Annotated in this window: 42 protein-coding genes; 18 read left to right on the forward strand and 24 right to left on the reverse strand. The window is 71.4% G+C overall.

The features are described from left to right. Positions 1 to 126: 126 nt before the first annotated feature. The 5 genes from ACQ5BE_RS18345 to ACQ5BE_RS18365 form a co-directional block, all read right to left on the reverse strand. Positions 127 to 1,515, reverse strand: a complete 1,389-nt coding sequence (locus ACQ5BE_RS18345; protein WP_430298397.1) for an FAD-dependent oxidoreductase — start codon at positions 1,513 to 1,515, stop codon at positions 127 to 129. Beyond that, the gene (locus ACQ5BE_RS18350; protein ID WP_430298398.1) at positions 1,515 to 1,925 is read right to left on the reverse strand and encodes an arsenate reductase ArsC; all 411 of its coding nucleotides are present in this window, start codon (positions 1,923 to 1,925) and stop codon (positions 1,515 to 1,517) included. Before ACQ5BE_RS18350 ends, ACQ5BE_RS18345 begins: the two co-directional genes overlap by 1 nt. Further along, positions 1,922 to 2,623: an aquaporin gene (locus ACQ5BE_RS18355; RefSeq protein ID WP_430298399.1), complete on the reverse strand. Its 702-nt coding sequence runs from the start codon at positions 2,621 to 2,623 to the stop codon at positions 1,922 to 1,924. The genes ACQ5BE_RS18350 and ACQ5BE_RS18355 overlap by 4 nt, the downstream gene beginning before the upstream one ends. Then, complete coding sequence (locus tag ACQ5BE_RS18360; protein ID WP_430298400.1) at positions 2,620 to 2,979, reverse strand: ArsR/SmtB family transcription factor; 360 nt, start codon at positions 2,977 to 2,979, stop codon at positions 2,620 to 2,622. The genes ACQ5BE_RS18355 and ACQ5BE_RS18360 overlap by 4 nt, the downstream gene beginning before the upstream one ends. A 109-nt stretch (positions 2,980 to 3,088) precedes the next feature. Further along, a complete protein-coding gene (locus ACQ5BE_RS18365; protein WP_430298401.1) occupies positions 3,089 to 4,129 on the reverse strand; it encodes a universal stress protein in 1,041 nt (346 codons plus the stop codon). Positions 4,130 to 4,429: 300 nt separating this feature from the next. On the opposite strand from ACQ5BE_RS18365, the gene ACQ5BE_RS18370 reads away from it, so the two are divergent. Next, positions 4,430 to 5,071: an FAD-dependent monooxygenase gene (locus tag ACQ5BE_RS18370; RefSeq protein ID WP_430298402.1), complete on the forward strand. Its 642-nt coding sequence runs from the start codon at positions 4,430 to 4,432 to the stop codon at positions 5,069 to 5,071. A gap of 11 nt (positions 5,072 to 5,082) precedes the next feature. Here the strand turns inward: ACQ5BE_RS18370 and ACQ5BE_RS18375 are convergent, their stop codons facing one another. Next, positions 5,083 to 5,751, reverse strand: a complete 669-nt coding sequence (locus ACQ5BE_RS18375; RefSeq protein ID WP_430298403.1) for a copper resistance CopC family protein — start codon at positions 5,749 to 5,751, stop codon at positions 5,083 to 5,085. Positions 5,752 to 5,876: 125 nt separating this feature from the next. On the opposite strand from ACQ5BE_RS18375, the gene ACQ5BE_RS18380 reads away from it, so the two are divergent. The 4 genes from ACQ5BE_RS18380 (at position 5,877) to hutG (ending at position 11,518) form a co-directional block, all read left to right on the forward strand. Beyond that, positions 5,877 to 7,328, forward strand: a complete 1,452-nt coding sequence (locus ACQ5BE_RS18380; protein ID WP_430298404.1) for an NCS2 family permease — start codon at positions 5,877 to 5,879, stop codon at positions 7,326 to 7,328. Positions 7,329 to 7,460: 132 nt separating this feature from the next. Next, positions 7,461 to 8,030: an NADPH-dependent FMN reductase gene (locus ACQ5BE_RS18385; protein ID WP_344297320.1), complete on the forward strand. Its 570-nt coding sequence runs from the start codon at positions 7,461 to 7,463 to the stop codon at positions 8,028 to 8,030. A 266-nt stretch (positions 8,031 to 8,296) separates the two neighbouring features. Then, the gene (locus ACQ5BE_RS18390) at positions 8,297 to 10,420 is read left to right on the forward strand and encodes an elongation factor G-like protein EF-G2 (protein WP_430298405.1); all 2,124 of its coding nucleotides are present in this window, start codon (positions 8,297 to 8,299) and stop codon (positions 10,418 to 10,420) included. An 81-nt stretch (positions 10,421 to 10,501) separates the two neighbouring features. Further along, positions 10,502 to 11,518: a formimidoylglutamase gene (hutG, locus tag ACQ5BE_RS18395; protein ID WP_430298406.1), complete on the forward strand. Its 1,017-nt coding sequence runs from the start codon at positions 10,502 to 10,504 to the stop codon at positions 11,516 to 11,518. A 203-nt stretch (positions 11,519 to 11,721) separates the two neighbouring features. Here the strand turns inward: hutG and ACQ5BE_RS18400 are convergent, their stop codons facing one another. From ACQ5BE_RS18400 to ACQ5BE_RS18410, 3 genes are all read right to left on the reverse strand, one after another. Further along, the gene (locus ACQ5BE_RS18400) at positions 11,722 to 11,958 is read right to left on the reverse strand and encodes a hypothetical protein (protein WP_430298407.1); all 237 of its coding nucleotides are present in this window, start codon (positions 11,956 to 11,958) and stop codon (positions 11,722 to 11,724) included. A 178-nt stretch (positions 11,959 to 12,136) separates the two neighbouring features. After that, positions 12,137 to 13,738: a histidine ammonia-lyase gene (gene hutH, locus ACQ5BE_RS18405; RefSeq protein WP_430298408.1), complete on the reverse strand. Its 1,602-nt coding sequence runs from the start codon at positions 13,736 to 13,738 to the stop codon at positions 12,137 to 12,139. 110 nt (positions 13,739 to 13,848) lie between these two features. After that, positions 13,849 to 15,579 carry a urocanate hydratase gene (locus tag ACQ5BE_RS18410; RefSeq protein WP_430298409.1) on the reverse strand — a complete coding sequence of 577 codons (1,731 nt, stop codon included), beginning with the start codon at positions 15,577 to 15,579 and terminating at the stop codon, positions 13,849 to 13,851. A gap of 181 nt (positions 15,580 to 15,760) precedes the next feature. Here ACQ5BE_RS18410 and ACQ5BE_RS18415 point away from each other — a divergent pair, with 181 nt between their 5' ends. Next, entirely contained in the window at positions 15,761 to 16,198 is a 438-nt protein-coding gene (locus tag ACQ5BE_RS18415) for a hypothetical protein (RefSeq protein ID WP_430298410.1), read from the forward strand. Here the strand turns inward: ACQ5BE_RS18415 and ACQ5BE_RS18420 are convergent, their stop codons facing one another. Further along, a complete protein-coding gene (locus tag ACQ5BE_RS18420; protein WP_430298411.1) occupies positions 16,199 to 17,545 on the reverse strand; it encodes an LCP family protein in 1,347 nt (448 codons plus the stop codon). A 110-nt stretch (positions 17,546 to 17,655) separates the two neighbouring features. After that, on the reverse strand, positions 17,656 to 18,441 hold the full coding sequence (locus tag ACQ5BE_RS18425) for an IclR family transcriptional regulator (protein ID WP_430298412.1): 786 nt from the start codon (positions 18,439 to 18,441) through the stop codon (positions 17,656 to 17,658). A 210-nt stretch (positions 18,442 to 18,651) separates the two neighbouring features. Between ACQ5BE_RS18425 and ACQ5BE_RS18430 the strand changes: the two genes are divergently transcribed. Then, a complete protein-coding gene (locus tag ACQ5BE_RS18430; RefSeq protein WP_430298413.1) occupies positions 18,652 to 20,103 on the forward strand; it encodes an amino acid permease in 1,452 nt (483 codons plus the stop codon). 118 nt (positions 20,104 to 20,221) lie between these two features. On the opposite strand, the gene ACQ5BE_RS18435 is transcribed toward ACQ5BE_RS18430, so the two are convergent. After that, positions 20,222 to 20,965 (reverse strand): 3-hydroxybutyrate dehydrogenase, encoded by a 744-nt coding sequence (locus ACQ5BE_RS18435; RefSeq protein ID WP_413249675.1) that lies wholly within the window; start codon positions 20,963 to 20,965, stop codon positions 20,222 to 20,224. After that, positions 20,962 to 22,338, reverse strand: a complete 1,377-nt coding sequence (locus tag ACQ5BE_RS18440; RefSeq protein WP_430298414.1) for an MFS transporter — start codon at positions 22,336 to 22,338, stop codon at positions 20,962 to 20,964. The genes ACQ5BE_RS18435 and ACQ5BE_RS18440 overlap by 4 nt, the downstream gene beginning before the upstream one ends. A 190-nt stretch (positions 22,339 to 22,528) precedes the next feature. Here ACQ5BE_RS18440 and ACQ5BE_RS18445 point away from each other — a divergent pair, with 190 nt between their 5' ends. Next, positions 22,529 to 23,449, forward strand: a complete 921-nt coding sequence (locus ACQ5BE_RS18445; RefSeq protein WP_430298415.1) for a LysR family transcriptional regulator — start codon at positions 22,529 to 22,531, stop codon at positions 23,447 to 23,449. On the opposite strand, the gene ACQ5BE_RS18450 is transcribed toward ACQ5BE_RS18445, so the two are convergent. From ACQ5BE_RS18450 to ACQ5BE_RS18475, 6 genes are all read right to left on the reverse strand, one after another. Continuing rightward, positions 23,446 to 24,012: a hypothetical protein gene (locus ACQ5BE_RS18450; protein ID WP_430298416.1), complete on the reverse strand. Its 567-nt coding sequence runs from the start codon at positions 24,010 to 24,012 to the stop codon at positions 23,446 to 23,448. The two genes, ACQ5BE_RS18445 and ACQ5BE_RS18450, sit on opposite strands and share 4 nt — an antisense overlap. 111 nt (positions 24,013 to 24,123) lie before the next feature. Beyond that, positions 24,124 to 25,044, reverse strand: coding sequence for a spermidine synthase (locus tag ACQ5BE_RS18455; protein ID WP_430298417.1), 921 nt, complete (start codon positions 25,042 to 25,044; stop codon positions 24,124 to 24,126). Positions 25,045 to 25,092: 48 nt separating this feature from the next. Further along, entirely contained in the window at positions 25,093 to 26,151 is a 1,059-nt protein-coding gene (locus tag ACQ5BE_RS18460) for a zinc-dependent alcohol dehydrogenase family protein (protein WP_430298431.1), read from the reverse strand. A gap of 94 nt (positions 26,152 to 26,245) precedes the next feature. Further along, positions 26,246 to 26,779: an N-acetyltransferase family protein gene (locus ACQ5BE_RS18465; protein ID WP_430298418.1), complete on the reverse strand. Its 534-nt coding sequence runs from the start codon at positions 26,777 to 26,779 to the stop codon at positions 26,246 to 26,248. Next, a complete protein-coding gene (locus ACQ5BE_RS18470) occupies positions 26,772 to 27,449 on the reverse strand; it encodes an O-methyltransferase (RefSeq protein WP_430298419.1) in 678 nt (225 codons plus the stop codon). Before ACQ5BE_RS18470 ends, ACQ5BE_RS18465 begins: the two co-directional genes overlap by 8 nt. Before the next feature lie 72 nt (positions 27,450 to 27,521). After that, positions 27,522 to 27,890, reverse strand: a complete 369-nt coding sequence (locus ACQ5BE_RS18475) for a thiamine-binding protein (protein WP_430298420.1) — start codon at positions 27,888 to 27,890, stop codon at positions 27,522 to 27,524. Between the two features lie 122 nt (positions 27,891 to 28,012). On the opposite strand from ACQ5BE_RS18475, the gene ACQ5BE_RS18480 reads away from it, so the two are divergent. Further along, entirely contained in the window at positions 28,013 to 28,639 is a 627-nt protein-coding gene (locus ACQ5BE_RS18480) for a TetR/AcrR family transcriptional regulator (RefSeq protein WP_208711324.1), read from the forward strand. Between the two features lie 89 nt (positions 28,640 to 28,728). After that, the gene (locus tag ACQ5BE_RS18485) at positions 28,729 to 29,424 is read left to right on the forward strand and encodes a DUF5684 domain-containing protein (protein WP_430298421.1); all 696 of its coding nucleotides are present in this window, start codon (positions 28,729 to 28,731) and stop codon (positions 29,422 to 29,424) included. Positions 29,425 to 29,537: 113 nt separating this feature from the next. On the opposite strand, the gene ACQ5BE_RS18490 is transcribed toward ACQ5BE_RS18485, so the two are convergent. From ACQ5BE_RS18490 to ACQ5BE_RS18500, 3 genes are all read right to left on the reverse strand, one after another. Continuing rightward, a complete protein-coding gene (locus tag ACQ5BE_RS18490; protein ID WP_344297280.1) occupies positions 29,538 to 29,849 on the reverse strand; it encodes an AzlD domain-containing protein in 312 nt (103 codons plus the stop codon). Continuing rightward, a complete protein-coding gene (locus tag ACQ5BE_RS18495) occupies positions 29,846 to 30,694 on the reverse strand; it encodes an AzlC family ABC transporter permease (RefSeq protein ID WP_430298432.1) in 849 nt (282 codons plus the stop codon). Before ACQ5BE_RS18495 ends, ACQ5BE_RS18490 begins: the two co-directional genes overlap by 4 nt. 67 nt (positions 30,695 to 30,761) lie before the next feature. Next, positions 30,762 to 31,640, reverse strand: coding sequence for a glycerophosphodiester phosphodiesterase (locus ACQ5BE_RS18500; RefSeq protein ID WP_430298422.1), 879 nt, complete (start codon positions 31,638 to 31,640; stop codon positions 30,762 to 30,764). A gap of 154 nt (positions 31,641 to 31,794) precedes the next feature. On the opposite strand from ACQ5BE_RS18500, the gene ACQ5BE_RS18505 reads away from it, so the two are divergent. The 3 genes from ACQ5BE_RS18505 to ACQ5BE_RS18515 all read left to right on the forward strand — a co-directional run bounded on the left by ACQ5BE_RS18505 (position 31,795) and on the right by ACQ5BE_RS18515 (position 35,294). Next, the gene (locus tag ACQ5BE_RS18505) at positions 31,795 to 33,204 is read left to right on the forward strand and encodes an MBL fold metallo-hydrolase (protein WP_430298423.1); all 1,410 of its coding nucleotides are present in this window, start codon (positions 31,795 to 31,797) and stop codon (positions 33,202 to 33,204) included. A gap of 79 nt (positions 33,205 to 33,283) precedes the next feature. After that, complete coding sequence (locus ACQ5BE_RS18510; protein WP_208711319.1) at positions 33,284 to 33,874, forward strand: rhodanese-like domain-containing protein; 591 nt, start codon at positions 33,284 to 33,286, stop codon at positions 33,872 to 33,874. 118 nt (positions 33,875 to 33,992) lie between these two features. Next, positions 33,993 to 35,294, forward strand: coding sequence for a DUF445 domain-containing protein (locus tag ACQ5BE_RS18515; protein ID WP_430298424.1), 1,302 nt, complete (start codon positions 33,993 to 33,995; stop codon positions 35,292 to 35,294). Positions 35,295 to 35,316: 22 nt separating this feature from the next. Here the strand turns inward: ACQ5BE_RS18515 and ACQ5BE_RS18520 are convergent, their stop codons facing one another. After that, positions 35,317 to 36,423, reverse strand: coding sequence for a hypothetical protein (locus tag ACQ5BE_RS18520; protein WP_430298425.1), 1,107 nt, complete (start codon positions 36,421 to 36,423; stop codon positions 35,317 to 35,319). Positions 36,424 to 36,592: 169 nt separating this feature from the next. Further along, the gene (locus tag ACQ5BE_RS18525; RefSeq protein WP_430298426.1) at positions 36,593 to 37,489 is read right to left on the reverse strand and encodes a hypothetical protein; all 897 of its coding nucleotides are present in this window, start codon (positions 37,487 to 37,489) and stop codon (positions 36,593 to 36,595) included. Positions 37,490 to 37,662: 173 nt separating this feature from the next. Here ACQ5BE_RS18525 and ACQ5BE_RS18530 point away from each other — a divergent pair, with 173 nt between their 5' ends. From ACQ5BE_RS18530 to ACQ5BE_RS18550, 5 genes are all read left to right on the forward strand, one after another. After that, positions 37,663 to 37,914 (forward strand): DUF6458 family protein, encoded by a 252-nt coding sequence (locus ACQ5BE_RS18530; protein WP_413249660.1) that lies wholly within the window; start codon positions 37,663 to 37,665, stop codon positions 37,912 to 37,914. Positions 37,915 to 38,136: 222 nt separating this feature from the next. Beyond that, a complete protein-coding gene (locus tag ACQ5BE_RS18535; protein ID WP_344297264.1) occupies positions 38,137 to 38,925 on the forward strand; it encodes a DeoR/GlpR family DNA-binding transcription regulator in 789 nt (262 codons plus the stop codon). After that, positions 38,925 to 39,905, forward strand: coding sequence for a 1-phosphofructokinase family hexose kinase (locus tag ACQ5BE_RS18540; RefSeq protein WP_430298427.1), 981 nt, complete (start codon positions 38,925 to 38,927; stop codon positions 39,903 to 39,905). Before ACQ5BE_RS18535 ends, ACQ5BE_RS18540 begins: the two co-directional genes overlap by 1 nt. A 2-nt stretch (positions 39,906 to 39,907) precedes the next feature. Then, complete coding sequence (locus ACQ5BE_RS18545) at positions 39,908 to 41,998, forward strand: PTS fructose transporter subunit IIABC (protein ID WP_430298428.1); 2,091 nt, start codon at positions 39,908 to 39,910, stop codon at positions 41,996 to 41,998. Between the two features lie 25 nt (positions 41,999 to 42,023). Then, the coding region (locus ACQ5BE_RS18550) for a phosphoenolpyruvate-utilizing N-terminal domain-containing protein (RefSeq protein WP_430298430.1) at positions 42,024 to 42,348 on the forward strand (325 nt) is incomplete at its 3' end.

Raw genomic sequence — 42,348 nt, forward strand, 5'->3', positions numbered from 1 at the left:
AGCAACACCCCGAAACCGAGCCGCCCACGAGCAACGACCGGAACCAAGCCGCGAGAGGCAATAGAGCCCACCTCCCGCGGACTCCCAGACCAAGCCCGAAAGCCACTTCTTCAGCGGTCTCCTAGCCTAGGACGAGCGCCCGTGCGCCAGCCCGGTCGGGAAGCCGATCACGACGGGCGTCTTCTCGGGGGTGCTGCAGCAGGAGGCTCCGAGCAGCGACTCCTCGGCAGCGCCATCCGAGCCGACACCGGAGCACACGCCCGTGGCGGGCAGCTCCAGTTGGACGGCGCCGGCGGCGACATGGTCCCCGGCAAGCGCGGCAGCGATGGAGCGTACCTGCTCGTAGCCCGTCGCCATGAGGAACGTCGGCGCACGCCCGTAGGACTTCATGCCGACGATGTAGAAGTCCTCCTCCGGGTGCGCGAGGACCGTGGCTCCGTGGGGTTCGACGGTCCCGCAGCTGTGGAAGTCCGGGTCGATCAGCGGACCGAGCTGGCGGGGCGCGTCCACGGCGGGGTCGAGGTCGAGGCGCACCTCGGACAGGATCGACAGGTCGGGCCGGAACCCCGTGGCGGGAATGAGCCGGTCGGCGTCGAGGGTCCGGCCGTCGGCGGCGTGGACGCGCAGTCGTTCCCCCTCGAGGATCTCGATCCGCTCGGTCCGGAAGCCGGTGACAAGGTGCACGACGCCGGACTCGACCATGGTGCGGAGCCGGGCACCGAGCTGGCCCCGGGCGGGAAGCCCGTCCGCAGATCCACCGCCGTAGGCCCTGCCGGGGGTCTCGGCGCGGATGGCCCACAGGACCTCGGTGCCCGGATTCGTCTGGGCGAGCCGTGAGAGCGCGAGGACGCTGTTTGCCGCGGAATGGCCCCCGCCCACGACGAGCACGCGCCGTCGCGCGAAGCCGCTCGCGGAGACGTCGGGAAGCGGAGCCGTGATGAGCCGGGCCTGGACGGCCTCCTCCTCGCCGAGGGCGGGCAGGCCCGAGGAGCCCAGCGGGGCCGGCGTCTCCCACGTCCCGGACGCGTCGATCACAGCGCGCGCCAGAAGGTCGGCTATGGAGCCGTCCGGCCTCTGCACCCGCAGGAGGAAGGGCGTCTGGTCGCGTCCGATGCCCGCACCCTTGTCCCTGTCCTGACGGGTGACCGCGAGGACACGGTGCCGGGTGCGGACCCGACTGGACAGTTCGGGCGTCGCTGCGAGGGGCTCGAGGTAGTCGGCGACGATCTGGGAGCCGTAGGGCAGCGCGGTGGGCCGGGGGGACTGCCAGCCGTGCTTCTCGAGCAGGCGCACCGAGGCCGGGTCGAGGTTGTAGCGCCAGGTGGAGAAGAGCCTCACGTGCCCCCAGGCTCGGATCGAGGAGCCGACGCTCGAGCCGGCCTCGAGCACGAGCGGTTCGAGGCCCCGCTCGAGGAGGTGGGCGGCTGCGGCGAGGCCGACAGGACCTGCCCCGATGACGACGACGGGATGGTCGGCGCGGGTCATCCCGGCCTGCCCCTCAACGACGGCGACCATCAGGCCCCCGCAGGCAGGAGCTCGGCGATGAGGGCCTCGACGCGGCCCCGGATGTCGTCGCGGATGGGGCGCACGGAGTCGACGCCCTTGCCGGCGGGGTCCTCGAGCTCCCAGTCCTCGTAGCGCTTGCCGGGGAAGATGGGGCAGGTGTCGCCGCAGCCCATGGTGATCACGACGTCCGAGGCCTTGACCGCCTCAGTGGTGAGGATCTTGGGCTGCTCGTCGCGGATGTCGATGCCCTCCTCCAGCATCGCCTCCACGGCCGCGGGGTTGACCTGGTCCGCAGGTTCGGAGCCGGCAGAGCGCACCTCGACCCGGCCCGCCGAAAGGCGGCTGAGGTAGGCCGCGGCCATCTGGGAGCGGCCGGCGTTGTGGACGCACACGAAGAGGACGGAGGGCTTGTCGCTCATGAGAGGACCTTTCGATCGGCTGAATCGGCAGCACCGGTCAGGGAGGGGTAGAGGAGCCGGACGAGCAGGAACCCGACGACGCCGCCAACCAGCTGCGCGACGACGAAGCCGGGCACCGAGGCCGGAGTGATCCCGGCGAACGTGTCCGTGATGGACCGTGCGATGGTGACGGCAGGGTTGGCGAAGCTGGTCGAACTCGTGAACCAGTACGCCGCTGCGATATAGCCGCCGACGGCGAACGCCACCCGGTCGGCGCGTCCCGAGCGGACGGTGCCGAAGACGATGAGCAGCAGGCCGACGGTTGCCACCGCCTCGCCCAGCCACAGCCCCGGACCCGAGCGCTCGTGGCCGGACAGGGACACGGCGTAGAGGCCGAACATGAGGTTCGCCAGAACCGTGCCCGCGAGTCCTCCCGCGATCTGGGAGGCGATGAGGACCAGCGTGGTCCGGGTGTCGATCAGGCCGAGAGCGCGTTCGACAAGGCTCACGACGGGGTTGAACGATGCCGACACCGGCTGGAGCGCAATGATCAGGGCGACGAGCGCCGCGCCGGTGGCGATGCTGTTCTCCAGCAGCGCCAGCCCGGCGTCCGCCGGGGACAGCCTCGAGGCCATGATCCCGGAACCGACCACGGCAAGGACCAGGAAGGCGGTGCCGACAGACTCGGCGGCCGCGCGGCGCACCGTCTCACGGGTCACGCGGCGGAACCCGAGATGAGGGCCGCCAGGCCGCCGAGCGCTTCAGTGCGGGCACGGTAGTAGACCCACACTCCGCGCTTCTCGCGCTCGAGGAGGCCGGCGTCGTGGAGGATCTTCAGGTGGCGGCTGATGGTCGGCTGCGAGAGCTCGAAGGCCTCGTTGAGGTCGCACACGCAGGCTTCGCCGTCCTCGTGGGCGGCGATGAGGGACATGAGCCTGAGCCTGACGGGGTCTCCGAGCGCCTTGAGCGCCGGGGCCGCCTTCTCCGCCTCGGCTTCGGAGAGCGGCTCGCCGGACAGCGGTGAGCAGCAGGCCGCGCCGGGCTGGGCGGGGGCTTGGACCGCACTCAATGACATAGACACATGCACATGTTTGCATGTCTGATCCCGCGACGCAACCACGATGGCGGCGGGCCGGCTCCGTGCGCCGGCCCACCGCCGTCGTTGGTCCTGCGGAAGAGTTGCGTCAGGGGGCGAGCATCGGGCCGAAGCTGGCCCGGTCGGTGAGCCGCTCGTCGGCGTGGTCCGGGACCACCATGACGGGGCCCTTCGCGTGGTGCAGCACGCCGTCCGAGGTCGAGCCGAGCAGCATGCCGGTGAAGCCCCCGCGGCCGCGCGTGCCCAGGACGAGCAGCTCGACGGTGCGGGAGACCTCGACCAGGACGTCCACCGGGGCCCCGTCGAGAAGGCTCGTCTGCACCTCGAGGTCAGGGAAGTGGCTCTGGAGCCACGCGACACCGGCTTTGAGCTGGGCACGGATGTCCTCGAACAGCTGCTCCCGGTCCACGGGCGCCGGGACCCACGCCAGGCTGCCGCTGAACTGCGGGACCGCGCACACCACCCGCAGGGGCACGCCCATCATCATGGCCTCCTCCGCGGCGACCAGGACGGCGACCCGGGCCTGGTCCGAGCCGTCGACGCCGACAGCGACCACGTGTTCGAGGGACGTGTGGCCCTCCTTGGCCTGCTCGGCCTTGAGGTGCCTGTCCTCGATCTCCTCGCCGATCCTCTCGGCGAAGCGCAGCGGGACGGTCACCGTCGGGCAGGCCGCGTGGGCCGGGAGGGCGCTGGAGACAGACCCGAGGAGCCTGCCCACGAAGCCGCCGCGGCCTCGGGTTCCGAACACGAGGAGCTCGGCGGCCTTGGAGAACTCGAGGAGGACGCCGGACGCGTCGCCGGATTCGACGGAGGAGGTGACCTCGACGCCGTCGACCTCGCCGAGCTTCTCGACGGCCTCCTTCAGGACGGCCTCGGCACCGTCGCGGATCACCGTGTCGTCGAAGCTCGCGTAGCCTCCGTCGAGTCCCGATGCGGCGAAGAGGGGGACACTGTAGGCGGTCACGACGTGCAGGGGGCGCCGACGGCGCTTCGCCTCTGCGGCGGCCCACATGAGTGCGCAGTGCCCGTGTTCGGAGCCGTCCACGCCCACGACGATCCCGGTGGGGAGATCCGACTCGGCGGAGTCCCTTCCGGCCGCGCCATCCTGCGGGTGGAGCTGGTCTGCCATGGCTTCCTCCTCGACTCGCTGCGAGCCTAACACGCCCCTCTCACACTCAATCTCCGCTGGTTTTCAAGGGTGGTCAACCCTCCACGCCGGCATCCCGGCGGCCCCTCCGAGAGCCCCTCCCGGGGCCCCTCGAACCTGCCTGACATCTGTCTACCCATCGACGCGGATCTTCTGTAAGGTTCAACTCGTTGTCGCCGGCCGGAGCCCTCACGGGTGCCCCGACGACACGCGTCTGCGAGCAGTCTGGGGGGAGGGGCGCGCAGCTTCCATTCCAGTCTGTCCTGCCCGGGGAGGATGTCCGTGTCGGTTTCGCCGCGTCCAGGTGTTCAGCCGTTCCACCCCGACGGCCAACCGGGCGGAGGGGCCGCTGGCGGGCATCCTGAGCACACCAGCGCCGTCGTGATCGGCACCGGCCTGTCGGGCCTGGCGGTCGCCGCGGAGCTCAGCCGCCTCGGGATCGAGACGGTCACCGTGGACGGCCTCGAGTCCTCCTCCCCCAGCACGGCCACCTCGGCCCTGCGCGTCGCAGACCTCTCGAGCGCCGAGTCCGCCGAGTACCTCGAGGTGCTGCGGCACCTCCGCAAGTACGCCGCAAGCCACCGGCTCGACGTGCGCCACCACGTCCCCGCCCGGCACCTCGCGCTCGTCGAGTCCCCGGGCCCGGGCGCGCCCGTCCAGTGGGCGGTGCGCACGGACGACGGCGTGGTGCTCGCCGACGCGGTGATCCTCACCCGGTGCGCCCACAACCAGCTGCGCCGGTTCCTCGCCGACCTCGGCTACTCCCTCGGCGAGCACCTCATGGCAGGGCTCGCCGAGATCGGGCTGTACCTCATCGGCGTCACCGACCTCGAGGCGCTCAGCGCCCGCGAGGTGCTGCGCCAGGCCAAGTCGGTCGGCGCGGACGCGGCCGCCCGGCTCGGGGCCGGCCTGCAGCACGCCTGATAGCGCCGGGCTCAGGCCCCGCGGTCCTCGCTGACCTCGCCGTTCTCCTCGTCGCCCCGGGCGAGCCGGCGCCGGGCCCCGACGCCCAGCGCGGCCAGCAGGCCCACGGCCACGACGGCGAACACGACGATCATCCACGGGAAGTCGTTCTGCGCCGTCGGCGCCGGCGCGGGCGTCTCGACGGTGCCCGGCTGCGAGGCCTGGATCCCCGGCCCCGCGGCGGACGGCGAGGAGGACGCCCCAGGCACCGCGGCCGGCGTCGTGCTTCCCTGCGCCACCGTGTAGGCGAACGTTCCCTCGATGGGGTGCGAATCGGAGCTCACGACGCGCCACACCACGGTGTACTGCCCCGCCGGCGCGCCGGCGCGCAGCTTCTGGTGGAGGCTGCGGTCGACGACCTCCGGGGAGCCCTCGGACCAGGACGTGCCGGACGGGTCGGTGACCCTGACCTCGGCGCCCACGCCCAGAGGCCTCTCGGAGAAGTCGAGGCGGATCTCCCCCGGGGCCGTCGCCGCCGTGGCGCCGGGGGCCGGGGAGGAACCCTCGAGCGCGTCGTGCGCGAGGGCCGGTGCAGGGCTGGCCACGAGGACGAGCGCCGCGAGCGCGAACGCCGCCAGCACGGGCGCGACCGCCGCCAGGGCGGCAGCGCGCAGCCGGGGGAAGGAGGGGATGATCTGCATCTCACCAGCCTAGGTTTCGACGTTGTGTAGAACAACCGGGCCGCAACTGACGAGTAGGATTGTCCCCGGCCGGCTGCGTCGCCGCCTTCGAATCACCCCCCATCACCGCCCCCACAGGAGTGCCCATGGCAACGGCTACGGCAACGACATCCGCAGTGGACCGTTACTTCAAGATCAGCGAGCGCGGCTCGTCGGTTGCGCGCGAGATCCGCGGCGGCCTCGCCACGTTCTTCGCGATGAGCTACATCGTGGTCCTCAACCCCCTCATCCTCTCCGGCGCGGACTCGGCCGGGAACACGCTCAGCATCCCGCGTGTGGCGGCCGCGACCGCGCTCGTCGCAGGCCTCCTCACGATCGCCATGGGCGTGTGGGCCAAGCACCCGTTCGCGCTCGCGACGGGGCTGGGCGTCAACGCCTTCGTCGCGGTGACCGTCGCGACCAACCCGGGGGTGACCTGGCCGGACGTCATGGGGCTCGTCGTCGTTGCCGGTGTGGTGATGTTCATCCTCGTGCTGACCGGGTTCCGGACCGCTGTGTTCCGCGCCGTCCCGGAAGGCCTCAAGACCGCCATCGTCGTGGGCATCGGCGTCTTCATCGCCCTGATCGGCCTGGTCAACGCGGGCTTCGTCCGCCGCATCCCGGACGCGGCGGGGACGACCGTTCCCCTCGGGCTCGGGGCGGGCGGCAAGCTGCTGGGCTGGCCCACGCTGGTGTTCGTCGTCGGGCTCGTCCTGACCATCGCGCTCATGGTCCGCAAGGTCCGCGGAGCCCTGCTCATCGGCATCCTCGCGGCGACCCTGCTCGCGAACATCCTCGAGCAGGTGTTCCACATCGGCCCGTCCGTGGCGCCGGGCAAGGCGCCGAACCCGGCCGGATGGTCCCTCGTGGTGCCGGGCCTCGGCGACGTCTCGCCTGTGGACCTGAGCCTCATCGGGCAGGCGAATCCCTTCGGTGCCTTCGCGCACCTCGGCACCCTGGGCGCCCTGCTCATGGCCTTCGTGATCCTCCTGAGCATCTTCTTCGACGCGATGGGCACCATGGTCGGGCTCGCCCGTGAGGCCGGGACGATGGGCAAGGACGGACAGATTCCCAACGTCGACCGCGTCCTCCTCGTCGACGCTTTCGGTGCGATCGCGGGCGGCGGCTCCTCGATCTCGTCGAACCAGATCTTCGTCGAGTCCGGCGCGGGCATCGGCGAGGGGGCGCGCACGGGGCTCGCCTCGGTCGTCACCGGCGCGCTCCTGATCCTGGCGATGTTCCTGACCCCGCTCATCAACCTCGTGCCGTTCGAGGCGGTGGCGCCGGCGCTCGTCGTCGTGGGCTTCCTCATGTTCCAGCAGGTCGCCAAGATCGACTGGCACGACATCGGGATCGCGATCCCCGCGTTCCTCACGATCGGCCTCATGCCGTTCACGTACTCCATTGCCAACGGCCTCGGGGCGGGCTTCATCTCCTACGTCCTCGTGCGCACCTTCCAGGGCCGCGCCAAGGAGATCCACCCGCTCATGTGGGCCGTCGCGGCGGCGTTCCTGCTCTTCTTCGGCATCGGCCCGGTCGAGCAGCTGCTCGGCATGTAGCTGGTCGGCAGGTAGCCGCTCGGCGCAGCCCTTCACCCCGCGGCGCCGTCGTCATAGGCTGACGACGGCGCCGCGCCGGGTCCGCTGCCCGGCACCCCTGCGGTGCCGCACCGGCAACGGAAGGAACCCCCGATGGCCTACACCGTCGGCTACTTCATCGGCAGCCTGTCCCAGAAGTCCATCAACCGCACGCTCTCCAAGGCGCTCATCCGCCTCGCCCCGGACTCCCTGGCGTTCGAGGAGATCCCGATCAAGGACCTCCCGCTCTACAACCACGACCTCGACGCGGACTTCCCCGCCGAGGGCCGTGCGCTCAAGGAGGCGATCGAGCGAGTCGACGCCGTCCTGTTCGTCACCCCCGAGTACAACCGCGACATTCCCGGATCCCTCAAGAACGCGATCGACTGGGCCTCCCGGCCGTGGGGCACGAACTCGTTCAACCGCAAGCCGAGCGCGGTCATCGGCGCCTCCCCGGGCAAGATCGGGACCGCGGTGGCCCAGCAGAACCTCCGCAGCATCCTGTCGTTCTGCAACTCCCCGCAGATGAACGCCCCCGAGGCGTACATCCAGTACGTCCCTGGCGTGTTCAGCGACGACGGCGAGGTCACCGACGCGAGCACCGAGGAGTTCCTGCGCCACTTCATGGAGGAGTTCGGGCTGTTCGTGGAGCGCGTGCTGACGGTCCTGCCGCGCGAACGCTGAGGGCGCGCCGCCTCGGACCTGGCCACTCGGGCGCTCGGGCACCCAACCAGCATGATCGGTGCGCGCCCGCACGATCGGCGGCGACCAGCACCGATCATGCGGGTGAGCACCGATCGTCGGACCGGCAGCGCTCGCCACCCTGGCGCCGTCGCTGCCTCCTCACGGAATAGCTCGGCGGCAGTCCTCGCCCCCGCGGAGGATGGGGGGCAGGATAGGACAACGATTCCATCCGCCCCCTGCGGGCACGTGGCGCTCAGGAGGACCTGATGTCTGGGAAAGGGACCAGCGGACCCGTGAAGGGGCCCGGCTCCGCCGCCGCGGTGAGCCGCCCCGAGCTCATCCGCAACGTGGCCCTCGTGGGCCATTCCGGGTCCGGCAAGACCACTCTGCTCGAAGCCGTCCTCGCCTCGACCGGGGCCATCCCGCGCATGGGTTCGATAGTGGAGGGGACCACGATCGGCGACTCGGACCCGACGGCTGTCCACCAGCAGCGCTCGGTGGGGCTCTCGGCCGTGCCCGTCATGGTGGGCGACACCAAGGTGAACTTCCTCGACACCCCGGGGTACGCGGACTTCATCGGGGAGCTCCGCGCGGGACTGCGGGCGGCGGATGCGGCGCTGTTCGTCGTCTCCGCGTCGGACGGGATCGACGCCGCGACCCGCGCCCTCTGGGAGGAGTGCGAGCGGGTCGGGATGCCGCGCGCCGTCGTCATCAGCCGGCTGGACCACCCCCGTGCGGACTACGACGCTGCCTTGGACCTCTGCCGCGGCGCCTTCGGCGACGCTGTGCTGCCCCTGTATGTCCCGCTGCGCGGCGGTGATGTCCCGAGCCGGCTCGTGGGCCTCCTCTCTGGAACCCTGTCGGACTACTCGGGCGATGAGCTCGAGCCCGAGACCCGGCCGGCCACGGCCGAGGAGCTCGCCGGGTGGGAGGGGCCGCGGGGAGAGCTCATCGAGGGGATCATCGCCGAGAGCGAGGACGAGACCCTCATGGACCGGTACCTGGGCGGTGAGGAGATCGGCTTCGACGTCCTCGTCGACGACCTCGAGAAGGCCGTGGCGCGAGGCGCCTTCTTCCCCGTGATTCCGGCGTCAGCCACGACCGGGCTCGGCACCGCCGAGCTGCTCGAGATCCTCCGGCGCGGATTCCCCTCCCCCGCCGAGCGGCCCGTCCCGGCGGTCACGGACCTGGACGGCAAGCCGGTCAAGCACCTCGTCTGCGATCCGGACGGACCGCTCGTGGGCGAGGTCGTGCGCACCACCGTGGACGCGTTCTTGGGGCGCGTCTGCCTCGTCCGCCTGTTCTCGGGGACCCTGCGCGACGACACCGCGGTCCACGTGTCCGGCCACGGCCTCGCCGACCGCGGGCATCCCGACCACGACAGCGACGAGCGGCTCGGCCATGTGTACCTGCCCTTCGGGTCCACGCTCCACGCGGTGCCGCAGGCAGTGGCGGGCGACGTCTGCGCCGTCGCACGCATCACCGCCGAGACCGGGGACACGATCTCGGCGCGGGAGCTGCCGCTCCTGGTGGCGCCGTGGGACATGCCGGAGCCGCTGCTGCCGGTCGCGGTCGAGGCGGCGTCGCACGGGGACGAGGACGCACTCGCGAAGAGCCTCGCGAAGGTCGCCGCAGGCGATCCGACGCTGCGCGTCGAGCGGAACGCCGAGACCCACCAGCTGGTCCTGTGGTGCATGGGCGAGTCCCACGCGGAGGCCGTCCTCGACCGGCTGCGGGAGCAGGGCGTCAAGCTCTCGACGGTCGACGTCGTGACCCCGCTCCGCGAGACATTCGCCAGTGCGGCGGCGGGCCACGGTCGGCACGTCAAGCAGTCCGGGGGCCACGGGCAGTACGCGATCTGCGACATCGAGGTCGAGCCACTGCCCCGCGGTGCCGGGTTCGAGTTCCAGGACCGGGTGGTGGGCGGAGCGATCCCCAAGACGTTCATCGAGTCGGTCGAGAAGGGCGTGCGGGCCCAGATGGTCAAGGGCGTCGCCGAGGGGTTCCCCGTGGTGGACATCCGCGTCACCCTCGTGGGCGGGAAGACGCACAGCGTGGACTCCTCCGACGCCGCGTTCCAGGCCGCCGGCGCCCTGGCCCTGCGGGAGGCGGCGGCTGCAGCGAAGATCAGGCTGCTCGAGCCCGTCTCGACGGTGACGATCAGCGTTCCCGAAGAGCACGTCGGCACGGTGATCAGCGACCTCTCCTCGCGGCGCGGGCGCGTCACGGGGACCACGGCCACCGGCGACGGCGCAGCCGACGTGAGCGCCGAGGTGCCCGACTCCGAGCTCGTGCGGTATGCCGTGGAGCTCCGCGGCCTCACCGGCGGGACCGGGACCTTCCGGCGGGAGTACCTGCGCCATGAGCCCGTTGCCGACAAGACCCACTGACGACGGCGGGTGCAGTCCGGTTCCCCGGACTGCGCGGGCGCTGCGCTCTGGCGCGCCGGGCCCGGCATGCGGTGTGCTGGGATGATGAGCGACTCGACCCTTCCCACACTGGCCCCCAGCACGCTTTCCCGCGACACGGCCCGCGAGGCCGCATTCACGCCATGGTCCGGGCGCCATGACGGCGACGCGCCCGGGCACCGCCGCTGGTGGCAGGCCGTGCGCCCATTCACCCCCGAGGCCGCCGCAGCGGCGTACGACGGCGGCCAGCGCCCGGCCGTGCTCCTCGGCTTCGCATCCGACGAGGGCGTGCGGCGGAACAAGGGCCGCATCGGCGCGGCCCACGGTCCCGCGGCGATCCGGGGCGCGCTGTCCCCGCTCGCGTTCCACCTCGACAGGCACGTGTTCGACGCCGGCGATGTCGCCGTGCCGCTCGGCACGCCGGACAGCCACGGGCCGCTCGAGGAGGGCCAGGAGCGCTTCGGGTCGGTGCTCGCCTCGGCGCTCGACGCCGGTGCCCTCACGGTGGGCCTGGGGGGAGGGCATGAGACGGCGTATGCGAGCTACCTCGGCGTCATCAGCTCCGAGCGCGCTGGGGGCTCGCGCCTCGGTGTGCTCAACCTCGACGCCCACTTCGACCTGCGGGACGAGCCGCGCGCAACATCCGGGACGCCGTTCCTGCAGATGGCCAGGGCCGAGGCTGCGGAGGGCCGGGCGCTCCAGTATGCGGCCCTCGGAATATCCCGCCCCGGGAATACACGAGCGCTGTTCGACCGCGCGGACGAGCTCGGCGCGCGGTACCTGCTCGACGAGTACACCACCAGGGCGACCGCCGAGTCGTTCGTGGAGGACTTCCTCGCCGACCTCGACGCGGTCTACCTCACGATCGACCTCGACGTCCTGCCGGCGGACACCGCTCCCGGCGTCTCCGCCCCGGCCTCGCTGGGGGTTCCGCTCGAGGTGATCGTCGCCGTCGTGCGCAGAGTGGCGGCGAGCGGCAAGCTGCTCCACGCCGACATCGCCGAACTCAACCCGTCGCTCGACGTGGACGGCCGCACGGCTCGCGTTGCGGCGCGGCTTGTCGACACCATCCTGGGCTAGCGCCAGGGCCGTCATCGGCCTCATTGTGCGGGATTGCTGCGGCAGTGGTCCTCGCCAGCGTGTTCGGCCAGTGCGCGCAGCTCGGTCCGGGCGTCCACCACGTGACCGGCATCACCATCACGTGCGGGTAGCGAGGCCCGCAGATGCCGAAAGGGCCCGCGCCAGTCGGTGCGGGCCCTTTCCGGGTGTGCGGGCGAGGCGGTTCAGCCGCGGCGGACGATCACGCCGTCCGACTTGAGGCAGAGGTGGCGGCCAGCAGGGCCGGGCGGGACGATCCACATGACGTTGCCGCTCAGCGAGACCTCCTCCACGGCACCCCGCGTGACGACCTTCGCGTGCCGCATGACCTCGACCATCTCGCCCACCGCGAGCTCAGTCCAGTTCTCGATCGGCGCCTGGTATGCTCCGCGTCGGTTCAGAACCGCTCCCCGTGCCTTCATCGATCTCTCCCACTCCTTTGTGCAGAAACATCCGTGACTGATTCGGTATCCGTGAGGCCACGGCTGATGGCCCCAGTGTCGCCCCGTGTGGGGGCGCCCTCCTCTTTCTATCGGCTTCTCCGGCGCGTCGCCATGTATGGTTCGACGACGTTTCGGGGAATCCTTGTGCACTCCGCCATCAGCAGAGCGGCCCCGCGGCCTCCTCGACCGCGGCGAGCAGCTCGCCGCCAGCCAGGACCCTGTCCGCTTCCTCCAGTTCGGGCGACATGAACCGGTCCGCGCCCGGTCCGGCCACCGTCCTGCGGAGCACCGTGATGGCTGCCGCCGTCCCCGCCCCGGGGACCAGCGCGCCGTCGGACATCTGGGTCCGGAGGTCGATCGCACGCGCCGCGGTCACCAGTTCGATGGCGAGGACCCGGCGGAGATTCTCGACCGCCCTGCGGAGCTTGCGGGCCGCGTGCCAGCCCATCGAGACGTGGTCCTCCTGCATGGCCGAGCTCGGGATCGAGTCGACCGAGGCCGGGACCGCGAGGCGCTTGCAGTCCGAGACAAGCCCGGCCTGCGTGTACTGGGCGATCATGAGGCCCGAGTCCACGCCCGGATCGTGGGCGAGGAACGCCGGGAGGCCGTGGGAGCGTGCAGGATCGAGCATGCGGTCCGTGCGGCGCTCGGCCATCGAGGCGAGGTCCGCGACGGCGATCGCCAGGAAGTCCAGCACGTAGGCGACGGGGGCGCCGTGGAAGTTCCCGTTGCTGGAGACACGCCCGTCCGGCAGGACCACGGGGTTGTCGATCGACGCGGCGAGCTCGCGCTCGGCCACCGTGGCCGCGTGCGCGACCGTGTCGCGGAAGGCCCCGGCGACCTGCGGCGCACACCGCAGCGAGTACGCGTCCTGGACACGGGTGTCGCCCTCGCGGTGGGAGGCGACGATGGGCGAGCCGCGCAGCACCGCGAGCATGTTCGCCGCAGAGTCGGCCTGGCCCGGATGCGGCCTCAGCGGGGCATGGAGCTCGGGCAGGAACACCTGGTCGGTGCCGAGCAGGCCCTCGACGCTCATCGCGGCCGTGACGTCGGCGGTCTTCGCGAGCTGGCGGAGGTCGTGCAGGGCCATGAGGAGCATGCCCAGCATGCCCTCGGTGCCGTTGACGAGGGCCAAGCCCTCCTTCTCGGCCAGCGTGACCGGCTCGATGCCGTGCGCGGCAAGCAGCTCCGCGACAGGAGGCTCTCCCGCGCCGCCGAAGCGCGCGCCGTCGGGCCCCTCCGCCTCGCCCTCGCCCATGAGGACCAGCGCCACGTGCGAGAGCGGGGCCAGATCGCCCGAGCAGCCGAGCGAGCCGAACTCGCGGATGACCGGCGTGATGCCCGCGTTGAGGAGCTTCACGAACGTCTCGAGGACCACCGGACGGACGCCGGTGCGGCCCGACGCGAGGGTCTTGGCGCGCAGGAGCATGAGCGCCCGCGCGACCTCGCGTTCGACTGCGGGTCCCATGCCGGCAGCGTGGCTGCGGATGAGCGACTTCTGAAGCTGCGTGCGCTTCTCCTGCGGGATGTGCAGGGTGGCCAGGGCGCCGAAGCCGGTCGAGATCCCGTAGGCAGGCGTCTCGGACGCGGCGAGCTCCTCGACATGGGCACGGACGCGGGCGACGGTGTCGAGCGCCTCGTCGGCGATGCTCACCGTCGCGCCATGCCGGGCGACGGCAACGACGTCCTCGGGCGTGAGGCCGGCGGTCGAGAGGGTGACCTCGGTGGGGAGGTGGGTTTCGGGGGCGGTGAGGGTCATGTGGGGAGTTCCTTGGTGGAAGTGTCTGGAACTGCACAACTCGTGGGCGGGTCGGTCCCTGAGGGCCGCTGACGGCTTCGAATTGTGCAGTTTCTGACAGTGCGAGTGGGTCAGCGACCGTGCATGGGGATCTTCACGCCGCGCTCGGCGGCGACCTCGACGGCGCGCTCGTAGCCGGCGTCGACGTGGCGGATGACGCCCATGCCGGGGTCGTTGGTGAGGAGGGCGGTGAGCTTCGCGGCTGCGAGCTCGGTGCCGTCCGCCACGGAGACCTGGCCGGCGTGGATCGAGCGGCCGATCCCGACGCCGCCGCCGTGGTGGATCGAGACCCAGGTCGCGCCGGAGGAGGCGGCGGTGAGTGCGTTGAGGAGCGGCCAGTCGGCGATGGCGTCCGAGCCGTCCTTCATGCCCTCGGTCTCGCGGTACGGCGACGCCACGGAGCCGGAGTCGAGGTGGTCGCGCCCGATCACGATCGGCGCCTTGACCTTGCCCTCGGCCACGAGCCGGTTGAACAGCAGGCCGGCCTGATGGCGTTCGCCGTAGCCGAGCCAGCAGATGCGTGCCGGGAGGCCCTCGAACTCGACGAACTCCCCGGCGGCGTCGATCCAGCGGTGCAGGTGCTCGTTCTCCGGGAAGAGCTCCTTGATCGCCTGATCGGTGACCTTGATGTCCTCCGGGTCCCCGGACAGGGCCACCCAGCGGAACGGGCCCAGGCCCTCGCAGAACAGCGGGCGGATGTAGGCCGGGACGAAGCCCGGGAACTCGAACGCGCGGCTGTAGCCGCCCTTCCGGGCCTCGTCGCGGATCGAGTTGCCGTAGTCGAACACCTCCGCGCCCTCGTCCTGGAACTCGACCATGGCTTGGACGTGGCGGGCCATCGCGTTCTGTGCCTTCTTGGTGAATCCCTCTGGGTCCGCCTCGGCCTCGTGGTGCCACTGCTTCACGGTGTACTCGGTGGGGAGGTAGCTGAGGGGATCGTGCGCCGAGGTCTGGTCGGTGACGATGTCCACCGTGAGCTCGCCGGCGCGGTGGCGGCGCAGGATCTCGGGGAAGACCTCCGCGGCGTTGCCGACGTAGCCGACCGAGAGCGCACGGCCCTCCTCCTTCGCGGCCACGACCTTCGCCACGGCGGCGTCGAGGTCCGTCTCCACCTCGTCGAGGTAGCGCTTGCCGACGCGGCGGCGGAGGCGCGCCTCGTCGACGTCGACGATCAGCACGGCGCCGCCGTTGAGCGTCACGGCGAGGGGCTGCGCGCCGCCCATCCCGCCGCAGCCGCCGGTGAGGGTCAAGGTGCCCTTGAGGGTCGGCTCGGCGAACCTGCCCTCGGCGTGCAGCTTCCGGCCGATGGCCGCGAACGTCTCGTACGTGCCCTGCAGGATGCCCTGGGTGCCGATGTAGATCCATGAGCCGGCGGTCATCTGCCCGTACATCGTCAGGCCCTCGGCCTCGAGGCGGCGGAACTCGGGCCAGGTGGCCCAGTCGCCCACGAGATTCGAGTTGGCGATGAGCACGCGCGGGGCCCACTTGTTCGTGCGGAAGACCCCCACGGGCTTGCCGGACTGGACGAGGAGGGTCTCGTCGTCGTCCATCTCCTTGAGGGTGGCGATGATGGCGTCGAACGCCTTCCAGGAGCGGGCGGCGCGGCCGGTTCCCCCGTAGACCACGAGCTCGTCGGGACGCTCCGCGACCTCCGGGTCGAGGTTGTTCATGAGCATGCGCATCGGCGCCTCGGTCTGCCAGGACTTGGCGCTGATCTCGGTGCCGCGCGGGGCGCGGACGGGGCGGGCGCCGGTGGTGAAGTCGGCCTTGCGGGCCGGTGCGGGGGTGGTGCTGTCGGTCATCGTGACTCCTGCGTCGTGATGTCGGGATTGCTTCTGTATCCATGACACCGCGCCGGGACCCGCGCCGACAGCGGCTTGCGAGGGGTGCTGTCCGGGATTGCAGACAAGCCCGCGAGCGCCGTTGCCGCGCACGACGGCGGCTGGTTGACTGGGCGCGGAAGTCACCGGAGGGGGCGGGACCATGGGCGAGGCGGCCGATCAGCGCAGGACGTACAGCGATCCCGAGGTCTGGCGCGGGCTGCTGTTCAGCGGGGGCTGGGGACGCGCCGCGCACCGCGGCAATCCCCGCGGGCGGCATGTCCTGGGCATTGCCTCCACGGCCTGCGGCCTCTTCGCCCTGGTCGGCGCCGCGCTGGTGTCCTGGTTCCTCACCTCCGGGCTCGGCTGGTACGGCCCGCGCGCCATGGACGAGGTGGGGCGCTGGGCGCTCGTCCAGTCGGGCGCCCTCGTGGCCGCGTGGGTGTGCACGGGCGCAGCCGTGGCCGGCCTAGCGTGCGGCGCCGCCTCCCTCATCGCGCGCTGGTCCCTGGGCCTCACCGTCATCGGGCTCACGCTCTCGGCCGCGGCGGGCGCGACCGTCGTGCAGGCGTGGGGGCTCTTCTTCTGGAACCACCTGTAGCTACTTGACGCACGGGACGCTGCCGCCCTGGAGTGGGCTCTTCCAGTCCTCGTAGGTCGGGGGCGGTGATGCGACGGGCGTTGCGCTGGCCGTCTCGCTCGGGGCGCTGCTCGCGGTGGACTGGTCCGCTCCGTCCGAGGAGGGAGCGTCCTCCGGCGAGGCCGACGCGGAGGCGGGCGGCGGCGTCGTGGGCTGGACGGGCTTCGGGGCGAGGAGTTCCTTCACGAACGCCTGGATCGCCGGGACGTCGACGACGTTGATCGCGGCGCCTTCGGGCGACCAGCCGAAGCCGACGATCGGCAGGGTCGTGAAGGTGATGTTCCCGCCCGTCAGCGACCTGGCCTGCTGGGCGAGCAGGAGGAGGTCGAGGTTGCGGTCCACGGCCATGTTCTTGCTGACCGCATCGAGGACCGCCTCCATCTTGGGCAGGTTGGTGAACGTCCCCGCCTGGGTCAGCTGGTGCAGGACGGAGGCGATGAAGGCCTGCTGGCGGCGTGTGCGGTCGAGGTCGGTGAAGTCGTAGGTCGGGTCGCTCGTGTCGCGGCGCTGGCGGACGAACGCCATGGCCTGCCGGGCATCGATCTGCTGCACTCCGGCACGGAAGTCTGCTCCGGAGTAGGCGTCCTGTGTGGCCCGGTTGACGCACACGGTGATGGGCTGGATCGCGAGGGCGACCTGGTAGAAGGCGACCATGGTGACTTCGACGAAGTGGTCGATCGGCACTCCGCCGAGGAACTGGGAGACGGTGGCGATCTGGGCGGCGCGGCCAGCGTCGCGCGCGGCCTGGTAGGTGGCGTCGTCGTTCGGCTTGCCCTGGGAGAGGAGCGCGGACTGCTCGGCAGCGAACCCGTAGCTGTACGCCTCCTTGATCTTGGTGGAGAACCCCCCGCCTCCGGGGATCCCCGCGATCTCCACGTAGTCGTCGCGCGGGATCGAGATCGCGGTGGCCTGGGAGCCGTCGGCGGGGATGTGCACGAGCATGAGCACGTTCGCGTTGTAGAAGCCCCCGCTGTCGTCGCCGGCCTGGAGGGCGTCCAGGATGTCCGGCGGGAGGGGCTGGCCGTTCTCGTCGAGCCGGGAGTCGAGGCCCATGACCAGGATGTTGGTGTCCTTGGACAGCGTGGGCGGCGCCGTGGAGGCGGACGGGCTCGCGGCCTCGTCCCCGAAGGCGCGGGTGAGCGCGTCCGAGCGGTGGACGTTGGAGTTGAACCGGGCGGCGAGCTGCACGCCGTAGACGACCGCGGCACCGCCGACCAGCACCACGACGATCCCCAGGGCGAGGCCGATGCGCAGCCACCTCCGACGCCGCGTGGCTCGTCGGTCCCCGCCTCCCTCCTGCTCCCCCATGCGCCGCCATCCTTCCGCGCGATGCGGGCATGCGGCGACGGACGGCGCCGGCAGGCATCGACGTGATGCACACCATACCGCCGGGGCAGGGGCGTGCCCAGAGGCTGAAGTCAGCCCCGGCCGTAGATCCTCGCCGCGAGCTCCCCCGCGACCTTGTGGACGCGCTTCGCGAGGTCCTCGCGACGCTCGGTGGGCACCCTCTCGTCCTCGAACGTCACGGCGACCGCGGCCGTCGGCCATCCGGCGTGGTCGGTGACCGCTGCCGCGACGGAGGCGAGGCCCGGGGTGACCTCGCCGGCTTCGGTCGCGTAGCCACGCTGGCGGACCTGGTCGAGCTCGGACTGCAGCGCCGAGTAGGAGCGGATCTGCTCCCCCTCCTCGGTGCGGGACGTGAACGCCGCGGCGTTCGGATACAGCGCGCGGACCTGCGACTTCGGCAGCGCCGCGAGGATCGCCCTGCCGCTCGCGGTGAGGTGGCTCGGCAGGCGCACGCCGACGTCAGTCACGAGCGAGGGCCTGCTCTTCGCCCGCTCCTCGACGATGTAGAGCACGTCCCGGCCGTGCAGGACCGCGAGGTGCGCGCTCTCCCCGATCGCGTCCACGAGCGCGGCGAGCACCGGCCGTCCGAGGCGGGAGAGCGGCTCCTGGCGCGAGTACGCGCTCGAGAGCTCGAACGCACCGATCCCCAGCCCGTACCGCTGCTCCTCCGCCAGGTGCAGCACGAACCCGTTCTCCTCCATGACGGCGAGCAGGTGGTACACCGTGGAGCGGGGCAGGCCGAGCTGGGTCCCGATCGCCGAGGCAGGCTGCGGGCCCCGACGCGACGCGAGCAGGCGGAGGATGCGCAGCGTGCTCTCGGCAGCGGGAACCTTGGACTTCTGGGCTGGCTCGGGCATGGGGCCTCGGTCTCCTCTGTCTGTCATACCGAACTCCAGTGTGCGCGAGCAGGACGACGGTGCGCACTCGCCGTCGTACGCGGGGCGTCCGGGATGCCAGACAGTCGCACTGTCTGTGATCCGAGACGGCAAGCGCAGGTGACGGCACTCACACGGCCCCCGGACCCGGAACAGTGGAAGGGATCCTTCCCAGAGTCGTGAGGAACCCCTATGCAGACACAGAACCCCGCCGCGCTCAGCCGCGGCCTCAACGTCCGGCACATCCGGTTCATGGCCTTGGGGTCGGCCATCGGGACGGGCCTCTTCTACGGTTCGGCCTCCGCGATCCGGGCCGCCGGGCCCGCCGTGCTCATCGCCTACATGGTGGCCGGCGCGGCCGTCTTCATGGTCATGCGTTCGCTCGGCGAGATGGCCGTGCGGCACCCCGTGTCCGGCTCGTTCGGCCAGTACGCCGGCCGCTATCTCGGCCCGTTCGCCGGGTTCGCGACCGGATGGACCTACGTCTTCGAGATGGCCATCGTGGCACTCGCCGACGTCACCGCCTTCGGGATCTACATGGGGTTCTGGTTCCCGGACGTGGACCGGTGGGTGTGGATCGCCGCCGTCATCCTCTTCCTCACCGCCGTGAACCTGCTCAGCGTCAAGGTGTTCGGCGAGCTCGAGTTCTGGTTCTCGCTCGTGAAGGTGGTGGCGATCATCGCGATGATCGCCGGGGGCGCGGCGCTCATCCTGTTCGGGTTCTCGTCCGGGGACGGTCAGGCCGGCGCGCACCAGCTGGTGGAGCACGGCGGGCTGTTCCCCCACGGGTTCGGCGGGCTGCTCGCGGCGTTCTCCGTGGTGGTGTTCGCGTTCGGCGGCGTCGAGACGATCGGCGTCACGGCCGGTGAGGCCGCGGACCCGAAGAGGGCCATCCCGGGCGCGGTGAACACCGTGCCGGTGCGCATCCTGCTCTTCTACGTGCTCACCCTTGGCGTGCTCATGAGCCTCTTCCCGTGGAACCAGGTCGGGGCCCAGGGCAGCCCGTTCGTGCAGATCTTCGACGGGCTGGGCATCCCGGGCGCCGCGCATGGGCTCAATGCGGTCGTCATCACCGCGGCGCTGTCCGCGATCAACTCGGACATCTTCGGTGCCGGGCGCATCCTGTTCGGGCTTGCGCAGCAGGGCCACGCGCCCGCCGCCTTCGGCCGGGTGTCGCGGCGGGGCGTGCCGTGGATGACCGTGGTGATCATGACCGGGGTGCTGGGCGTCGGCGTGGTGCTCAACGCCGTCATCCCTGAGGACGTGTTCACGGTGATCGCCTCGATCGCCACCTTCGCCACCGTCTTCGTGTGGGGCATGATCCTGGCCAGCCACGTGGCCATGAAGCGCGAGATCCGACGGTACGCGCTCGCCCCGTCCGAGTTCCCCTCACCCCTGTGGCCGGCGGCCTCGGTGGCGGCGGTCGGCTTCCTCGCGCTCGTCGTGGTGCTGCTGGGCTGGTTCGAGGAGACCCGGATGGCGCTCGTAGTGGGTGCGGCGTGGATCGGCCTGCTCGGCGCGGCCTACGCGCTGTGGGTGCGCGGTGACGGCCGGAACAGGCCCGCGCTGCGGGATGAGACGGCCCAGATGCCCGTGGTGGGTCCCCGGGGGACAGTGTCGGTTCAGGACAGCGTGCGGGCCTAGGCCTCCCTTCCCGCCCACCGTGCAGATCGACACAACTCAGCGCCGTTCCGACCCCTCAAAGGGCCGGAACGGCGCTGAGTGATGCAGTTATGCACGCTCTCCTGCGGTGCGCGGCGGCCTACCGGGCCGACCAGCCGCCGTCCATCGTGTAGGAGGCGCCGGTGACCATGCCCGCGTCGTCCGAAGCGAGCCACGCGACGAGCGAGGCGACCTCGGCTGGCTCCACGAGCCGCTTGATCGCCATCTCGGTGAGCATGACCTTCTCGAGGACCTCGGACTCGGGGATGCCGTGCGTCGCCGCCTGGTCCTTGATCTGCTTCTCCACGAGCGCCGTGCGGACGTAGCCGGGGTTGACGCAGTTCGAGGTGACGCCGTGCTCCGCTCCTTCGAGGGCCGTGACCTTGGAGAGGCCCTCGAGCGCATGCTTCGCCGTGACGTACGCGCTCTTGAACGCCGAGGCGCGGATCCCGTGGACGGAGCTGAGGTTGATGACCCGGCCCCAGCCGCGCTCGTACATGTGCGGGAGGGCGGCACGGATCAGGAGGAACGGGGCCTCGACCATGAGCCGCTGGATGCGGCGGAACGCCTCGGGGTCGTACTCGTGGATCGGGGCGACCTTCTGGATTCCGGCGTTGTTGACGAGGATGTCGCAGTCGAGCGTCAGGTCCTCGAGCGCCGCCGTGTCGAGCAGGTCCACCGCCCAGGCGGTGCCGCCGATGTCCGCGGCGAGCTTGTCGGCGGCGTCGCCGTCCAGGTCCGCGACCACCACGTGCACGCCCTTGTCCGCGAGGCCATGGGCGACGGCGGCACCGATTCCGGCGGCTCCGCCCGTCACGAGCGCCTTGCGGCCTGCGATGCTCATGCGCGCGCCTCCGCCTCTGGCGTCCCGCTCTGGACCCGGGCCGCGTCGGCGGCGTCGAGGGCGTGGAGCGAGGCACCCTTCGTCTCGCGCATCGCGAGCACGGCGACGACGGTGACCACGCCGGCGATGGCCAGGTAGACCGCGGTGGGCCACCAGGAGCCGGTGGCCTTGAGCCACTCGGTGGCGAAGACCGGGGCGAGCGAGCCCGCGACGATCGAGGTGACCTGGTAGGAGATCGAGACGCCCGAGTAGCGCATGCGGGTCGGGAACATCTCAGACATGATCGCGGGCTGGCCCGAGTACATGAGGCCGTGGAAGAAGAGGCCCACGATGATGGTCAGGAGGATGACTACGACGTTCTGGGTGCCGAAGGCGGGGAAGGCCCAGAAGCCCCACGTGCCGCCGAGGATCGCGCCGGCGAGGTAGACGGGCTTGCGGCCCACCCTGTCGGCCATGCGGCCGATGACCGGGATGACTGCGAAGTGGCAGATGTGGGCGATCGCGATCACGCCGAGGATCGAGCCCGTGTTCATCTTCAGGCCCGTGCCGAGGTAGACGATCGAGAACGTGACCACGAGGTAGTACATGATGTTCTCCGCGAAACGGAGGCCCATGCCCACGAGGACGCCGCGGGGGTAGCGCTTGAGGACCTCGAGCACGCCGTAGCCGGCGGCCTTCTCGGTCTCCAGCTCGGCCTTGGCCTGCTGGAAGATGGGCGCCTCGTCGATCTTGGTGCGGATGTAGTAGCCCACGATCACGACGATGGCGGAGAGCCAGAACGCCACGCGCCAGCCCCACGCGAGGAAGGCGTCCCCAGACAGCGTGGTGGTCATGAGCCAGAGGACCACGGTCGCCAGGACGTTCCCGAGCGGCACAGCGGCCTGCGGCCAGGAGGCCCAGAAGGCGCGTTCCCTGTCCGGGGCGTGCTCGGCGACCAGCAGCACGGCACCGCCCCATTCGCCGCCGAGGGCGAGGCCCTGGACGAAGCGGAGCACGACGAGCAGGATCGGGGCCCAGACGCCGATCTGGTCGTAGGTCGGCAGGCAGCCCATGAGGACCGTCGCGACGCCGATCAGCATGATGGTGATCTGGAGCGTCTGCTTGCGGCCGAGACGGTCGCCGATCTGGCCGAAGACGATCCCGCCGAGGGGCCGGGCGACGAACCCGACGGCGTAGGTGAGGAACGCGGCGATGATCGCGTCGTACTCGTTGCCCATCTTGGGCAGGAGGATCTTGTTGAACACGATCGTGGAGGCGGTCGCGTAGAGGAAGAAGTCGTACCACTCGACGACCGTGCCGGCCATCGAGGCGGAGACGATCTTCTTGAGCAAGGACCGGTCGGTGCTGCCGGAGGAGCGTTGATCAACGCTCATAGGTTCCCTCCTGGGTGTCGTCGCTGACACGGCTCACAAATGGTGCCGTGCGGGCGTCTTCTCGGTATGACGCCCATCACGTGTTCCCTCGAGTATTTACTGGGCGGTATTGCGCACTCAATGGCCAAATGGGCACGCTTGCCCTGCAGAAGTGCAGATCAGCGGAGGCGCACCGGGCTACTGTGGGCGCATGGCGACGCCGGCCCCCTCCCCAGATCTGCTCCTCGTCCTGCTCGAGGTCTCCCGTTCCGGGAAGTTCACGACGGCGGGCGAGGGCCTGGGCCTCAACCACACCACCGTGGCACGCAAGATCGCGGCGCTGGAGAAGTCACTCGGCGGTCGGGTCCTCGTGCGCTCGGCAGGGGGCTGGGAGCTGACCCCGCTCGGCGAACAGGCCGTGGGGGTTGCCGAGCAGGTCGCAGCGGCGGTGTCGAGGCTGGGCGAGGGTGCGGAGGACCCGGTTGCCGGGGTGGTGCGGATGACGGCGACGGACGGCTTCAGCGCGTACATCGCCTCACCCGCGGTGGCAGGCCTGCGGGCCGAGCACCCGGGCCTGACGGTGGAACTCGTGACCGTGACCCGGAGGGCGATGCAGCAGCGGTCGGGGGTCGACATCGAGGTGGTGGTGGGGGAACCACAGGTCCACCGCGCACAGGCCGTGCGCCTCGGGGACTACACGCTCGGGATGTACGCCTCGAGGGACTACCTGGCCCGGCACGGGACGCCCGGCACTCCAGAGGAGATGGCGCGCCACGGGCTCGTCTACTTCGTGGACTCGATGCTTCAGGTCGACGACCTCGACGCGCCGCGCCGGCTGGCCCCCGAGATGCGGGACGGGCTCACCTCCACGAACGTGTTCGTGCATGTGGAGGCGACGCGTGCCGGGGCGGGAGTGGGATTCCTTCCCTGCTTCATGGCGGACCGCCACGAGGATCTCGTGCGGCTGTTGCCGGACTACTTCCGGGAGCAGCTGCCCTATTGGATGGTGCTGCGTGCAGACTCGCTGCGGCAGCCATCCGTGGCGGCCGTCGCGGACGCCCTCAAGCGGCAGACCGAGCTGTCGCGGCCAATGCTGCTGGGGGATGGCGAGGAGCGCGGCGAGGATTCCTAGGCCGCGGCTGCCGGGGCGGTGGTGACGCGGAGCTCGAGCGATCCCTCGGCCGTCCGCACGAGGGAGATCCGCCGGCCGGCGACGTCGACGGCCCTCCCGGCCAGAAGCTCGGGATACAGCGCATGGCGCTCAGAGGACGGGAGCGCGCCGATGCCCGGGACTCCCCGCTCGACGAGTTCCCGCGTGAAGGCAATGCTCTCGAGCGCCAGCACCCGCCGGCGCTCGAGCCTGCCGGAGACTCGGGCCAGCAGCTCCGGCGCGGCCAGGAGGAAGAGCGCAATGACTCCGGCGACCACAAGGTCGATCCGCTGCGCGAAGACGAGGTAGCCGAGGGCCAGCCCCATGGCGACAACCGCGATGCGTCCGAGGAGGTTCAGCCCCCGGGCCCGGGCTCGGTGGACGCGTGCCCGGGCGAGGCGAGCCTGATCGGCGGCGAACTCCGCTTCGTGCTCCAGCCCGAGGGGCACAGAGCGGATGAGCCGCGTGCCGTCCGGAAGCAGGGCTCCCTTCACGCCGTATACCGTCGCCTCCGCGAGGCCTTGCGCCGCATGTGCAATCGTCATCGATCCCCATCACTGTCACCGCGCACCCTGATGCTTGACGGCAGGCGCCGCTGCCTGCCAACGGGTGGGAAGCTTCCAGACTACGCCCCGTTGGACAGGAGCCAGCCTTCGTTACGCACCATTGCGCCCGCCCGACTCCCCGGACGCGGCCTCCGGGTCCGCGGCCGGCCGGCCGGCAAGGTCCCGCTCGGCAAGGTCGCGCTCGGCAGGATCCCGCCGGGCGCGGGTGGGGCCGATCCAGGCCCTGACCTGCGCGGCGTCCCAGAAGTGGGCGGGCATGGCGCCGCCGAGCAGACGGCGGCGAAGCGCGGCCGACCCTTCGATCGGGTCCGCGCTTCCGGCAATGATGATGTTCCCGTAGCGGCGTCCCTTGAGCATCGCGGGGTCGGCGACGATCGCGACGTGGGGGAACACCTCGGCGATGGCGGCGGCCTCGATCCGGGCGGTCACATGATCCGGCGCGCTGCCGATGTTCGCGAGGTAGATCCCGCCCGCATCGAGGAGCCTGGCCGACGCCTGCGTGAACTCGACGGTGGTGAGCGGGTGCGGGGTGTACGGGCCCGCGAACACGTCACGGATCACGACGTCCCGCGTCGCGGACGTGAGGGACTCCGTGACCTCACGCGCCTCCCCCACGCGGATGCGCAGGAGAGGCGCCTTGGGCAAGTCGAACCACTGGCGCACGTACTCGGCGAGCTGCGCGTCGAGTTCCACGACGACCTGCCGGGCGTCGGGATACCGGGCGGCGACGTACCTCGGCATCGAGCAGCCCCCGCCGCCCTGGTGGAGGACACGGAGCCGGGACCGGCCGCCGGGGTCGAAGCGGTCCTCGACAAGCGCCATGATCCACCGCATGTACTCGAAGTCGAGCCGCAGCGGGTCCCCGAGGACGACGTGGGAGCTCTGGACCCCGTTGATCTTCAGGAGCCACCCGTCCGAGGAATCGCCGTCGGGGACGAGCTCGGCGCTGCCGGTGCTGATGGGATAGAGGCCCGCGACCGGGCCTCCGCCCCTCTCCCTGTCCCGAGCCATCAGGCCCCGGCCCTCACAGCATGCATGCCTCCAACGCTACCCCCGCGGTCAGGCGTCCTGAGCGCCGATGATGACCTTGAGGGCCTTCTCCCCGGCGGCATTGGCGAACGTCTCGTACGCGTCGAGGATGTTGTCGAAGGCGAAGCGGTGGGTGACGAACTTCGCGGGATCGATCTCGCCGGCCTTGATCTTCTCCAGAAGGTCGGGCGCGGTCGTGGCGTTCACGAGGCCCGTGGTGATGGTGATGTTGTTGATCCAGTCGCGGTCGATCGGGAACGTGACCGGCTTGCCGTGGACACCGACGTTGGCGACGCGTCCGCCGGGTCGGATCGAGTCGACGGCGAGCGCGAAGGTCTCGGGAATGCCCACTGCCTCGATGGCAACGTCGACACCGAGACCGTCGCGGCTGAGCTTCTTGAGCTCCCCGGCCGGGTCTCCCCCGCCGGCCTTCAGCGTGTCCGTGGCCCCGAACGCGAGGGCCTGCTCGAGCCGGTACTCGTTCCCGTCCACGGCGATGACCTTCGCCGCCCCCAGCGGACCGGCTGTCATGATCGCCGCGAGCCCGACCGGCCCGGCCCCGATGACGGCCACCTCATCGCCCTCCTTGACCCCGCCGTAGAGGACCCCGATCTCGTACCCGGTGGGGAGGATGTCGCTGAGCATGGCCCCCTGCTCGGCAGTGACGCCCTCGGGCAGGGGAATGAGTCCGTTGTCTGCGAAGGGCACGCGCACGTACTCGGCCTGGGTGCCGTCGATGAGGTGGCCGAAGATCCAGCCGATCCCGCCCAGGGTCCGGCAGTGGGAGGTCAGCCCGGACAGGCAGAAGTCGCAGGCCATGCACTTGCTGATGCACGAGATGATCACGCGGTCGCCGACCTTGACCTTGGTGCACTCCGGCCCGACCTCGGTCACGACGCCGACGCCCTCATGGCCCAGGATGCGGCCGTCGGTGACCGCGGGGACGTCGCCTTTGAGGATGTGGAGGTCCGTTCCGCAGATCGTGGTGGTCTCCACCTTCACGATCGCATCGGTGGGATCCTGGATGACCGGATCGGGAACGTCCTCCCACGCCTTCTGGCCCGGGCCGTGGTAGACAAGCGCCTTCATCATGAACCTCTCGTCAGGGGGATCTTCAGCACCAGCCAACCCAAGCGGAGCGACGGCGGATAGGGGCCTTGGGCCCCCGTTCGCTCCGTGCCCCTCATCGGAGCAGAGCAGCCTCGCGGACCATCCTGATCTCCGACAGGAAGCTGCCGCCGAACTCCCCCAGCTGGCGCGTCCCGTCCGGGACGAAGCCGAGCTTCGCGTAGAACGCCCGCGCCCGCCGGTTGTCCTCGAAGACCCAGAGGAGGGCGGGCTGCTCCCCGAGCACCCGCTCCACCACCGCGCGGGCCGCCCCGGTTCCGTACATCTCGGCCAGAACGTAGGCGGTGTAGAGCTGGAGAGGGGCCGGGCGGTCCTCGTCGAGGGCGGGGCCGGCACCGGCGAACCCGACCACGCGCCCACCGCGGCGCACGAGCGCGGACCGCCGCGCGCCGTCGGGCGTCAGGTACCCCCGCCACCTCTCGGTGCGGTCGGGACCGCCGTCCATGGGTCCGGCGAGGTACTCGGCCGGCAGGAGATGCGCGTAGGCCTCGCGCCAGGCCTGGTCCTTCACGGCGAGGACCGCCTCCGCGTCCGCCGGGGTGGCGTCGGCGATCTCGAACGGCTGGGCTGCCTCCTCGGAGTCAGCCATCGTCCTGGGCGCGGAGGACTCCGAGCGCGAAGCCGTCCCAGCCCTTGGACCCCGCCGTCTGGACGACGGTCGCGTCGAACAGGGACCCGCCCAGGAACTCGAGGGCGGAGACGATCGAGGGGGCGTTGGCCTCGTCCTGCGCCGGGTCGAGGAGCGTCCCCTCCCAGACGGCGTTGTCCAGCACGACGACGGTCCCCGGACGCCCCAGGCGCACCGCCCACTCGAGGTAGGCGACGTTGTTCTGCTTGTCGGCGTCGATGAACACGAGGTCGTACGGGCCGCTGAGCGAGGGAAGCGTGTCGAGTGCGGGCCCCACGTGCACGGTGACACGGTCGGCGAGCCCGGCCGCCGCGAGGTTATCGCGCGCGACGGCGGCGTGCTCGGGGAGGTACTCCAGTGTGTCCAGGTGACCGCCGTCGGGGAGAGCCTGGCCCATCCAGATGCTGCTGAAGCCTGCGAGCGTTCCGATCTCGAGCACGCGCCGTGCCCCCGAGATCCGCACGAGCAGTGCCAGGAGCTTCCCGGAGGTCGGCTGGACCTCGATCGGGGGCATCCCGCGCTCGACGGCGGTGCGGAGCGCCCGCTCGTGCTCGGGGCCGGGCTTGACCACGGTGTCGGTCAGCCAGCGTTCAACGTCGATCCATTCGGGCTTGGCCACGTGCTCCACCATCCGGCCAGTCTGGCACCCCGGCCGGGTCTGCGACAGGCCCTCCGCCGCTGCCCTCCGCCACTGGCCCCCGGGTCAGCCCGCGTGCTCTGGGCCCTGCTGGGCGACCGCCTTCTCGAGCCGCTCCACCTTGCCTTCGATCTCCCCCGTACGCCCGGGCCGGATGTCCGCCTTGAGCACGAGCGAGACCCGGGACCCGTACCGGCCCACGGCCTCGGTGGCCCGCTTGACCACGTCCATGACCTCGTCCCAGTCGCCTTCGATCTCCGTGAACATCGAGCTCGTGCGGTTGGGCAGACCCGATTCGCGGACCACCCTGACGGCAGCGGCCACGGCTTCGTGCACCGAATCGGACGGGACGGACGACGGCGCGTCCCCGCCGGCGGCGGCGCGCGCGGCGTCGGGGGCGGGACCGGAGGGGGCGACGGAGAAGGCGACGATCATGCGCCTCAGTCTGCCACCGCCGTCGTGCGCTCCGGGCAGGAGGAGGCGCGCCGGACGATGAGGCTCTCGAGAGCGGGCCGTCACATAGGCGACACCACCACTCTCGGAAGTACTCTTGAGGAATGCAGCAGGAACGGGCATGGCGCAAGCCGATGCGTGCGGACGCGGCGCGCAACATCGAGAAGATCATCAGCGCAGCGCTCGACTGCTTCCGCGACGAGGGGCCGCACGTGTCGCTGAAGACCGTGGCCGACCGCGCGGGCGTGGGCCCCGCGACCCTCTTCCGCAACTTCGCGGACAAGGAGGAACTCGTCCTCGCGGCCATCGAGCGGCAGCTCAAGGTCAAGGTCGATCCCATCACCGAGCTCGCGCTCGAGAACCCGGACGCGGCCGCGGGGCTGGTCGACGTGCTCGGCGCCGTCATGCAGGTCGCCAACGAGGAGCACCACCTTCTCTCGGCCGTCGCCGGCCGGCGCGCGCTCCTCGTGGGGCTCGCCGGGAAGCTCATCGAGTCCATGGGCGTGCTGCTGCAGCGCGGCCAGCAGCAGGGCACGCTCCGCGAGGAGCTCCGCCTCATCGACATGGTCCGCCTCGTCGCAATGCTGATCGGCGCGGGCGACACGGTGGAGCCGGGCTCCTTCGCGTGGCAGCGGTACGTGGCCCTCGTCGAGGATGCGATCCGGACCCACCGGGAGAACCGTCCCCTGCCCCCGCTCGAGCCGATCCCCGACGTCGAACTCCCTCTCTGAGCGCCGCCCGTGTGACGCCCTGATTAATTCTGGGAAAAGGGAAGTCCTGCCCATGGGCGCGCGGATCAAACCCAGCTAGGGTCGCTGCCATGACGACTCTCACCGTCGCCGCGTCGACGACCTATGGGAACTCCGCCGCCGCCACGGGCTTTGCCATCGTGTTCGGCCTCATCTTCGCCGTGATCGGCCTCGCGGTCGCCGGCCTGCTGCTCATGGGCATCTTCACCAAGGCCGGACGGCCAGCGTGGGAAGCCTATGTGCCCTTCTACAACCAGTACGTCCTGATCACCCACATCGTCGGCCGCCCGACCTGGTGGTTCTGGGTCATCCTTGGAGGGTCCCTCCTGAGCGCCATCCCGTTCCTGGGCTTCCTCATCGCCATCGGCGTGTTCGTCCTGTGGATCTTCGTCATGAACGACCTCTCCAAGTCGTTCGCCAAGGACACCGCGTGGACGGTGGGCCTCGTGCTGCTGCCGATCGTGTTCCTGCCGCTGCTCGGCTACGGCCAGTACCAGTACTTCGGCAAGGGCGCTCTCATGCGGGCTCCGGCCGGCTATGCGCCGCAGGGCGCCTACGGCCAGCAGCCGTATGGCCAGAGCCAGCCGCAGCCGTATGGGCAGCAGCCGTATGGCCAGCAGCCGCCGCAGGCAGGCCCGTACGGGCAGCAGCCGCCGCAGGCAGGCCCCTACGGGCAGGAGCCCCAGGAGGGCTACGGCCAGCAGCCGCCGCAGGCAGGCCCCTACGGGCAGGAGCCGTACGGCCAGCAGCCGCCGCCCAAGCAGTAAGGGACCCCAAGCCGCTGGCGACACCCCGGCTTTCGGACACGCACCCCGCTCGTTCCCGGGGTCGGGTCCGAAGGCCGGGGTGTTCGCGTGTCCCGCCGTCGGGCGCGGGCCGTCTACCCCCAGCCGAGCATCCGCAGGAGCGCCGCTGCGGCAGCCCCTGCGATCACCACGACGAGGAACGGCGCCCGCAGGGCGAGCGCGAGGGCAGCTGCCACGAGCGCCCCCAGCCGGGCGTCGAGCACGAGCGCCTGCCCCGCCGCCACTGCATTGACCGCGGTCAGCGACGCGAGCAGCCCGATCGTCACGGTGCCCGCGATCCGCAGCATCCGCTCGTTCTCCATCCACCGCCGCGGCAGCAGGTAGCCGAGCAGCTTCAGCGCGTACGCCGCGGCGCACGCCACGAGGATCCACCCCCAGAGGCTCACGCTCGGCCTCCGTCCGCATCCGGCTCGCCGCCGGCGCCGGGACCCGACGCACGACGCCGCCCCTCGCCGTCCGCCGGCGCCTCACCGTCGCGGCCCGCCGAGCCGCGGCGGGACATGGACTGGCCCTCGTACGGGTCGATGTCCGGGCCGAGTCCCTCGACGCCGAGGCCGGCGGCCTGCCGCGCCTCGGCCCGGGCGTGGCTGACCCAGCCGAGCACGGCCGCGACCACCGCCGCGACGAGGATCGGAACGCCGGAGGGGACGAACGGCACGGCGAGGACGGTGGCCAGGGCGCAGACCACGGCGATGGCGACCGGCTCGCGGCCCTTGAGCCGGGGCCAGAGCAGCCCGAGGAACGCGGCGACGGCGGCGCCGTCGAGGCCCCACTGCTTCGGGTCGCCGAGGGCGTTGCCCGCGAACGCGCCGACGGCCGTGAAGGCGTTCCACAGCACGAACACGCCGACGCCGGCGACCCAGAACCCCCGGCGCTGCTCGACCTGCGAGTCCTGGCCGACGGCTGTGGCTGTCGATTCGTCGATCGTGAACTGCGGCGCCACGAAGCGCCGCCACCCGCTGGGCGAGAATATGGCGTTGAGCTGCATCCCGTACACGGCGTTGCGGATGCCCAGGAGCGTCGCCGCGGCCGCAGCCGCAGCCCCCGAGCCGCCTCCTGCCACGACGCCGATGAACGCGAACTGCGAGCCGCCGGTGAACATGAGCAGGCTCAGCGCCATGGTCTGGAGCACGTCGAGCCCCGAGGCGACGCCGAGGGCGCCGAAGGAGATGCCGTAGAGACCGGTCGCGACGGAGATCGAGGCGCCGACCCGCGCGGCCGGCGAGCGCAGCAGCGACCGCGGGGCGCCGCCGTCGTGCGCGGGCTGGGGCGAGGCAGGCGTGTCCGGATGGTCCGCGTCAGCCAACGGCCGCCGCCTTCACCTGGGCGAGGACCTCGGCGGGCCTGTTGGTGGTGATCTGCTGGATGCCCACGTCGAGGCAGTGCTGGACGTCCTCGGGCGAGTCGACGGTCCAGACGCGGAAGGTGAGCCCGGCCGCGAGCCAGGCGCGGACGCGGTTCGGGTTCTCGCGCACATAGGAGATCCCGGGGCCGGCCAGGCCGACGCGCCCGGCATCGAGGATCTCCTCGGCGTCGCGCTGGGCCGCTTTGAGGACATTGGCGACGGCGCCGCCCGTGAAGGCGCCGAGGGCAGTGGACTCGCGCAGCTCGTCGACCGTCACGTCGTCGACGAGCATGCACACATGCCGGGCGGGGACGCGATCGAGGAGGTACTCGATCGCCTCGGGGTCGAAGCTCATGAAGCTCACCGCCACGTTTCCCACCACCGAGGACTCAGGCTCCAATCCACGGGCGGCGAGGAGCTCGAGGACGCGGTCCTCGAGCCGGAACCGGTAGGGGGTGGGGTGCTTGAGCTCGATGGCGAGGCCCACTGGCCGTGCCGCGGCAGCGAGGATGTCCAGGAGCTCGGGCAGGGTCAGGAGCTGCTGGCTCGCGGCGCCGAACTCGTCCGGGATGCGGATGCCCTTCCACGAGGAGAAGTCGAGCTCCCGGAGCTGGGCGAGCGTCCTCTCGGCCACCGGCCCGGTGCCGGTCGAGGTGCGGTCGAGGTTGGCGTCGTGGAGCAGGACGACGTGCTGGTCTCTCGTGAGGTGGACGTCGCACTCGACCCCGTCCGCTCCCTCGGCGAGGGCCTGGAGGTAGGCGGCGCGGGTGTGCTCGGCGAACCGGGCGCTCGCGCCGCGATGGGCGTAGACGAGGGGACGGGGGCTGGTCATGGCGCCTAGGGTAGCCGACCCACGCGTCGACCGAGTGCGGGACGGGGACGCAGCGCACCCCGCTCCGGCGGAGTTTGCGCGATACCCCCAGAGGTATTATTGTTGAGGACAGGAGATACCCCTAGGGGTATAACGGATCCGGAAGGAGAAAGCCATGCTGCTCGAGCGCATCTACGACGAGGACCTCGCCCAGGCCGGCTACATGATCGGCTGCCAGGCGAAGGGGGAGGCCATCGTGGTCGACGCCCGCCGCGACATTGCCCCCTACCTTGAGCTCGCCGCGGCGAACGGGATGAAGATCGTCGCCGTGACCGAGACCCACATCCACGCCGACTACCTCTCCGGCACGCGTGAGCTCGCCGCCGCGACGGGCGCCACGATGTACGTCTCCGGCGAGGGCGGCGACGACTGGCAGTACGGCTTCGAGGCCGAGCGCCTTCAGGACGGCAGCCAGATCGCCCTCGGAAACATCACCATCAAGGCGCTGCACACGCCCGGCCACACCCCGGAGCACCTCTCGTTCCTCGTCACCGACGGCGCGTTCGCGGACCAGGCTGGCTACCTGCTCTCCGGCGACTTCGTGTTCGCCGGCGACCTCGGCCGCCCGGACCTGCTCGACGAGGCCGCCGGCGGCGTCAACACCCGGTTCGAGGGCGCACGCCTCCTCTTCAAGAGCCTGCAGGAGAAGTTCCTTACCCTCCCCGACCACGTCCAGGTGCACCCGGGCCACGGCTCCGGCAGCGCCTGCGGCAAGGCCCTCGGCTCGATCCCGTCCACCACGGTGGGCTACGAGCGCCTCTTCTCGTGGTGGGCCCCGTACCTCGCGGCCAATGACGAGGAGGGCTTCGTGAACGAGCTCCTCGACGGCCAGCCGGACGCGCACGCCTACTTCGGCCGCATGAAGCGCCAGAACCGCCAGGGCCCGGCCGTCATGGGCGAGCGCGGCGAGCTGCCCCAGCTCGACAACGCGGGCATCGCGGAGGACCTCGCCGCGGACCGCATCACGTTCGTTGACACGCGTCACAACGCCGAGGTCCACGAGGGCACAGTTGCCGGGTCGCTCAACATCCCGGCCGGCGGAAAGATGGCCACCTACGGCGCCTGGGCCTACAACCCCGAGGCCGACTCCCGCCCGCTGGTGCTCCTCGCCCCTGACCAGGCGGCAGCCCGCGAGATGTGGGACCACCTCGTGCGCGTTGGCATCGACGACGTCGCGGGCTTCACCCCGGCGCTCGACGGCCTGCCCATGGAGACCCCGAAGGTCCTGGAGCCGAAGGAGCTCGAGGGCTTCGACGCCGCACTCCTGCTGGATGTGCGCAACAAAGGCGAGTTCGCCGCGGGGAACATCCCCGGCTCCGTCCAGCTGAGCGCCAGCCGCGTCCTGTGGCACACCGACCAGCTGCCCTCGGACGGCGTGATCGTGAGCTACTGCCAGTCCGGCGTCCGCAACTCGGTGGCCGCGAGCGCCCTGCGCCGCGCCGGGTACGACGTGGTGGAGCTCGACGGCTCCTACGCCGGCTGGAAGGCCTGGAAGGACTCCCAGGAGACCGTCTCGGCCGGCTGACCCAGACCGCCTCAGCCCACCCCCTGACCCGTGGGGCGCGCCTCCCCCGGCGCGCCCCACACCCCTGCGAAAGGAAGACATGACCGACGGCACCCAGACCGCCACCACCCTGAGCCCCCAGACGCTGCGCGCGTGGATCGACACGCACGAGGACCTCATCGTGATCGACGTCCGCTCGGCTGCCGAGTTCGAGACGCAGCACATCCGCGGCTCGTACAACGTCCCGCTCCCCCTCCTCTCCGAGCACACCGAGGACCTCGCCGAGCGCCTCGGCAAGCGGGTCGTGCTGGTGTGCCAGTCCGGCGTGCGCGCCGAGCAGGCGCGGCAGAGGCTCGACGGCGCGGGCATCGGTTCGGCCCTGATCCTCGAGGGCGGCGTGCCCGCCTTCGCCGCGGCTGGCGGCGACGTGGTCCGCGGTGCCCAGCGGTGGGCGCTCGAGCGGCAGGTCCGCATGGCCGCGGGCGGGCTCGTGGTGGCCGGCCTCGTGGCGGGGAAGTTCGTCTCCCCCAAGCTGCGTGCGCTCTCCGGCGCCATCGGTGCCGGCCTCGCGTTCTCCGCGGCGACGAACACGTGCGCCATGGGCAACGCACTCGCCAAGATGCCGTGGAACAAGACTGCCTCTGAGCCGAGCGCGGCTGACGCGATCGGACAGATCCCCGCGCAGAACTAGCTGCGCGCCGGAAACGGCCCCTGACCCGGATGCCCTGTCGGTCCCCCCTCCGGCAGGGCATCCGGCTTCCCCTGGCAGAGACAGCCGGCTGTCGGCAGGACGCCGGTAGGGTTGCCCTATGGTGACGCTCAACCGGCTCATGGGCACGTCCTCGGCGACAGGGCCCGGGCTCAGCCCCGGCGACGCCGAGAAGGCCGCGGCCCTGAAGCGCATGAAGGCCTTCGCGCTCTCTCTCCTGCTGGTGATGGCCGTCATCTTCGCGGTGTCCTTCGCCCTCCAGGAGCGGTTCCCATGGCTCCAGTACGTCCGCGCGGCCGCCGAGGGCGGCATGGTCGGTGCCCTCGCGGACTGGTTCGCGGTGACGGCCCTGTTCCGCCACCCGATGGGGCTGCCCATCCCCCACACGGCGATCATCCCGACCCGGAAGGACGCGATCGGCGCGTCCCTGAGCGCCTTCGTGCGGGACAACTTCCTCTCCTCGGCCGTGGTCAGGACCAAGCTCGAGACGGTCGATGTCGCCAGGAAGGCCGGCACCTGGCTGGCGAGCCCCGCCGGGGCCGAGCGGGTCGCGAAGGAGGGCGCCGCCGTCGTGCACGGCCTCTTCACCGTGCTCAACGACGACGACGTGCAGGCCGTCATCGAGGGGATGGTGCGGCGGCACCTGCTCGCCCCGCCCTGGGGGCCGCCGGTCGGGCGGCTCGCGGAGCGCGTCTTCGAGGCGGGGCACCACCACCAGCTCGTCGACATGCTCGTGGACCGGGCCGCGGACTGGGTGGCCGGGAACTACGACGCCGTCACGCGGGTCGTGTCCGACCGCTCGCCGTCCTGGGTGCCGAGTTTCGCGAATGACCTCGTGGGGGACAAGGTCTACATCGAGGTCTCCAAGTTCGTCGCCGCGGTGCAGTCCGACCCCGACCATCAGGTCCGCCGCTCGATCGACGCCTACCTCAAGGAGCTGGCCCGCGACCTCCAGCACGATCCGAAGATGATCGCCCGGGCGGAGGGCATCAAGGCCCAGGTCCTCGGGGACCCGCAGGTGCGCGACCTCGCCGGCCGCACGTGGGCCACGATCAAGAAGGCCCTCCTCGAGGCGGTCGCGAACCCCCACAGCGAGCTCCACCACCGGTTCACCACGGCGGTCCGGGACTTCGGCGCCCGGCTGGTCGAGGACGAGGAGCTCGCCGGCAAGGTCAACGCGTGGGTGGCCGACGCGGCGTCGTACATCGTCGCGACGTACCGCAGCGACATCGCCGGCGTCATCGAGGACACCGTGGCGCGCTGGGACGCCGAGGAGACCTCCCAGAAGATCGAGCTGCAGGTCGGCAAGGACCTCCAGTTCATCCGGATCAACGGCACCGTGGTCGGCGCCCTGGCGGGGCTGCTCATCTTCGCCGTCGCGCACGCCGTCTTCGGCGGCTGACGCCAGGACGCCGGCCGACCGCTCAGGCGCAGGCGTCCTTCGCCGCCGCGGCGTACTGGCCGGTGCGGAGGAACTCGACCACGACGAGCGGATCGTGGGCCGCAAGCGCGTCCTGCGCGGCGGCCCAGACGGCGGGCGTCGCGGCTGCCAGGAGCGCGTACACCGCCTGGCGGTCGTTGGCTGCCTGAGCCTCGAGCCTCCCGGTGCGGAGGAACTCCATGAGCGCCTCACGGGTGCCGTCAGCGAGGGCACCCTCGGCGGCGCGGAGCACAGCGCCCCGGGCGGTCGCAGCCACGCCTTCGACGGCGGCCGCGTACTGCCCCCGGCGCAGGAACTCGGCGACTACCGCCGGATCTCCCGAGTCGAGCGGGGCCTGCGCGGCCTGCGCGACCGCGGGCACGCCGAGGGCGATGGTCTGATAGGCAGCGATGCGGTCCTGAAGGGTCTTCGTCTTCACGAGGCCGTCGGCGAGGAAGCCGGCGAGGACGTCGTCGCGCGAGACCTCGTCCGGTGCGGCGGCAGCGTCCGCGAGCGCCCGCTGCGCGGCGGCGGCGACGTGGGTCGGGCCGTTGGCCGCCCACCACTCCACTGCTGCCGCGGCCTCGAGTCCGGCCGGCGCCTGGAGGTCCCATGCCGGAACCACGTCGAGCCGCATCGCAGGGATCCCGGAGCCGTATTCCGGGCCCGGCGCCGCGGCGAACGGCGGCGTCGTGCACCGCGGAGGCTCGGGTGGCGGGGCAGCCGGGGCAGCGGGCTCCGGCGTCTGGGTGGCCGGCGCCGGATCCTGCGCGAGGGGAACCACCACGAGCCCCGAAGATGGCCGCCCTGGCCCCGCCGGAAGGGCCGCCTGGATTCGCCGCCACGGCGTCGGGACGGCAGGGATCTCGGCGACGGGGAGCTCTGCTGCCAGCTCGGCCGCCTGCCCGGAGGTCCGGTCCGTCGCTGGCGCCGTCGGGCTGTCGGCCGCGGCTTCGGCAGCTGCGTACGACGGCGGCCGGCCGGCCCCCGGGGCTGCCGGTTCCGCAGTCTGCGGACGACTCTGGGCGCTTTCCGTGCCGGCCGGATCCGCGGACCGCATGCAGCCGGCGGCTCCGAGCACGAGGCCCAGCACCACCGTCGATGACGCCACGCCCACGGAAAGCGACGCACGCTGGCGACGCGACAGACGAATCCCCACAGTTTCCCCCAGACCTCATGACCCCCCGGTCACGGCACGAATGGAGGCAACGTATCAGGTGGCGCGCACGGCTGCACGCTGCGGGCGCCGGTGCCGTCGTCTGGGCGCGGGCCGGCCTCGCTCAGGCTTCTCCGCGGCCTACTCCGCGCAAGCGGGCCCGGCGCTCCTCGATCTCCCGCTCCACGGCCTGCTCGGGGGTTTCGGCGGGCTCGAGGGGCTCGGACGAGGAGAGCAGGGCGCCCCGGAACGCATCAACCTCGTTCGGTTTCACGTGGAACTCACCGGGGAGGACATCGGGCGCCGGGCCGAACGCTTCCCGCGCCGCTTTCACCACGGCGCGGCCCATGACGAGGTTGCCCGCGCCGCCGACCACCGCGCCGACCCCGAACGGCAGGGCGCGCCCGAGCATGGCACTGCCCTGCTTCTTGAGCATCCACTTCAGGAAGCGCTTCTGCACTGTGCTCTGGATGGCCTTCAGCGCTGACGAGGGGACGGAGCGGTTGAGCGCTGTGCCCCACGCGCGGGTCGCGCTCCCGCCCCGCCCCAGGGCCTGGCCGCTGAAGGCGGACAGTAGCGCGGCCCCCTCCTCCCCCAGCATGATGGCCATGACCGTGGTGCGGGCGCGCTCAGGGTCTTCGAGGTGCACCCCGTGCAGCTCTGCGACCGACGCCGCATAGAAGGCGGTAGCCTCGAGGAAGCCGATCGTCGCGGCGGCCGAGAGCCCCAGGGACGCGACGGTGCCCACGCCCGGGACGGCCGCGGTACCGCCGACCGCCGCACCGCCGCCGGCGACCGCCCGGAGATAATCCCGCTCGAGGCGCGCACTCAGCTGGGCAGGGCTTTCCTTGGGATGCTGACGCCGCATGCGGCGCAGATTGGCGAGGACCAGCGGGCGCTGGACGTCGACGGCCCTCAGGAGCGCGCGGTGGACGGCGGGCTTCGCCTGGCCCTGGGAGTCGAACATGGCCTGGTGGGCTGTGTCCTGCGCGATGCGCAGGGCGACGTTCTTCTTCGCCATCTCCTCAGCCTAGCCCCGTGCCCTGCCCCATGTCCGCGCGCCTTCGCCATCGGCTTACCCCGCTCCCGGAACTGTTTCGCCCGGGCTGCGGCGGGGAAGTACAACCGCAAGCCCGCGGTCCCGCGGGCGCAAAGCGCTGCCCCCAGCACCCGCAGCGACGGAAGGAGCTCATTATGGGCATCGGTGCATCCATCTTCCTCATCGCGATCGGCGCGATTCTTGCGTTCGCCATCACCCCTGGCCTGATCCCCTACGTCGACCAGACGCTCATCGGCTACATCCTCATCGGCGTCGGCGTCCTCGGACTCGTCATCTCCCTCGTGATGATGAACTCCGGCCCTCGCCGCCGAGTGCGCGAGTCGCGCCGCATGGTTGACCCCGAGACGGGCGACACCATCACGCGCCACGACACGCGCGAGGTCTAGGAGACCGGCGGGCCCCCGCCCGCCGCCTTCGCCCTCAACACCACAGATCGGCCCGGTGGAGACATTCTCCGCCGGGTCGATCTGCGTTTGCGTGGGAACTGTTGACAACCCCACATAAACGCAGATACAGTCAATCAATCCCACATTGATGTGATGGGAGACACAGACTGGAAAGCGCCGCCGGAAGCGGCCGACGGACGACAAGGGCGTCGAGGAGTAGCAATGTTCGCGGAGGAACGGCAGCGGCTGGTGGCCGAGCGCGTGGCCGAGATCGGGCGCGTGAGCGTCACGGAACTCGCAGAGCGCTTCTCTGTCACGACCGAGACTGTCCGCCGCGACCTTGCCACCCTCGAAACCGCCGGAGTCCTCCGCCGCGTGCACGGGGGCGCCGTACCCGCGGAGCGTGCGAGCACCGCGGAGCCCAGCCTCCTCGAGCGGCAGGTGCAAAACCTCCTCGAAAAGCGTGCCATGGCGGAGGCGGCGGCCGCCCTCGTCGTCTCGTCCCGCGCCGGAAGCGTGCTCCTGGACGCCGGAAGCTCCACCGAGGCCCTCGCCGAGCGGCTCATGGGGTCCCGGCCGGATGGCAAGGAGCTCGTCGTCGTCACCAACGCCCTCCCCATCGCGGACAAGCTCGCGACGGACGCGTCGCTCTCGGTCCAGCTCCTCGGCGGCCGGATCCGCCCGCTCACCCGGGCGGCGGTGGGGCCAGCCACGGTCGACGCCGTCGAGCGCCTCCGCCCCGACCTCGTCTTCATGGGCGCGAACGGGATCCACGCGACGTTCGGGCTCAGCACCCCGGACGTCGAGGAGGCGTCCGTCAAGGCCGCCTTCGTCCGCTGCGCACGGCGCGTCGTCGTGCTGGCGGACCACAGCAAGTTCGGCGTGGAGACGCTCGTGCAGTTCGCGCGCCTCGACCAGCTGGACGTCATCGTGACCGACCGCGCCCCCCGGGGCGAGATGGCCGACGCGCTCGCGGAGGCCGGAGTGGAAGTAGTGGAGGCAGGCATCTGATGATCGTGACCCTGACCGCGAACCCGAGCCTCGACCGCACGGTCGAGCTCGGCGGACCCCTCGAGCGGGGTGAGGTGCAGCGTGCGGTGTCGGTCCGGCAGGAGTCGGGCGGCAAGGGCGTGAACGTCTCCCGCGCCCTCAAGGCCTCCGGCCTCGACACGCTCGCCGTCCTCCCCGGCGACCCGGCCGACCCCGTCCTCGCCGGCCTCGAGGCGACCGGCGTTCCGTTCGCCGCGCTCAAGATCGGCGCGCCCCTGCGCTCCAACGTCGCCCTGACCGAGCCCGACGGCGTCACCACGAAGGTCAACGAGCCGGGCCCGGAGCTCTCGGAGGAGCTCCAGGAGCAGCTCCTGGAACTCCTCGTCGAGCGGGCCCGCGGCGCCTCGTGGGTCGTGCTCGCCGGCTCGGTGCCCCCGGGGGTGCCGGCGGGCTTCTACGCCACGGCGGCGGAGCGGATCCGCACCGACCCGTCGCTCGACGGCGCGGCCCCCAAGGTCGCGGTCGACTCCTCGGGGGCTCCCCTCGCGGCGTCGCTGAAGGGGAAGCCGGAGCTGCTCAAGCCCAACGCGGACGAGCTCTCCGAGCTCGCCGCGATGGTGGGGATGCACGACGCCGGCACCCCCGCCGAGCTGGAAGCCTCGCCGGAGCGCGCGGCGAAGGCAGCGCGTGCCCTCGTGGAGGCCGGCGTCGGCGCCGTGCTCGCCACGCTGGGATCGAAGGGGGCCGTCCTCGTGACGGCAGAGGGCGCCTGGCACGCGACCCACTCCCCCATCCGGGCCGTCAGCACCGTGGGTGCCGGCGACTCCTCGTTGGCCGGGTACCTCCTGGCCGACCTGTCCGGGGCGGACGCCGAGGGCCGCCTCCGTCAGGCGGTGGCCCATGGAGCCGCCGCCGCGTCCCTGCCGGGGTCAACCGTCCCGGCAGTGAACCAGACCAATCCCTCTGCCGTGACCGTCACGGCCCTTGTCACGAAGGACTGACCATGACCGAACTCCTCAGCCCCGAGCTCGTCGTGCTCGACGCGTCGCTGGGTTCGTCGCCCGCCGACGTCATCCGGCACCTGGCCGGCCTGGTGGCCGACGCCGGCCGCGCCACGGAGGTGGAGGGACTCTTCGCCGACGCGTACGCGCGCGAGCAGAAGACCGCCACCGGTGTCCCCGGCGGGATCGCCATCCCGCACTGCCGTTCGACCGCCGTCACGGTGCCGTCCCTCGCGATGGCGCGCCTGTCCCAGCCGGTGGACTTCGGCGCCAAGGACGGCCCCGCGGACATCGTCTTCTTCATCGCCGCCCCCGAGGGCGCCGACCAGCAGCACCTCAAGCTCCTCGCGAAGCTGGCCCGCAGCCTCATCAAGAAGGACTTCACGGCCTCCCTGCGGGCGGCCGGGAGCCAGCACGAGGTCGTCTCCCTCGTCAACGATGCCCTCGGCCTCTCTGCCCCTGCCCCTGCCACAGCAGGCGCCGTGGCAGCAGGCGGCGCCTCGGCGGGCGCCGGATCGTCCGCAGGCCCCGTCTCGGCGGGCGCCGCGTCCTCCACAGGCGGGGGCTCAGCGCGCCGCATCGTCGCCGTCACCGCCTGCCCGACCGGCATCGCGCACACGTACATGGCGGCCGACTCGCTCGTCGCGGCGGGCAAGGACAAGGGCGTCGACGTGCAGGTCGAGACCCAGGGCTCCGCGGGGGCGACGCCGCTCGCGCAGTCCGTCATCGACGCGGCCGACGCGGTGGTCTTCGCAGTGGACGTGGACGTCCGCGACAAGGAGCGCTTCGCCGGGAAGCCGTACGTGCAGTCGCCGGTCAAGCGCGGCATCGACGAGCCCGGCGTCATGATCGACGAGGCGCTGTCCGTGGCGGCCGACCCCAACGGGCGGCGCGTCGTCGCGGCGGCGGGCGCGTCGTCGTCGGCCTCCGGCTCTGGTTCTGCCTCCGGCCTCGCCGAGTCGTTCGGCGGCAAGCTCAAGCGCTCGCTCCTCACGGGCGTGAGCTACATGATCCCGTTCGTCGCCGGTGGCGGCCTGCTCATCGCACTGGGCTTCCTCCTCGGTGGCTTCGACATCACGAAGTACGCGGACACGATCGTGGTCAAGAACAACCTGTTCAGCCTCCCGACCGAGTTCGGCCCGCAGGCCTGGGGACCGCTCGGCGCGTACATCGGCGCCGTGCTGTTCAAGATCGGCGCGCTGTCGATGGGCTTCCTCGTCCCGGCGCTCGCCGGCTACATTGCCTACGCGCTCGCCGACCGGCCGGGCATCGCCCCAGGCTTCGTCGCCGGCGCTGTCGCAGGATTCATGGGCGCTGGCTTCCTCGGCGGCATCGTGGGCGGCCTCCTGGCCGGCTACGTCGCGCACTGGCTCGCGTCGCTCCCTGCACCCCGCTGGCTGCGCGGACTCATGCCGGTGGCGATCATCCCGCTCGTCGCCTCGATCATCGCGTCCGGGCTGCTGTTCGTGGTCCTCGGCGGCCCGATCGCCTTCATCACCAAGGCCCTCAACGACTGGCTGACCGGGATGAGCGGCGCGACCGCCGTCATCCTCGGGATCATCCTCGGCCTCATGATGTGCTTCGACCTGGGCGGCCCCGTGAACAAGGTGGCCTACGCCTTCGCGGTCGCCGGCCTGAGCGCCGGCAGCGCCACCAACGCGGCCCCGTACCAGATCATGGCGGCCGTCATGGCCGCGGGCATGGTCCCGCCGCTGGCGATGGCCCTGGCCACCGTGCTCGACCACAAGAACTTCAACGCCACCGAGCACGAGAACGGCAAGGCGGCGTGGCTCCTGGGCGCGTCGTTCATCTCCGAGGGCGCGATCCCGTTCGCCGCGGCCGACCCGCTGCGGGTCATCCCGGCCTCGATGCTCGGCGGCGCCCTGACCGGCGCACTGTCGATGGCCTTCGGCGCCGGATCCAAGGCTCCCCACGGCGGCATCTTCGTCTTCTTCGCGATCGACAACTTCATCATGTGGGTCGTCTCGATCGCCGCGGGCGTCGTCGTGACGGCTCTGGCCACCATCGCCCTCAAGCGCTACGTTGGCAAGAAGGCGCCCGAGACCGCCGAAGCCGTCCCCGTCGCCGCCTGAGCGACAGAGAGTCCGAGGTCGAATCATGGAGCAGTTTCACGGTGTCGGTGTGACTCCGGGGCGGGTTGTGGGGCCGGTGCTGCAGATGCCGGCGCCGGTGTCCGAGCCGGGTCCGGGGCCGGTTCCGGGGCAGGACGCGGTGGTGGAGGCGGAGCGGATCCGGTCCGCGTCCAAGGCCGTGCAGGCGGCGCTGAAGGACCGCGCCGCGGCCGCCACGGGCGATGCGCGGGGCGTGCTGGAGGCGACCGCGCTGATGGCCGCGGACCCGATGCTGGTCAAGGGCGCCGTGAAGCTGCTGGACCCCTCGAGTGACGGGGGTGCCCGCTCGGCCGAGCGGGCGGTGTGGGAGT

Source organism: Sinomonas sp. B1-1 (genome assembly GCF_050474465.1).
Taxonomy (GTDB): domain Bacteria; phylum Actinomycetota; class Actinomycetes; order Actinomycetales; family Micrococcaceae; genus Sinomonas; species Sinomonas flava.

Bases quoted from the DNA above. Each gene is read 5' to 3' on its own strand.
- ACQ5BE_RS18530 (WP_413249660.1), top strand. From the start codon at position 37,663: ATGGGCATCGGTGCATCCATCTTCCTCATCGCGATCGGCGCGATTCTT.
- ACQ5BE_RS18540 (WP_430298427.1), top strand. From the start codon at position 38,925: ATGATCGTGACCCTGACCGCGAACCCGAGCCTCGACCGCACGGTCGAG.
- ACQ5BE_RS18510 (WP_208711319.1), top strand. From the start codon at position 33,284: ATGACCGACGGCACCCAGACCGCCACCACCCTGAGCCCCCAGACGCTG.
- ACQ5BE_RS18505 (WP_430298423.1), top strand. From the start codon at position 31,795: ATGCTGCTCGAGCGCATCTACGACGAGGACCTCGCCCAGGCCGGCTAC.
- ACQ5BE_RS18420 (WP_430298411.1), bottom strand. From the start codon at position 17,545: ATGGGGGAGCAGGAGGGAGGCGGGGACCGACGAGCCACGCGGCGTCGG.
- ACQ5BE_RS18445 (WP_430298415.1), top strand. From the start codon at position 22,529: ATGGCGACGCCGGCCCCCTCCCCAGATCTGCTCCTCGTCCTGCTCGAG.
- ACQ5BE_RS18400 (WP_430298407.1), bottom strand. From the start codon at position 11,958: ATGAAGGCACGGGGAGCGGTTCTGAACCGACGCGGAGCATACCAGGCG.
- ACQ5BE_RS18365 (WP_430298401.1), bottom strand. From the start codon at position 4,129: ATGGCAGACCAGCTCCACCCGCAGGATGGCGCGGCCGGAAGGGACTCC.
- ACQ5BE_RS18350 (WP_430298398.1), bottom strand. From the start codon at position 1,925: ATGAGCGACAAGCCCTCCGTCCTCTTCGTGTGCGTCCACAACGCCGGC.
- ACQ5BE_RS18435 (WP_413249675.1), bottom strand. From the start codon at position 20,965: ATGAGCATCGCAGGCCGCAAGGCGCTCGTGACGGGCGGAGCCGCCGGA.
- ACQ5BE_RS18385 (WP_344297320.1), top strand. From the start codon at position 7,461: ATGGCCTACACCGTCGGCTACTTCATCGGCAGCCTGTCCCAGAAGTCC.
- ACQ5BE_RS18460 (WP_430298431.1), bottom strand. From the start codon at position 26,151: ATGAAGGCGCTTGTCTACCACGGCCCGGGCCAGAAGGCGTGGGAGGAC.
- ACQ5BE_RS18390 (WP_430298405.1), top strand. From the start codon at position 8,297: ATGTCTGGGAAAGGGACCAGCGGACCCGTGAAGGGGCCCGGCTCCGCC.
- ACQ5BE_RS18485 (WP_430298421.1), top strand. From the start codon at position 28,729: ATGACGACTCTCACCGTCGCCGCGTCGACGACCTATGGGAACTCCGCC.
- ACQ5BE_RS18470 (WP_430298419.1), bottom strand. From the start codon at position 27,449: ATGGTGGAGCACGTGGCCAAGCCCGAATGGATCGACGTTGAACGCTGG.
- ACQ5BE_RS18475 (WP_430298420.1), bottom strand. From the start codon at position 27,890: ATGATCGTCGCCTTCTCCGTCGCCCCCTCCGGTCCCGCCCCCGACGCC.
- ACQ5BE_RS18380 (WP_430298404.1), top strand. From the start codon at position 5,877: ATGGCAACGGCTACGGCAACGACATCCGCAGTGGACCGTTACTTCAAG.
- ACQ5BE_RS18500 (WP_430298422.1), bottom strand. From the start codon at position 31,640: ATGACCAGCCCCCGTCCCCTCGTCTACGCCCATCGCGGCGCGAGCGCC.
- ACQ5BE_RS18455 (WP_430298417.1), bottom strand. From the start codon at position 25,044: ATGGCTCGGGACAGGGAGAGGGGCGGAGGCCCGGTCGCGGGCCTCTAT.
- ACQ5BE_RS18465 (WP_430298418.1), bottom strand. From the start codon at position 26,779: ATGGCTGACTCCGAGGAGGCAGCCCAGCCGTTCGAGATCGCCGACGCC.
- ACQ5BE_RS18415 (WP_430298410.1), top strand. From the start codon at position 15,761: ATGGGCGAGGCGGCCGATCAGCGCAGGACGTACAGCGATCCCGAGGTC.
- ACQ5BE_RS18450 (WP_430298416.1), bottom strand. From the start codon at position 24,012: ATGACGATTGCACATGCGGCGCAAGGCCTCGCGGAGGCGACGGTATAC.
- ACQ5BE_RS18515 (WP_430298424.1), top strand. From the start codon at position 33,993: ATGGTGACGCTCAACCGGCTCATGGGCACGTCCTCGGCGACAGGGCCC.
- ACQ5BE_RS18535 (WP_344297264.1), top strand. From the start codon at position 38,137: ATGTTCGCGGAGGAACGGCAGCGGCTGGTGGCCGAGCGCGTGGCCGAG.
- ACQ5BE_RS18440 (WP_430298414.1), bottom strand. From the start codon at position 22,338: ATGAGCGTTGATCAACGCTCCTCCGGCAGCACCGACCGGTCCTTGCTC.
- ACQ5BE_RS18410 (WP_430298409.1), bottom strand. From the start codon at position 15,579: ATGACCGACAGCACCACCCCCGCACCGGCCCGCAAGGCCGACTTCACC.
- ACQ5BE_RS18425 (WP_430298412.1), bottom strand. From the start codon at position 18,441: ATGCCCGAGCCAGCCCAGAAGTCCAAGGTTCCCGCTGCCGAGAGCACG.
- hutG (WP_430298406.1), top strand. From the start codon at position 10,502: ATGATGAGCGACTCGACCCTTCCCACACTGGCCCCCAGCACGCTTTCC.
- ACQ5BE_RS18430 (WP_430298413.1), top strand. From the start codon at position 18,652: ATGCAGACACAGAACCCCGCCGCGCTCAGCCGCGGCCTCAACGTCCGG.
- hutH (WP_430298408.1), bottom strand. From the start codon at position 13,738: ATGACCCTCACCGCCCCCGAAACCCACCTCCCCACCGAGGTCACCCTC.
- ACQ5BE_RS18525 (WP_430298426.1), bottom strand. From the start codon at position 37,489: ATGGCGAAGAAGAACGTCGCCCTGCGCATCGCGCAGGACACAGCCCAC.
- ACQ5BE_RS18545 (WP_430298428.1), top strand. From the start codon at position 39,908: ATGACCGAACTCCTCAGCCCCGAGCTCGTCGTGCTCGACGCGTCGCTG.
- ACQ5BE_RS18345 (WP_430298397.1), bottom strand. From the start codon at position 1,515: ATGGTCGCCGTCGTTGAGGGGCAGGCCGGGATGACCCGCGCCGACCAT.
- ACQ5BE_RS18360 (WP_430298400.1), bottom strand. From the start codon at position 2,979: ATGTCATTGAGTGCGGTCCAAGCCCCCGCCCAGCCCGGCGCGGCCTGC.
- ACQ5BE_RS18480 (WP_208711324.1), top strand. From the start codon at position 28,013: ATGCAGCAGGAACGGGCATGGCGCAAGCCGATGCGTGCGGACGCGGCG.
- ACQ5BE_RS18375 (WP_430298403.1), bottom strand. From the start codon at position 5,751: ATGCAGATCATCCCCTCCTTCCCCCGGCTGCGCGCTGCCGCCCTGGCG.